The 57,671-nt window shown below is 40.7% G+C and carries 53 protein-coding genes and 1 tRNA gene (1 of these 54 running past the window's edge); 19 read left to right on the top strand and 35 right to left on the bottom strand.

The window, feature by feature from the left end; translation table 11 throughout:
• Positions 1-896, top strand: partial view of a ribonuclease Y gene (gene rny, locus BMW53_RS07930; protein ID WP_038562562.1) — the 3' portion only. It extends 658 nt beyond the left edge of the window; only the last 896 of its 1,554 coding nucleotides appear in the window; the start codon falls outside the window, past its left edge; the stop codon is at positions 894-896.
• Between the two features lie 196 nt (positions 897-1,092).
• Here the strand turns inward: rny and BMW53_RS07925 are convergent, their stop codons facing one another.
• Together BMW53_RS07925 and BMW53_RS07920 are read right to left on the bottom strand one after the other, a co-directional pair.
• A complete protein-coding gene (locus BMW53_RS07925; RefSeq protein WP_038562559.1) occupies positions 1,093-1,965 on the bottom strand; it encodes a transglutaminase-like domain-containing protein in 873 nt (290 codons plus the stop codon).
• 2 nt (positions 1,966-1,967) lie between these two features.
• Positions 1,968-2,837, bottom strand: a complete 870-nt coding sequence (locus tag BMW53_RS07920; RefSeq protein ID WP_038562556.1) for a nucleoside phosphorylase — start codon at positions 2,835-2,837, stop codon at positions 1,968-1,970.
• A 243-nt stretch (positions 2,838-3,080) separates the two neighbouring features.
• On the opposite strand from BMW53_RS07920, the gene BMW53_RS07915 reads away from it, so the two are divergent.
• Both BMW53_RS07915 and BMW53_RS07910 read left to right on the top strand, forming a co-directional pair.
• Positions 3,081-4,898, top strand: coding sequence for a hypothetical protein (locus BMW53_RS07915; protein ID WP_074780467.1), 1,818 nt, complete (start codon positions 3,081-3,083; stop codon positions 4,896-4,898).
• A complete protein-coding gene (locus BMW53_RS07910; protein ID WP_051568065.1) occupies positions 4,895-5,248 on the top strand; it encodes a transcriptional regulator in 354 nt (117 codons plus the stop codon). The genes BMW53_RS07915 and BMW53_RS07910 overlap by 4 nt, the downstream gene beginning before the upstream one ends.
• 14 nt (positions 5,249-5,262) lie before the next feature.
• Here BMW53_RS07910 and BMW53_RS07905 read toward each other — a convergent pair whose 3' ends face one another.
• Positions 5,263-7,551 (bottom strand): patatin-like phospholipase family protein, encoded by a 2,289-nt coding sequence (locus BMW53_RS07905; protein WP_038562545.1) that lies wholly within the window; start codon positions 7,549-7,551, stop codon positions 5,263-5,265.
• A 296-nt stretch (positions 7,552-7,847) separates the two neighbouring features.
• Between BMW53_RS07905 and BMW53_RS07900 the strand changes: the two genes are divergently transcribed.
• Positions 7,848-9,224, top strand: a complete 1,377-nt coding sequence (locus BMW53_RS07900; protein WP_139178057.1) for a M23 family metallopeptidase — start codon at positions 7,848-7,850, stop codon at positions 9,222-9,224.
• On the opposite strand, the gene BMW53_RS07895 is transcribed toward BMW53_RS07900, so the two are convergent.
• The 26 genes from BMW53_RS07895 to BMW53_RS07770 form a co-directional block, all read right to left on the bottom strand.
• Positions 9,221-10,006, bottom strand: a complete 786-nt coding sequence (locus BMW53_RS07895) for an MBL fold metallo-hydrolase (protein WP_038562539.1) — start codon at positions 10,004-10,006, stop codon at positions 9,221-9,223. The genes BMW53_RS07900 and BMW53_RS07895 overlap by 4 nt on opposite strands.
• A gap of 6 nt (positions 10,007-10,012) precedes the next feature.
• The gene (locus tag BMW53_RS07890; protein ID WP_038562536.1) at positions 10,013-10,888 is read right to left on the bottom strand and encodes a 4Fe-4S binding protein; all 876 of its coding nucleotides are present in this window, start codon (positions 10,886-10,888) and stop codon (positions 10,013-10,015) included.
• A 1-nt stretch (position 10,889) separates the two neighbouring features.
• Entirely contained in the window at positions 10,890-11,753 is an 864-nt protein-coding gene (locus BMW53_RS07885; RefSeq protein ID WP_074780463.1) for a nucleotide-binding protein, read from the bottom strand.
• Positions 11,754-11,900: 147 nt separating this feature from the next.
• Complete coding sequence (locus BMW53_RS07880; protein ID WP_038562533.1) at positions 11,901-12,242, bottom strand: NifB/NifX family molybdenum-iron cluster-binding protein; 342 nt, start codon at positions 12,240-12,242, stop codon at positions 11,901-11,903.
• A 15-nt stretch (positions 12,243-12,257) separates the two neighbouring features.
• Positions 12,258-12,494 (bottom strand): DUF5320 domain-containing protein, encoded by a 237-nt coding sequence (locus BMW53_RS07875; protein ID WP_038562531.1) that lies wholly within the window; start codon positions 12,492-12,494, stop codon positions 12,258-12,260.
• Between the two features lie 5 nt (positions 12,495-12,499).
• Positions 12,500-12,820, bottom strand: a complete 321-nt coding sequence (locus BMW53_RS07870) for a NifB/NifX family molybdenum-iron cluster-binding protein (RefSeq protein WP_038562528.1) — start codon at positions 12,818-12,820, stop codon at positions 12,500-12,502.
• Between the two features lie 174 nt (positions 12,821-12,994).
• Positions 12,995-13,570: an HdeD family acid-resistance protein gene (locus BMW53_RS07865; protein ID WP_038562525.1), complete on the bottom strand. Its 576-nt coding sequence runs from the start codon at positions 13,568-13,570 to the stop codon at positions 12,995-12,997.
• Between the two features lie 140 nt (positions 13,571-13,710).
• Positions 13,711-13,893 (bottom strand): YgaP family membrane protein, encoded by a 183-nt coding sequence (locus tag BMW53_RS07860; protein WP_038562522.1) that lies wholly within the window; start codon positions 13,891-13,893, stop codon positions 13,711-13,713.
• Positions 13,894-13,933: 40 nt separating this feature from the next.
• Entirely contained in the window at positions 13,934-14,242 is a 309-nt protein-coding gene (locus BMW53_RS07855; RefSeq protein WP_038562519.1) for a hypothetical protein, read from the bottom strand.
• Positions 14,239-17,502 (bottom strand): efflux RND transporter permease subunit, encoded by a 3,264-nt coding sequence (locus tag BMW53_RS07850; protein ID WP_051568064.1) that lies wholly within the window; start codon positions 17,500-17,502, stop codon positions 14,239-14,241. The genes BMW53_RS07855 and BMW53_RS07850 overlap by 4 nt, the downstream gene beginning before the upstream one ends.
• 143 nt (positions 17,503-17,645) lie before the next feature.
• Positions 17,646-18,737, bottom strand: a complete 1,092-nt coding sequence (locus BMW53_RS07845; protein WP_038562516.1) for an efflux RND transporter periplasmic adaptor subunit — start codon at positions 18,735-18,737, stop codon at positions 17,646-17,648.
• 14 nt (positions 18,738-18,751) lie between these two features.
• The gene (locus tag BMW53_RS07840; RefSeq protein ID WP_038562513.1) at positions 18,752-20,083 is read right to left on the bottom strand and encodes a TolC family protein; all 1,332 of its coding nucleotides are present in this window, start codon (positions 20,081-20,083) and stop codon (positions 18,752-18,754) included.
• Positions 20,084-20,553: 470 nt separating this feature from the next.
• Positions 20,554-21,732 carry a TolC family protein gene (locus BMW53_RS07835; RefSeq protein WP_038562510.1) on the bottom strand — a complete coding sequence of 393 codons (1,179 nt, stop codon included), beginning with the start codon at positions 21,730-21,732 and terminating at the stop codon, positions 20,554-20,556.
• Positions 21,729-24,830 (bottom strand): efflux RND transporter permease subunit, encoded by a 3,102-nt coding sequence (locus tag BMW53_RS07830; protein WP_038562506.1) that lies wholly within the window; start codon positions 24,828-24,830, stop codon positions 21,729-21,731. Before BMW53_RS07830 ends, BMW53_RS07835 begins: the two co-directional genes overlap by 4 nt.
• A gap of 12 nt (positions 24,831-24,842) precedes the next feature.
• Positions 24,843-26,429 (bottom strand): efflux RND transporter periplasmic adaptor subunit, encoded by a 1,587-nt coding sequence (locus tag BMW53_RS07825; protein ID WP_051568063.1) that lies wholly within the window; start codon positions 26,427-26,429, stop codon positions 24,843-24,845.
• A gap of 78 nt (positions 26,430-26,507) precedes the next feature.
• A complete protein-coding gene (locus BMW53_RS07820) occupies positions 26,508-26,945 on the bottom strand; it encodes a DUF6769 family protein (RefSeq protein ID WP_038562502.1) in 438 nt (145 codons plus the stop codon).
• 86 nt (positions 26,946-27,031) lie between these two features.
• Positions 27,032-27,421, bottom strand: a complete 390-nt coding sequence (locus tag BMW53_RS07815) for a DUF302 domain-containing protein (RefSeq protein WP_038562499.1) — start codon at positions 27,419-27,421, stop codon at positions 27,032-27,034.
• Positions 27,422-27,624: 203 nt separating this feature from the next.
• Entirely contained in the window at positions 27,625-27,999 is a 375-nt protein-coding gene (locus BMW53_RS07810; protein WP_038562496.1) for a heavy-metal-associated domain-containing protein, read from the bottom strand.
• A 35-nt stretch (positions 28,000-28,034) separates the two neighbouring features.
• A complete protein-coding gene (locus tag BMW53_RS07805) occupies positions 28,035-29,816 on the bottom strand; it encodes an efflux RND transporter periplasmic adaptor subunit (RefSeq protein WP_038562493.1) in 1,782 nt (593 codons plus the stop codon).
• A gap of 2 nt (positions 29,817-29,818) precedes the next feature.
• Positions 29,819-31,051: a TolC family protein gene (locus BMW53_RS07800; RefSeq protein ID WP_038562490.1), complete on the bottom strand. Its 1,233-nt coding sequence runs from the start codon at positions 31,049-31,051 to the stop codon at positions 29,819-29,821.
• On the bottom strand, positions 31,048-34,911 hold the full coding sequence (locus tag BMW53_RS07795; protein WP_038562487.1) for an efflux RND transporter permease subunit: 3,864 nt from the start codon (positions 34,909-34,911) through the stop codon (positions 31,048-31,050). Before BMW53_RS07795 ends, BMW53_RS07800 begins: the two co-directional genes overlap by 4 nt.
• Positions 34,912-34,990: 79 nt before the next feature.
• Positions 34,991-35,362: an HYC_CC_PP family protein gene (locus BMW53_RS07790; protein ID WP_051568062.1), complete on the bottom strand. Its 372-nt coding sequence runs from the start codon at positions 35,360-35,362 to the stop codon at positions 34,991-34,993.
• 94 nt (positions 35,363-35,456) lie between these two features.
• On the bottom strand, positions 35,457-36,716 hold the full coding sequence (locus BMW53_RS07785; RefSeq protein ID WP_051568061.1) for a permease: 1,260 nt from the start codon (positions 36,714-36,716) through the stop codon (positions 35,457-35,459).
• Between the two features lie 225 nt (positions 36,717-36,941).
• Positions 36,942-37,511 (bottom strand): helix-turn-helix domain-containing protein, encoded by a 570-nt coding sequence (locus tag BMW53_RS07780; protein WP_038562484.1) that lies wholly within the window; start codon positions 37,509-37,511, stop codon positions 36,942-36,944.
• A 49-nt stretch (positions 37,512-37,560) separates the two neighbouring features.
• A complete protein-coding gene (ribH, locus tag BMW53_RS07775) occupies positions 37,561-38,046 on the bottom strand; it encodes a 6,7-dimethyl-8-ribityllumazine synthase (RefSeq protein WP_038562481.1) in 486 nt (161 codons plus the stop codon).
• Between the two features lie 183 nt (positions 38,047-38,229).
• Complete coding sequence (locus BMW53_RS07770; protein ID WP_038562478.1) at positions 38,230-38,916, bottom strand: tetratricopeptide repeat protein; 687 nt, start codon at positions 38,914-38,916, stop codon at positions 38,230-38,232.
• Between the two features lie 181 nt (positions 38,917-39,097).
• On the opposite strand from BMW53_RS07770, the gene recF reads away from it, so the two are divergent.
• The 3 genes from recF (at position 39,098) to BMW53_RS07755 (ending at position 41,471) form a co-directional block, all read left to right on the top strand.
• Positions 39,098-40,204: a DNA replication/repair protein RecF gene (recF, locus tag BMW53_RS07765; protein WP_038562475.1), complete on the top strand. Its 1,107-nt coding sequence runs from the start codon at positions 39,098-39,100 to the stop codon at positions 40,202-40,204.
• The gene (locus tag BMW53_RS07760; protein ID WP_038562472.1) at positions 40,201-40,491 is read left to right on the top strand and encodes a DciA family protein; all 291 of its coding nucleotides are present in this window, start codon (positions 40,201-40,203) and stop codon (positions 40,489-40,491) included. Before recF ends, BMW53_RS07760 begins: the two co-directional genes overlap by 4 nt.
• 77 nt (positions 40,492-40,568) lie before the next feature.
• On the top strand, positions 40,569-41,471 hold the full coding sequence (locus BMW53_RS07755; RefSeq protein ID WP_038562469.1) for a D-hexose-6-phosphate mutarotase: 903 nt from the start codon (positions 40,569-40,571) through the stop codon (positions 41,469-41,471).
• 161 nt (positions 41,472-41,632) lie between these two features.
• Here the strand turns inward: BMW53_RS07755 and BMW53_RS07750 are convergent, their stop codons facing one another.
• Positions 41,633-42,064 (bottom strand): nucleoside-diphosphate kinase, encoded by a 432-nt coding sequence (locus tag BMW53_RS07750; protein WP_038562467.1) that lies wholly within the window; start codon positions 42,062-42,064, stop codon positions 41,633-41,635.
• A 147-nt stretch (positions 42,065-42,211) separates the two neighbouring features.
• Between BMW53_RS07750 and BMW53_RS07745 the strand changes: the two genes are divergently transcribed.
• The 4 genes from BMW53_RS07745 (at position 42,212) to BMW53_RS20915 (ending at position 45,448) form a co-directional block, all read left to right on the top strand.
• Positions 42,212-43,243: a DHH family phosphoesterase gene (locus BMW53_RS07745; protein WP_051568060.1), complete on the top strand. Its 1,032-nt coding sequence runs from the start codon at positions 42,212-42,214 to the stop codon at positions 43,241-43,243.
• 12 nt (positions 43,244-43,255) lie between these two features.
• A complete protein-coding gene (locus tag BMW53_RS07740) occupies positions 43,256-43,750 on the top strand; it encodes an FKBP-type peptidyl-prolyl cis-trans isomerase (protein ID WP_051568059.1) in 495 nt (164 codons plus the stop codon).
• Positions 43,751-43,814: 64 nt separating this feature from the next.
• Positions 43,815-44,354, top strand: a complete 540-nt coding sequence (locus BMW53_RS07735) for an FKBP-type peptidyl-prolyl cis-trans isomerase (RefSeq protein ID WP_038562464.1) — start codon at positions 43,815-43,817, stop codon at positions 44,352-44,354.
• Between the two features lie 20 nt (positions 44,355-44,374).
• Complete coding sequence (locus BMW53_RS20915; protein WP_074780460.1) at positions 44,375-45,448, top strand: NUDIX domain-containing protein; 1,074 nt, start codon at positions 44,375-44,377, stop codon at positions 45,446-45,448.
• A 130-nt stretch (positions 45,449-45,578) separates the two neighbouring features.
• On the opposite strand, the gene BMW53_RS07725 is transcribed toward BMW53_RS20915, so the two are convergent.
• Complete coding sequence (locus tag BMW53_RS07725; RefSeq protein ID WP_051568058.1) at positions 45,579-46,337, bottom strand: transposase; 759 nt, start codon at positions 46,335-46,337, stop codon at positions 45,579-45,581.
• Between the two features lie 208 nt (positions 46,338-46,545).
• Positions 46,546-47,247, bottom strand: a complete 702-nt coding sequence (locus BMW53_RS07720) for an SAM-dependent methyltransferase (RefSeq protein ID WP_038562462.1) — start codon at positions 47,245-47,247, stop codon at positions 46,546-46,548.
• A gap of 70 nt (positions 47,248-47,317) precedes the next feature.
• Here BMW53_RS07720 and BMW53_RS07715 point away from each other — a divergent pair, with 70 nt between their 5' ends.
• Entirely contained in the window at positions 47,318-48,100 is a 783-nt protein-coding gene (locus BMW53_RS07715; RefSeq protein ID WP_245749021.1) for an MBL fold metallo-hydrolase, read from the top strand.
• On the opposite strand, the gene BMW53_RS07710 is transcribed toward BMW53_RS07715, so the two are convergent.
• Both BMW53_RS07710 and BMW53_RS07705 read right to left on the bottom strand, forming a co-directional pair.
• Positions 48,097-48,717, bottom strand: coding sequence for an HAD family hydrolase (locus tag BMW53_RS07710; RefSeq protein WP_038562459.1), 621 nt, complete (start codon positions 48,715-48,717; stop codon positions 48,097-48,099). The genes BMW53_RS07715 and BMW53_RS07710 overlap by 4 nt on opposite strands.
• A gap of 5 nt (positions 48,718-48,722) precedes the next feature.
• Positions 48,723-49,892 carry an MFS transporter gene (locus tag BMW53_RS07705; protein ID WP_038562456.1) on the bottom strand — a complete coding sequence of 390 codons (1,170 nt, stop codon included), beginning with the start codon at positions 49,890-49,892 and terminating at the stop codon, positions 48,723-48,725.
• A gap of 233 nt (positions 49,893-50,125) precedes the next feature.
• Here BMW53_RS07705 and asnA point away from each other — a divergent pair, with 233 nt between their 5' ends.
• The 4 genes from asnA (at position 50,126) to BMW53_RS07680 (ending at position 54,011) form a co-directional block, all read left to right on the top strand.
• A complete protein-coding gene (gene asnA / locus BMW53_RS07700; protein WP_038562453.1) occupies positions 50,126-51,160 on the top strand; it encodes an aspartate--ammonia ligase in 1,035 nt (344 codons plus the stop codon).
• 389 nt (positions 51,161-51,549) lie between these two features.
• Positions 51,550-51,626 (top strand) — tRNA-Arg (locus BMW53_RS07690).
• Positions 51,627-51,851: 225 nt separating this feature from the next.
• Positions 51,852-53,207: a hypothetical protein gene (locus BMW53_RS07685; protein ID WP_074780453.1), complete on the top strand. Its 1,356-nt coding sequence runs from the start codon at positions 51,852-51,854 to the stop codon at positions 53,205-53,207.
• A gap of 414 nt (positions 53,208-53,621) precedes the next feature.
• The gene (locus BMW53_RS07680) at positions 53,622-54,011 is read left to right on the top strand and encodes a hypothetical protein (protein WP_074780449.1); all 390 of its coding nucleotides are present in this window, start codon (positions 53,622-53,624) and stop codon (positions 54,009-54,011) included.
• A 397-nt stretch (positions 54,012-54,408) separates the two neighbouring features.
• On the opposite strand, the gene BMW53_RS07675 is transcribed toward BMW53_RS07680, so the two are convergent.
• On the bottom strand, positions 54,409-54,783 hold the full coding sequence (locus BMW53_RS07675) for a cupin domain-containing protein (RefSeq protein WP_038562434.1): 375 nt from the start codon (positions 54,781-54,783) through the stop codon (positions 54,409-54,411).
• Between the two features lie 376 nt (positions 54,784-55,159).
• Between BMW53_RS07675 and BMW53_RS07670 the strand changes: the two genes are divergently transcribed.
• The 3 genes from BMW53_RS07670 (at position 55,160) to BMW53_RS21375 (ending at position 57,386) form a co-directional block, all read left to right on the top strand.
• Positions 55,160-56,020: an AAA family ATPase gene (locus BMW53_RS07670; RefSeq protein ID WP_038562431.1), complete on the top strand. Its 861-nt coding sequence runs from the start codon at positions 55,160-55,162 to the stop codon at positions 56,018-56,020.
• Positions 56,001-57,008 carry a DUF3871 family protein gene (locus BMW53_RS07665; RefSeq protein ID WP_038562427.1) on the top strand — a complete coding sequence of 336 codons (1,008 nt, stop codon included), beginning with the start codon at positions 56,001-56,003 and terminating at the stop codon, positions 57,006-57,008. Before BMW53_RS07670 ends, BMW53_RS07665 begins: the two co-directional genes overlap by 20 nt.
• 132 nt (positions 57,009-57,140) lie before the next feature.
• On the top strand, positions 57,141-57,386 hold the full coding sequence (locus tag BMW53_RS21375; protein ID WP_081804911.1) for a tyrosine-type recombinase/integrase: 246 nt from the start codon (positions 57,141-57,143) through the stop codon (positions 57,384-57,386).
• Positions 57,387-57,671 lie beyond the last annotated feature (285 nt).

The following is a 57,671-nucleotide window of genomic DNA, read 5'->3' as shown; positions in this document are numbered from 1 at the left end:
GACGAATTATTGGTCGTGAAGGCCGTAATATTCGTGCGCTTGAAGCTGCTACCGGTGTTGAAATTGTTGTTGACGATACTCCGGAAGCCATTGTGCTTTCAGCTTTCGACCCGGTACGTCGCGAAATTGCCCGCCTGGCTTTGCACCAGTTGGTAACCGACGGACGTATTCACCCTGCTCGTATTGAGGAAGTGGTGCAGAAAGTAAAAAAACAAATTGACGAAGAAGTTATCGAAACCGGTAAACGTACTGCCATCGACCTTGGAATTCATGGGCTGCACCCTGAGTTGATTCGTTTGGTCGGTAAAATGAAATACCGTTCGTCGTACGGACAAAACCTGCTGCAGCACTCGCGCGAGGTAGCTAACCTTTGTGCTACAATGGCATCGGAACTGGGATTAAATCCGAAAAAGGCCAAACGCGCCGGATTGTTACACGATATTGGTAAAGTGCCTGATGATGAGCCGGAATTGCCACACGCAGTACTCGGTATGAAACTGGCCGAGAAATACAAAGAGAAACCGGATATTTGCAATGCCATTGGTGCCCACCACGACGAAGTGGAAATGCAGTCGTTATTTGCACCAATCGTTCAGGTTTGTGATGCTATTTCAGGTGCTCGTCCGGGTGCCCGTCGCGAGGTAGTTGAATCGTACATTAAACGTTTGAAAGATCTTGAAGATCTGGCGCTTTCTTATCCTGGTGTACTGAAAACCTATGCTATTCAGGCCGGTAGAGAATTACGTGTAATAGTTGGTTCAGAGAAATTAACCGATCAGGATACTGAACAACTTTCGTACGATATTTCGAAACGTATTCAGGATGAAATGACGTATCCCGGACAGATTAAAATTACTGTAATCAGGGAAACCCGAGCAGTAAGCTACGCGAAGTAAGAAGTACAAACAGACATAAAAAAAACTTCGGCCAAACGGCCGAAGTTTTTTTATGCCTAAAGTTTTGCCACTGGTGTCAAATCAATTACCAAGTATCGGGCACGTCATTCCGAACTTGTTTCGGAATTTAATGTTCATTGAAAGATGCTGAAATAAATTCAGCATGACGAACACAAGAGGCATACTTGGCATCACACTAAAACAAGCTAAGCAATTGTTTTATCTTTCCTTCCTTTTCGGTAAAACCAACCGAATTGTAGGCTTCAAGCATCGATTCTACCAAACGTTGTATAAACAAAACATCGGGTTTGGGCTCGGCGTATTCTCGTATTGGCCGGTATTCGTTCCTTTTCAGGTGGTAATCAATTTCTTTTCGGCTGGTAATCGAACCCTTGTTCGAAGGGTTGATGTAAAAAAGCACCTCGGTATCGCGTGTCGCCCCATGTACTTTTTGTGCCAGTTCGGCATCAACAATGGCTACCAGCGGGTTTTTCGGGAAATCAACCAAATAAGCCGGAAGCTCAATGGCACGTGCAATGATGGTATAAAAAATACTCATCGAAACCGGATTACCACGTTTGGTTTCCAGTATCTGGTTTAAAAAGCAGTTTTGTGGCGAATTGGGGTTGCTTAAATTCACCGAGTAACCATTTAAGTTAAAAATGAAATGGTTTAATATGGTTGTTTTTTCCAGCAGTGTTAGCGAGTTATTCAGTTCCAGCCAGATCGATTTTCGCAGGTTCTCAATTTTTAAACTCAGGTTTAACGGATTCAAATCCGGGTATTGAAATTTATCCCCTGCACAAAAACCTTCAAAAATATCCTGTTTTCCCGGCGTTTGATTGATCCAGTTTTTTAGCCCGCTAAAAGTTCTTTTAAACTGAAGACTTTGAATGATATTTTCAATTCGGTTCTGACTGTTTTCATCAAAACTTTGTTCCCACTTTTTCTCCAAAGCCGGAATAATCTCTTCATCTTCTTTTAGCAATTCATGTTGAACCATCTGGAACACAGCTGTGTCCGGATCATCTAGGAGGGTGATCAGAGCATCAAGTTTTTCCTGGTTCATGCCTAATTGCTTAAGTTATCGAGCACTGCTTTAATTAATTTTTTCATCTCGTCGCGGTAGTTTTCGTTGGCGGTAAGCGTTACGCGGTTGGCAATAATTAAACATACCGTAAGCGCATTATGCCCCATTAGTTTCGATAAACCATAAATGGCCGAGCTTTCCATCTCGAAATTGGTAATCCGCAGCTGTTTATACGAAAATGTTTCAATCAGCTCATTCAGTTGAGGAAAAGCCAAAGGTAAACGCAATTCCCGGCCTTGCGGAGCATAAAAGCCCGGTGCCGAAATGGTAACGCCTTTTTTAAAGCGCTCGTCCGAAAATTTATCCAGTAAATTTTGCCCGGCATCAACCGTGTAAGGTGCTGCCAGCGAATCACTCCATTGTGTATGTTGCCGGAAAGCGGCTTCAAACTCCATGTCGGAAATATGTTCGCGGTTAGCGTAATAATTGAGCAACCCATCAAAGCCAATCGACTTTTCAGAAACCACAAAACTATTTACTGGAAGATCGGTTTGTAATCCTCCCGAAGTGCCTATACGAACGATATCAAGCGAACTGAGCTGCTTTTTTATACTTCGTGTTTCCAGATCGATATTCACCAGCGCATCCAGTTCGTTTAATACAATATCAATATTATCGGTGCCAATTCCGGTTGAAATAACTGAAATTTTCTTCTGCTTGTAAAACCCGGTAACCGTTTTAAATTCACGGTTTTGGACTGAAAACTCTATTGTGTCGAAAAAACCGGTAATGGTATCAACGCGGGCTGGATCGCCCACAAGAATAATTTGTTTACCAATATTTTCGGGTTTCAAATGTAAATGGAATATACTTCCATCATTGTTTAATATTAATTCCGAGTGTTTAATCATTTTTTGCTTTTTAATCTCACCAAAACTATTTAAAATAACGACGAACACCAATGGCAGCGCGAAAAACATATAAACAGCTAAGACCAACACTTTTGTTTTTATTCGGTGATTTTGTTAAAAACATTGAATATGTTAAACAAAAAGGAGGAAGTTTTCAGAATTCCTGAGAATATTACGTTTTAATATAAAAAAACGCATTAAATTTTTATTTTTGATACAAATACGAATCTAATAACAAACCAGATGTCATTTAAAATCTTTTCACTTCAACTTACCGGCAAAATCAAGTCGGTTGAGCTTATCGAGAAAAAGCGCAAACAATTAGCCGACGATTATGCTGAGTTTTTAAAAACGGAAAATACGGAAGAGCTGAAGGCATTTTTAGCGTTGGAAAAATATGTTACTTCCAGTGAATTTGCCTCGAAAAGGAAGCAGGTTGAAGGGCAGTCGTTTAAAGGAAGTGAAGAGGAAAAGCAGTTAAAGGAATTTCAGCGTTTGCAAAAAGCTGCACGCATAAAGAATTATTTTAAGGTAGAAGGTTCTGCTGATCTGGTTCGGTATGAGAAAGAAAAAGAATCGAAAAAACTGGCCGATTTTTATGCTTTGGAAGAATACGTGAAAGACGGCGATTTTGAAAATGACAAAAAGGAAATTAAAGGCCATGTTTTTAAGGGATCGGCAGAAGAGAAGCATTTAAAGGAATTAAAAAAGCTTGAAAAATCGGCCGGCATAAAAGCGTATAATGAGTTGGAAGGTTCTGAAAAACTGAAGCAACACAAGGCATTTGAAGCTTCGGATAAACTGAAAAAGTATAAGGAACTAAAAACGGTTGCAGTAAACGATAAGGAAAAAAAGAAAGAGTTCAACCGCTTGAGTAGAGATTTGGCAGTTAAAAATTATTTCAAGTTCGAGAAATCGAAAAAACTGAAGTTGTATCACGAAATCAGTGGAAGTCATAACCTGGTTCGTTATAAGGAATTAAAAGAACAGGTAAACACTGAGGAATTCAAAAAGAAGGTTGCCTTTTTAAAAGACAAGAAGAAGTTTGAAAAAAGCGAAGCCTACAAAAAATACTCGGATTATAAAAAACTGGCGGCTGACCCTGTGGTAACTTTTGTATTGAAATACGAGAAATCGAAATTCTACAAAAATTATCTCGACGTTAAAGAATCGTTTGATTTAAAGCGACATAATGAGTTGAAGGAGTTGATTGAATCAGACGACTATAAAAAGCAAAAAGCGTGGCTGGAAGACAAAAAACGCTGGGAAAAAACGGAAGATGCCCAAAAGTTAAAACAATACGAAACCGACAAGAAGAAACCTGAATTTGTAAAATACTTTAAATACAAAGACAGCAGCGATTTTGACTTTTTCAAAAACTGGGATGTGGTTTTTGAAGATACGTTTGCCGATAAAAAACTGGATGATACGAAATGGATGACCAGTTCGTTAACCGCTTCAAAAACCCTGGGGCAAAACTATGCAATGTCGGGCGACTTAAGTATTTTCACCAACGGTGCCAACATTCAAACCGGTAATAAACTCAGTATTCAGGTTAAAAGAGAAAACAAGGAAGGTATGGTTTGGCAAATGCCTGCCGGCTTTGTACCGGCTGAGTTTGACTATACTTCGGGAATGATCAGTTCGGGCGAGAATTTCCGGTTGGGAGATGGAATTGTTGAAGCGAAAATTTTCTTTAATCCGGTAAAACAGGTGGCCAGTTCTTTTTTCCTCGCTAATGGCAGCAACGTTCCGCGTGCTAACCTGGTTGAAATGGGGGCGAAAAATATTCTGGGAATTTACACCATGAACGGTAGTGGAAAAATAGCTTCGGAAGGATTGGAGATTAATAACCTGAAAAAAGGAGCTTATATTTTCTCGCTCGAAAAATCGGGAGCAACTTTCACCTGGAAAATTAATGAACAGGAGGTTTTGCAGCTGAACAGTAACGATTTAAATAAACCGTTAGAGCTAAATGCTTCAACTCTTGTAATTGATAAATTACCCGGATCATCAGCCAGTTTTGATGTTGAATGGGTGAAATGCTACCGTAAAAAATGATGCTGAAAGATTACCACGTAAACTGGATGGACGGATTTGACGGAGCAATTACAGTTTGCAATACGGAAGGCATTATTGTTTATATGAACGATTTTTCCATTCGGCAGTTCGAAAAATATGGTGGCGAAAAACTGTTGGGAACAAACCTGCTGGATTGTCATCCCGAGCCATCGAAAACCAAACTTCGTGAAATGCTGGTTATACCAACCGAGAATACATATACCACCGAAAAAAACGGTGTAGCAAAGGTAGTTACCCAAAAACCATGGATGGAACACGAGAAATTCTGTGGGGTTGTAGAACTATCCTTTGACCTTCCTTCAGGAATGGTAAATAATGTTCGTGATTAATTTGGTTTCTTAATTTACAAACCTCGATTGTTAAAGAGGATATAACCAAAATTCAGCGTAACATAAAGATTGGTATTACTTTTTTCGTAGTAGTTGAACGAAAGACTTACCGGACCAATTCCCGTTTGATAAACCAATGCAGCCAGCCCCTGCAGATAATAATTATCGATAAAATCATCGCTTTTAATTGCTGTCAGATCTGGTTGTTCCAACTCTTCATGAATAGGGCAAAAACCATAACCTTCAACACGAAGATGGACATCGGGCGAGAATTTAAATATGGCTTTTAAACCTCCTGCCAGGTAATTGTTCGAATTAAATTCGTTAATAAACAGCGATTTGCTGTGAGGCGTTGGCGTAAATCCCTGAGCTGAAAGTTTTGTTGACCGGTACGTGCGAAACAATTCTTTTGTACTTAAAAATGATTCGAGGTGTGTCCCCAGAACAAATCGTTCACCCAACGAGAAATAGCGCAACGCGTGGGCGTGAAGCTGAAAATAATTCTGTTTGTTCAATTGCGTTTGGTAGTTTGTACTATTTCCGGGCAGGTATTTTTCTTCACCAATTACAAATCTTCCATCAATTCCGCGGTAAGCGCCTTCTGTTGCATACTGCTTGTAATTCAGTGAGTTATTTTCGAATGCCAACTTCGAAACGAATGCGTTAAATTTTGAGTTATTGGCTTTATTTCCTTCTTCTGATTCATCGGTTTGATAAAAATCGTTACTGGCAGAAGAATAGGCAATTCCCGCATAAATTTTACTGTGCAAGCCCAGCGGAAAACCGGTTTCGAGCCTGAAACTGGTTTCATCTTTTATGATGAACGGCGAACGAACATCCTCGAAAATCAGCTCGGTACTCGACGAAAAATAATCCCAGCGGTTAAAAGTTAAATACGATTCGAGATAGAAGGGCAGCGCGGTTGGATAATCAATGCGGCCACCCAGTTTAAATGAACTGTAAAACCGCCCAAAGTAAATGTTTGAATGAAGCGAGTAGGCTCTGCTGTTGTAACTCCGGAAATTAATAGCCGCAAAGCCCTGGTTAATGGGCTTGGTTGAAATATTACCGCCAATACTCAAATCCAGACGTTTTTCGGGCTCGACTTTTAAATGCAGATCGAAATAACCCGTTCCGGGATTGTAGCGTGTAATGGGGTGAATCGATTTCAACTGTTCATCGGCAATTAATTTAAAATATTCTGTTTTTAATGTAGAAAGCGACACGATGTTATTCCGGTGTTTAATACTATGGATGATATATTGTCGTTGCATGGGGTCGGTAACGCCTTCAACCTGAATGTTTTGAAAGTTGAGTTCGGGCTTTCGTGCATTAAAACTGTCGCGTTTTGCCTGAATCACTTCCTTCGGAACACGACGTTTAATCAGTTGTTTTATACTATCTATTTTGGCCCGTGTGGTTTGTTCTCCACGCGCCAGAACAGTATCAATTTTATTAAAATCGAGAAGTCCAACATTGTCAAATTTTGTTTCCAGCAAAATCCCGTCTGCAGGTTTAATCTCAAAATTAGTTGGCCGCATCACCATATTCGAAATTTGCCGCATAACATCATCGGCATCGGCAGCTTTAACATCATCAGCAACCTTATGCCCGATAATAATGTCCGGGTTAAATATTTCTTTCATATGGTCGGTGGGGAAGTTATTTAGCAAACCGCCGTCGAACAATAATTTCCCGTCAATCTCGATGGGCTTAAAATAAAGTGGAACCGTCATCGATGCCCGCATGGCATTTCCCAAATCGCCATTGCGTAAAACCAGCGGTTTACTGTTATTTACGTCGGCAGCAATACAAAAATAAGGCACCATCAGCTGGTTAAAATCATAGTTACAGGCAGCACTGGTTGCAGCCGTTAATTCCATAAACGCAAAATCCATTTGTTCACCTGGAATAATATTGGTTGGAGGCAGAATTTTTACTTTTTCATCCTTTTTGGCCACACGCAGTTGAACCCAGGTTGGATCGTCTTCCTGACGTTTAAAATAATAGCGGTATTCGCGTTGTATTTTCCCGGTTGACCAGAAATAGAAATCATCCGATTTAAAAAGTTCTTCCATTTCCTCGGTAGAATAACCGGCAGCATAAAGACCACCAACAATAGCTCCAATCGAAGTTCCTGATATGTAGTCGATTGGAATGTTGTTTTCTTCCAAAACCCGTATCACTCCAATATGAGCCATTCCTTTGGCGCCACCGCCACTGAGCACAAGCCCAACCGATTGAGCGTTGCCATGCACAACGGCAAAAATAATTAACGTGATAACGAGGAGTGATCTAATCATTGGGTCAATTGTTTTCTGAACGCTATCAAAATTACTAAAAAAGGGGAGTATGTTAAATACGCTTCTTCCTAAATCTTATTAAAAACTGATTAAATTCAGCAGTTTCTTTATTACAGACAGAAAAATACATGTGCAGGTTGCTTTCATGTATCATAATTTTCTAAACACTACTTTTATTGATAGTTTTGTTAAAGAGAGGTTTTTGCTCCTGAATTTTTAAATCAGGCTTCAGGGTAAAACCGTTTTAAGGTGTTTTTGAAATACAAACGATAACTGGCTTTAATTGAAATTAGGAAGTGAAACGACTGATCATTATATTTTTACTTACCTGTGTTAGTCTTTTGGGTAATGCGCAGACGGTAACCGAACCCGATTTTAGTTGGGGGAACTGCCATTACTTCAATGCCAATATAGGAGACACCATTCTGTTTATGGGGATTAATGTGGTGCTGCTCGATATGAAAAATCACTACAACAAACTGAGTGTTGATAATGATACGATCGAGCTGAAAGTAAGCCGACGCAGTTTGCCAATGAGTTCAAATATAGTACGTGCTTTTATTGCTGATAATCGAAATGTAAAAAATCTGGTTGCAAATAAAGCGGCGCACGGATTATTAAAAAAGGATGCACTGATTTGTTTGTCGGATAACCAAAATATGATGCTCAACCCCGATTCATATCGTTTTCCGGTGAGTTATAACGATGGGTTTAACTGGAATATGAACGAAGATAATCATATGTTTTCGTACCTCGCAAAAGGATCTAATTCCGGAGGTGAAGCCAACGCGAACGAAGGAATCGGAATTGCTTTAACCGGTTCGCGGGGCATTGAAAAGCATTGGTTGCTGGCCATTGAAGATAGTAAAGTTGTTTGGGTGGAAGATCAAAAAAACGGTCGCAACAGTAAGCAGTGCTGTGTTCTTTTGCAGAGCAACTCAAATCCATCTGTATTTTATGTATATGATCGTTTATACGCCAACACAATTCAAGTAAAAGAAGGGCAGGAAGTTAGAATGGGAGAGCTTTTAGGAACGGTTTGGGGAGACGAAAACTGGGCTTATCTGCAACTGGCAGTAGTAAAAAGCGATACCATTCCTGGTTACGAAAACCGATATGCCAATTGTGTAAATTTTTTCCCACAGCTTTACGAGTTGTATTTTAAAAACAGCTTTAATTTTACAAAATCGTTTACACGCGGAAAAGTGGATTTTGCGCGGCCACCGCAAAGTAATGGAAACCGAAAAAACCTGCTTGCCTTTGAGGAATATGCTGGTATGGGATGGGGCTTAGGAGTTTGGAACACTGCTGATAAAGTAATGTTTTGTACAAAAGGCGAACAAGGGAATGCCCGGCTAAAGAAAGTGCTGTTCGGGGGTTCTGAGGCAGAATGTCGTAATCCGGATAATTATTTTGATTACGAAATTAATGTGCGAAACGGTGTTTATCGGGTACGGTCACAGGTGGGAGATGTGGAACTGCCTTCGTGGCAAAAAATGGAATACGAAGGTGTTGAAGCTGCTACCTACAATCTGAATGCAGGAGAGCAAAAATGGACTTCGGAAAGAGTTGTGAAAGTTATTGATCGCAAATTGACAGTTCGTATTTATGTCGATCCAAAAAATGAGAAAGTTGCAGCAATCAGCGAAATTGTATTTCAACAAGCCTATTAAAACCTGAAGACCATTCCTGTTTTTACCTGCTCAGTTTTAAATGTTGAATGAAATAATGCCAGTGCCGGAAGTGCGGTGCAGTGCGATGGTAAAAGTTTCGCTACCTTATTTTTCTTGAAATATTCAACGGTTTTTAACGATTGTTTGTTTTGCTTTTTCAGGTGAAAACCACCGATTACAGCTTTTATCTTATTCACTCCGCTAACCTTTTTAGCGTGCTCACAAATATTGCAAATGCCGGAATGCGAGCAGCCGGTAATCACTATCAGTTCATTATTTACAATTGCAGCCAGTGCTGAGTCATCGGGAATAAAATCATCAGAGCCATCAGCAAATTCAAAGCTGGTTGCTTGGCTCTCAAAATCGTTATTTCGTGGTATTTCGCCTAAAAAGAAAAGGTTTTCCGTAAGTTGTAGCGGGTCTTTGCTTTCCTTTAATGTAAATAGTTTTTCAATATCATTTTTTGTCAGATCCATTCCAACAGTTGTGTGATCGATTTTTCGGTAACGTTTTGAAAAACTGGCCGGATGCGTTATTAAAGTCTTATTTGATAGATACTTTAGTCCGTTTCCATGATCCCAGTGGCCATGACTTAAAACAACTGTTTTTACCTCGTTTTCAATCTCGATTTTTAGCTTTTGGGCATTTTTCAAAAACACATTGGAATGGCCGGCATCGAATAAAATCTTTTCGTTGTCGATTTCAATAAGGTAGGAGAGGCCATGCTCTGCAAGAAATTGCCCGCCCGCAGTATTGTCTGTTAGAACCGATATTGTTAGCATGTTATTTTAAATTTGGTTAGTGCTGATTTTTTCCCAAATGGTTTTTAAATTTAAACTAATTGGATGATCCGGTACGTATTCAACCAACGATTTTTCGTGTAACATCGATTCAACAAACAGTTCAGAAAATGGGATTTTGCCAACAAGTGGAATATTCGTATCGCCTAAGTAGCGCTCAACCGTTGCTGTAAATTCCGAATTTATATCGTGTTTATTGATGATTGCATAAAGTGGCACCTGGAACGAATTAACCAGTTCCACTAAACGTTTGGCATCGTGCAGGCCTGAAATAGTTGGCTCGATAACCAGTAACACGGCATTTGTTCCGGTTATTGAAGAAATGGCGGTGCAGCCAATTCCCGGCGGGCCGTCGTTGATTACAAATTGTGCTTTATTTTCCCGGGCCATTTCTTTGGCTTTTTCCCGTATTTGCGTTACCAGTCTCCCCGAATTTTCTTCGCCGGGGCCCATTTTTGCATGAACCATCGTACCAAAACGAGTGTTGGATACAAACCACTGGTTGTTCAGGTTTTGGTTGATTTGAATGGCACCGACCGGACAAAGTCGTTCGCATAACCGACAACCTTCGCACTGATAGGGATTGACCTCCGGGAAACCGGCTTCGTTCGTGAAAATGGCTTCAAACCGACAAGCTTCCTGGCAGGTTCCGCAGTTGGTGCATTCTTCGGGGTTGATAAAAGCCAGCGATCCGCTATCAAACGGATGCGTTTCTTTTATATCGGGTTTTAAAATTAAATGTAAATCGGCAGCATCAACATCGTTATCGCAAAATACAGCGTTGGTGGCCAACGAAGCTAATGCCGCTGTAATACTTGTTTTTCCTGTACCACCTTTTCCGCTGAGTATGGTAATTTCTTTCATTTTAGTTGATTATGGTGGCTAGTTTACCAATGATTGAATGATAGGATTGTTCTATTTCATTGGGGATATTTTCAAACAAAGCACCTCGCGAATAATTCTCAGCATAAGCTTTTGAAAACGGTATTTTACCCAGTAACCCGATGTTGTTTTCTTCTAAGAACCGATAAATATCGTCATTTCCCAAACCGGCCTTGTTCACAACTACGCCAAATGGTTTATGGATTTCTTTTAGCAGCTCAACTGTAATTTTTAAATCGTGCAGGCCAAACGGAGTTGGTTCGGTAACCAAAACTACGTAATCGGCCGTAGATACCGTTTCTACAACCGGACAACTTGTTCCGGGAGGTGCATCAAGCAAGGTAATTTTCTGTTTGGAATCAGTTTGTTTTTTTACCTTCTTAATCAATGCCGTTTGCATGGCAGAACCAATTTCAAGCCGTCCCTCCGATATTCCGGCACCGAAGTATGTCTGGTAATCTGAAATGCTGCCAAGCGGATGTTGAATCTGCTTAAGCGCATCAAACGAACAAGCTTCAAAACAAGCGCCACACGAATGGCAAAGCTCGTAATTTACTTCTGCAAATTTCAGTTTCGTAACGATGCTTATTGCATTGAATTCGCACCATTCAACACATTTTTTACAATACGTGCACTTGGTTTTATCAATTTCAGGAACAATGGTAAAAACCTTCTTTTCTGCTTCTTTTTTCGCTTGAGGGAAAAAAAGCAAATCGTTGGGTTCTTCCACATCGCAATCGATTAATTGCACCTGGTTATTGTATTTTTCAGATAAGAAGTAATAAAGGTTAAGGGTAACGGTTGTTTTTCCGGTACCACCTTTACCGCTTGCTATGGCAATTTGCATGTGAATTGATTTAAAAATTCCCCGGTCTTTTGGCCGGGGAATTCCGATTTAGTAGCTAACTATCAGTAATGTAGGATGCAAAAATCAGTATGCATTCTTTTATCACTGTGTTTATTGTAATATTTCCTATGCCGGATATTCCGGCATTTAATGATCGCAGTAGTTTGCCGTAAACTCAATTGTTTTTTCGAGGTAACCTTGTACCAATTCCTCGGCAGCAATTTTGGGCGCCCCAACAAAAACATTTACATTGTTGTAGTTGAATATTTGTATGGCTTTGTGTCCCATTCCTCCGGCCAATACATCGGTAACACCTTTTTCTGCCAACCATTTAGGCAATACTCCCGGCTCGTGAGGTGGGGGTGTTACCCGCTCTTCGTTAACGATGGTTGTGTCTTCAACATTTAACAGGGCAAAATATTTGCAATGTCCGAAATGTCCGTCTAAAATCCCGTTTTCATCAACAGGAACAGCAATTTTTTTACTCATGCGTATTTTAAATTATTAATTATCTAAACGGCCAAATCCACGGCCACGACCTCTTCCTTTTCCGCGTCCCCAACCTGTTTGAATAGAGTCGTCAGCAGCAAGATTTCTGTTTCTTAAGCCTCTGCCTCCGCCTCTTCTTCCAAATCCAAATCTGGTAAACAGGTCATCGGTTAATGCAGTGTTGCATCTTCCTTGTTTTCTGCCGGTTTGGGCTCCTTGTCCCATTGGTCCGGTTTTGTCTAATCCTGGCATTGTTTCTAATTGTTTTCAATTTTTAAAATAACATCTTTCACATTCAGCTCTTCATCGTCTAGTTCTATCATTCGGATATTAAACTTATCCAGCATATCCTTGGCTTTTGGGCCAAAATGACCCGAGATGATTTGTTCTGCACCTAATTCTGCAGCCATTTCCGAAGATTTTGTTCCGGCTCCTCCATTTGAGTTTTTAAAACTGTTTTCGATAAAGTTGGTGGTATGCGTTTCTTTGTCGTACACACAAAACCAACCTGCACGTCCAAACCGTAAATCAAATTTAGCGTTTACGTTGTCTCCGGATGAAGTAATTATTGTTTTCATATCATAAACATATGTTCTTTACAAAATTAGTTCAAATATTTTATTTAAACAAGTAATTAGGTGAACAAATGTTTATTAAGGCATGAGATTTGTAATTCGTAAAAACACAAAAGATGCAAAACCTAAATTGATACCAGATTTTGCATTTTCCTGCAAGTTGAAAAAAATGTCCAATTATTCTTCTATCTCCTGTGCTTTCTTTTTTACACGGTTTGCGAGAAAAATAGTTATTATTCCTGCAAAAATGGCGAATGAGCCGAATATTTTAACAACCACCAGCGCGGATGTGTATGGCGAGGAAATTAGAATAATAGCAAGGACGATTGAAAATATTCCACCCCAAATCATGGAACGTGCGCCGGTGTGGTATTTATTTATCCGTATTCCGGTAACAACTCCTGAAATTCCATTTATTAATGCAACCAGTCCTAAAAACCACATTAAAAATGAGGTAGTAAGTACCGTGCTGGAAAATGGTTTTAACACCACAATTAATCCTGCAATAATTCCAAGACCTCCGGTAATTAACCCCCACCACCAGTTTTTTCTGACATCTTTTTGTTTGTAGGTGTTGAAGAGGGTTACAATCCCATCAATAAGCAGGTAAATTCCGAGTATAAATATTAGTGTGGTAAGTGTTGCCTGAGGGAACAGGAGTAATATTAACCCTATAACGATAAGGATTATGCCCCGGGCCATTATGAGTTTCCATAAGCTTTCGGCAACTTTTTTGTTTGTACTTTCTGTCATTTTTTTTGATTTTATTTGAGTTGGTATGAGCTACAAGATAGACGAAATTACTGGAAGTTTTCAAAGAATATTATGATAAATACAAAAAAGTTGCCTGTAACAGACAACCTTTTATTTAACGCAAAAAGCACATTGCAGCGCTATTCTACTCCGGCCTTTTCAAGGAAATACTCCAGTGGGCAAAATTTTGTAATCGACGATTGAAATAAATTCAATCCAACAAAACCTGCCAGGCCAAGCCAGTAAATATTAACGAATATGGCCAATAGAATGCTAGTCAACACAAATATTCCTGCAACTGCGCGTATTATTCTCTCTTTCATGGTAATCTATTTTTGTTGTGATTAATTTTTAAATAAGTGATTATACAAATTTTTCGATAGCCGAAATAAAGGCACTTATCGGGCTAATTCCTTCGGCTTCGTCATTAAATCTTTTTATTCGCTCAAGAAGTTCATTTGCCTTATCCTCTTCCAAAAAGGTAAATGAAATGAAGTAACGATATGGATTTTTCGACGATCCGAACCAGTTGGAAATATCTGAATTCCCATCGGCGCTTTCCATAAAACCATCAACGGGCAATTCGCTGTACGAATTAATCTTTATGTCGCGAAAGATCTGCTCCAGCTCATGATGATAAGCTTCGGCGCTTTGAATAATTACAAATTTCATGATTGTTTGTCCTCCTTGTTCGTTAATTCAATATTGGTTTCTTCAGTATGCACAACCGGCGCATTTTCTACCGGGTATTTTTTCTTCTCGGTCATGTAATAAATCAGCGGAACAATAACCAGTGTTAAGAATGTTGATGCAATTGTTCCACCCATTAGTGAAATTGCAAGCCCCTGGAAAATAGGGTCGAATAAAATTACCACGGCACCAATTACAACAGTTCCGGCAGTAAGCAGGATAGGAGTGGTTCGTACTGCTCCCGCTTCTATTACCGCGTCTTTTAGCGGCGCTCCGTCCTTAAGCCGGAGATTTATAAAGTCGATGAGCAGTATGGAGTTTCGGACCATAATTCCCGCCAGCGCAATTAATCCGATCATTGAAGTTGCTGTAAAGAATGCGCCCATCAGCCAGTGACCAATAAGAATACCAACTAACGAAAGTGGAATGGCAACCATCATTACAAACGGCACTGTAAAGTTTTGGAACCAACCGATGATAAGCAGGTAAATTACCAGGAGAACCACTGCAAACGCAGCTCCCAAATCGCGGAATACTTCGTAGGTAATTTGCCACTCGCCGTCCCATTTTAAGCTGTAATTGTCTTGAACGAAAGGCTGCTGTGTAAACTCTTCATTCAATGTGTAACCTTCAGGCAGCTCGATTTTATCGAGGTTATCACTCATATCCAGAATGCCGTAAACCGGACTTTCCAAAGCTCCTGCAATGTCGGCAGTTACATAAACTACACGTTTTTGGTTTTTGCGATAAATGCTTTTGTCCTGAATTTCTTCTTTTATCTCAACCACATCGCCAAGTGCCACTTTTTGGCCGGTCATGCTCATGATGTTTATTTTCTTCAGGTCTTCAATGCTAGAGCGTTCATCTTCCGAAAAGCGCAATGCAATACCAACCTGCTCGTGTTCTTTTTCAGCGTAAAGTTGTGCTACTTCCTGCCCGCCAAGCGCCATAGCAACGCTGTTTACCACCTGCTGAGTTGAAACACCAGCCAAAGCCGCTTTTTCTTTCAGTACATTGAATTTGTATTCTACCTGGTCGTCTTCCACCTGCCAGTCGATATCTACCACATCGGCCGTTTCGGCAAATAAGTCTTTTACCTGGCGGGCAACCTCAATTTGTTGGTCGTAATCAGGTCCGTAAATTTCGGCAACCAATGTTGAAAGTACCGGTGGACCAGGTGGAACCTCTACAACTTTTGCATTGGCGTTGAATTTTTTTGCCAGTTGCTGAATACCCGGACGCATAGCTTTTGCAATGTCGTGACTTTGTGCTTTACGCTCGGTTTTGTCCGTCAGGTTCACCTGTATATCAGATACATTTGAACCACGGCGTAAATCGTAGTGACGCACCAAACCGTTAAAATTCATTGGCGAAGCAGTTCCTACATACGACTGGTAATTTAATACCTCTTCCTGTTGAGCAATGTATGCTGCCAGTTCTTTTGTAACGGCAGCAGTGCGCTCAAGCGTGGTTCCTTCCGGCATGTCGATAATTACTTGGAATTCGTTTTTATTATCGAACGGAAGCATTTTTACGGCTACCATTTTAAAATAAACCAGCGTTGTTGATGCCAGAAGTAAAAATGTGATCGTTCCTATAAATGTCCAGCGTTTCAACGGCGATTCCAACATTGGGTTCATCGTTTTATAATAGATCTTATAAATCGGCGAATTTTCGAGTTTGAATGCCTTTTTTACTTTGTCGTCTTTCTCAATAACTCTTAGTAAACGGAAAGCGAGGTACGGAGTAATCGTTAATGCAACCAGCAACGAGAAGATCATTGCAATAGACGCTCCAATAGGCATCGGGCTCATGTAAGGCCCCATTAATCCGGATACGAAAACCATTGGCAATACCGCCGCAATTACCGTAAATGTGGCCAGAATTGTTGGGTTACCCACTTCATCGATCGAGCGCAATGCGGCCTGAATGAATGGCAATTTTTTCATCTTAAAATGCCGGTGCATGTTTTCGGCGATAATAATCGAGTCGTCAACCACAATACCTGTTACAAAAACCAGTGCAAAAAGCGTAATCCGGTTCAGTGTGTAATCGAGGAAATAGTAGCTGAACATGGTTAGGGCGAAGGTAATCGGTACCGACAGGAATACAACCAGTCCACCGCGCCAACCCATGGCAAGCATTACCACAAAAGTTACCGCGATAATCGCTCCGGCAAGGTGCATCAACAGTTCCGAGACTTTGTGCGAGGCTGTTTCGCCGTAGTTACGGGTTACATCAACATGAACGTCAGCAGGAATCAGGTCTTTTTCAAGATGGCTGATCTTTTCCAAAATCTGGTCAGAAACTTTCATCGCATCAGCACCACGGCGTTTTGCTACAGAAATCGTTACTGCTCCATATTCGCCTGCAAATTCATTTTTCTTTTCGTCCATCATTCCGTAACCAAAATTCACATACTGAATCGGCTCTTCCGGACCATCAAGAATTTCGGCCACCTGTTTCAGGTAAACCGGGCTTCCGTTGTGGATGCCAACAACCAGGTTGGAAACATCATCCGATGTTTGCAGAAATTCACCGGCTTCAACCAGGTATTCCACATCATTCTTGTTAAAAGCACCTGTATTGAATTGCTGATTGGCAGTCTGTATTTTTTGTGCAATACTCAATGCATCAACGTTGTAGCGGGCCATTGCTCCGTTGTTTAAAACGACGCGGATCTGGCGTGAACGGCCTCCAATTACTTTCGTTTCCGATACATCGGTAACCTGTTCAATTTCGTTATTTACTTCCTGGGCAATTCGTTTCAACTGATAGTCGTCGTAATTCTCGCTCCAGAAAGTTAGTCCCAACACCGGCACGTCGTCGATAGAACGTGTTTTTACCAAAGGCAAACTTGTTCCGTGCGGCATCTGGTCCATGTGCTTCATAATTTCGTTGTACATTTTAACCAACGAACGTTCGATGTCTTCGCCAACGTAAAACTGAACGATAAGCATGGCCTGGCCCGGCATTGAGGTAGAGTAAACGTATTCAACTCCCGGAATATTGGCTACCACTTTTTCGAGCGGTTGCATCACGCGGGATTCAATTTCTTTTGGGCTGGCTCCCGGATAACTAAAGAGGATATCAGCAATTGGTACATCAATTTGCGGTTCCTCCTCGCGGGGAGTCAGGTACGAGCTGTAGATACCGATTGCCATAAAAGCAATCATCAACAGCGGCGTTAATTTTGAGTTTATAAATTGTTTGGCTATTCCGCCGGCAAATCCTGTTTTCATTTTTTTTTCTCTCTTAAATTCATTTTTTAAGTTCCGTTTAATAGACCCACTATCGTCACTTTGTTCCGATTGTCTCCGTCGGCTGACGGAACAGGAGCTTCATTGAAGCGACAGGGGTAATTCACTTAGGAATTACTTTTTGCTTAATTGGAAGCTATAATTGCTCCGTCAAAAAGTTTGCTGTCAGACTTCACCACATATTGTTCTCCATCCGATAAGCCTGAAATGATTTCAATTTTGTCGCCAAATGTTTTGCCTGTTTTTACCCAGCGAAGCAGGGCATTTCCTGTTTGGCCAACAGCATAAATTCCAACCAGCTGACCACGATGGATCAAAGCTGATTCCGGAACCAGGATGCGTTTTTGTGTTCCATACTCAAACAATACTTCGGCATACATTCCGCTGTACAATTTTGCCGTACAGTTTTCAGGAACGGTAACTAAAACCTTTGCCATATATTGGTTACCGGTATTTGTGGTTGATGGATTTATTTCGATAATTTTTCCTTCCAGTTCTGCATTTGCTGCAGTGAATTTTACTTGAACGGCATCATTCAACTGAACTTTTGCGATGTCGGCTTCAGGAATGCGTGCAATTACTTTCCATTGCGATGGGCTTTCCATACTCAATAAAGGCATTCCCGGATTGGCCATGTCGCCTTCCTGAACGAATTTGGTGGTGATTACTCCGCTGTAAGGGGCACGAATCGATGCATAACGCATGTTTTCTTCTACTTCGTTTTCCATTTGCTCAACGGCAGCCAAACGTGCTTTGGCCATGTCGTAACGGGTACGCATATCGTCCATTTCTTTGTCCGACGCACTGTTTGCCGCGTAGAGCGCTTCGTAACGTTTTAAATCTTTTTCAGCGCTTTCATAAGCAGTGCTGGCTTCAACTTTACTTGCTTCCACCTGTGCTTTCTTCGCCAGAATATCCTGGTTTCTGATCTGGATCAACAGATCGCCCTGGTTTACTTTCTGGCCTGGTTTAACGTAAATACGCTGAATTTGCCCCATAATACGGGTGCTTAAATTACTTTGTTTGTCGGCTTCCAGTTTGCCTGAAAAACTATGTACTACCGGGTAATCAGCCAATTTTGCAACAGCAGTTTCTGCCGCAACTTTTTCCTGTGATCCCGTGGCCTGTTCTTTTTCTTTGTTACCACATGAGATTGCAATTATTGATAACAGTGCAATTGCGATTATGAGTTTTGATTTTTGTACTGGTGTTTTCATCTTAAATATGGCGTTTATTCGTTAATATCTTGTTCGATAAGCAATTCCATTTCGAAAATGGATTGCTTGTAGTTATAAATGGCTTGTATGTATTCTAATTCTTTTTGCGAAGTGAGGGCTTCAGACATGAGTAGATCAGCCGTTTTTTCCAGTCCTTGCTCAAAACGGTTGGTGCGGATTCGTAACGACTCCTGTGCCTGTTCTTTTGCCAGTTTGCTCGATTGGATTCGGTTATAATTCAGTTCCATTTTACGTGTTGCACGATTGATTTCAATCTGGCTTTGAGACAGGTAATCTTCGTAGTTAATTCGTGCTTCGTCCAACTGTGCAGTGGCGTGTTGAATGGCTCCTGCATTTTTATATCCGCTAAACAGACTCCAGCTTAAAGAAGCGCCAACCATATAATTATTAGCTGAGGTTCCGAACAACGATTCGTCGTTCCATTCCATGGCACCAAAAGCATTCAGGCGCGGAACGAATTTCATTTTATTCGATTTTACCATGTTCTCGCCGGCCTCAATTTGTTTTTGGTAAGCCAGCATATCCGAACGGTTTTCGAGGTTTACCGAATTTCGGTCGATAATCACTTGCATTGGTGGTTGAATAAGCGAATCGGTAGTTTCAATCACTTCGCTGAATTCCATTCCTAATAAGTACGCCAAAAAGTCGTTAGCTGTTTGGCGCTGGTTTTGTGCTTCCAATAACTGATTCTTGCGTTCTTCAACACGAACGGAGGCTTCCAGCACATCAGCTTCTTTGGCAAATCCCTGTTCAGCATTGTTTTTTGTTAAGCGTAAAGCTTCTTCCGCTACGGCAACTGATTTTTGCAGTACCTCAACCGACGACTCGGCCAGCTCAAGCATAAAATACGCTTTTTTCACTTCGTAGTTAATGTTCAGTTTAACCCTGTTGCTCTGAAACGACATGGCATCCAATTGGTTTTTGGCTGCCTTACGGGCGTAAATTCCATCCAGGTTCAGCAAAGGCTGCTTCAACTCAATTTTTGTCTGGAAATTCTCGATACTTCCCGGATCATTTAGCAGGTCAGGGTTAAAATCCTGTTGTGTTACAATCTCTTGTTTTAATTTAAACCCAAAAGAATTTAGCGGGTCATTGGTTGACATGCCGGTGTGACTCGCTTCCACTCCCGGTAAAAAAACAGAGTTTGTCATTCGGTAGCTGGCTCGTGCGGCTTCCACACGGGCTTGGGCACTTTTCACATTAAGGTTGTTTTCCTGGGCAAGGGTAAGTGCCTCGCTCAAGCTTAATGGTCTTGGCTGTGCCTTTATTATTGCCGGCGTTAATAACAGCAATAATACCAGGTAATTGAATTTTTGTGTTGACATATTAGTAATCATTTTTGATTCTTTTTCGCCGCAAATATATGTTATACAATCTAAATAACTATATAAATAGATATATAAATAATTTATGTGTCATTTTTGAAATCTATTACGATCTTAGGTCGTTGATTTGTGAGCATATATGCTTTCCAAGATTTAAGTAAAAATTAATTTAAGTAACGTATTCTAATTCTTATGGTTACTGTGGAATGATAAATTAACTCTACTAAAGGATAAGATTGATTTAGGCAACAAAAACTAGGAAGATATTGAAGATCATTTCAATGTTAACTGGGTGGTATTGAAGATAAAAATAAGTGGAACCAGTAAGGATGATGCCATTGCAAAATAAGGAGTGGTGAGGAAACAAAAAGACCAAAGTCGGAGGGAGGGTGAACAAGAACAATACATGATCTACGTTCTCCATTTAACTTTGGTCCTTAAACAGCTTAATCAATTATTAATAAAAAATCTTAGCTGTAAATCAATAATTGCGCCCTGGTAATGCTTAATTCCTTTTCCATATCAAGCAATTTTTCCAGGCTGTCGTAATAAACTGTTAGCTCAAATAGATACTCGGTTAGCGAAATCGCTCCTTTGTCCAGCGCTTTACGCAACAGATTAAGATCGCTTTGCAAAGATAGCTGCTCACGAAACCGTGTAATGTTTTGTTGAATTCCGATTGCTTTGGCATGCAACGTTTTCATTTCACTGTAAAAACGGAACTTTGCATCGGTTTCGCTTTGTTTCGCCGCTTCGCTTTTCAGGCGGGCATATTTTACGGTGTTTTTATTCTCAAACAATGGTATTGAAACGCCCACCGAAACGCCCTGAAAATGTTCGCCAACTACTTTTTCGCTCATGTAACCTGCATTTAGTTTGGGCAGACTTTGCGCTTTCTGTAATTGCGTGTTCTTGTCAGAAATGGCAATTTCCTGTTCTAACCAGTCCAGCATCGGGTTGTTAACGGCCGCTTGCGTCATCCATTGTTCAAAGTCGGTAGTGATTGGCGTATTCTGAAAAGCTGTATTTTCAAAATCAACAGCAATGCCACTGTTTAGTGTTGCCAGCAGTTGTAAAAGCGTTTGCCTTTGAATTTCAATGTGGCGAAGTTCGGCTTCTGTATTTAAAAGCGTCACTTTGGCTTTGTTCTGATCCAGAATATTAGATTCTCCGGCATTGAGCTTTGTTTTAACAGATTTTGCAATCTGGCTGGCATTTTCCTGTCGCTTTTGGTATTCTGCTTGCAGTGCATTCTGATAGGTGAGTTCGGCACAAATCAAACGCACCTGGAGGAAAATATCCATCTTTTGTTTTTTGTACTCCAGCTCGGCCTGTTCATTTTTCAGTTCTGCAATCTGGTTGCGGTAGGCATAAGCCGACGGAAAATCAAACGACTGCTGAACGCTGATATCCGTGCGGTTGCCAATAGCTGATGGATTGCCCCACAAATAATGAAATTCCACTTCCGGGTTTTGCAGTTGAATACCTGTTTTATTGCCCATTTTTTTAGCGTCAACCGTTTTTCGGAGCGCCGAAAGGGTGGTGTTGTTTTGTTCAATCTCTGTCAACAAGGTTTCTACGCTATCTTGCGCCGATGCAAATTGACTAAGAGCCAGTATTGATATAAGTGTGATTATCAGTTGTTTCATTTTAAATCCTTTTTTATGTTTCCATTTTTGCTTAAGGCGTAGTAAACGATGGGCACCACATATATATTCAGGATGGTTGATGTGAGCAAACCTCCCAAAATTACCTGTGCCATCGGGCTTTGTATTTCGTTTCCCGGCAAATCGCCATTGGCTGCCAGCGGAATAAGCGCCAGAGCAGCTGTTAGTGCTGTCATTAAAATAGGTAACAAACGGTCTTTTGATCCGTGTACCAGCGTGTCGTACAGTTTCTCGCCCTGCTGCTCCAGACTTTGATAACGCGAAACCAGCAGAATTCCGTTTCGTGTTGCAATACCAAAAAGTGTGATAAAACCTATAATTGCCGGAATACTCAGCATTCCGGAAGTAAGCATGATGGCAAAAATTCCACCGATCAATGCCAGCGGTAAATTCAGCAAAATGATACCTGCCAGTTTAAAGTTTTTGAATTCCTGAAATAAAAGCAGGAAGATCACAAAAAGCGCGGCAATGGATGTGAGCAGTAGCATGCGCGATGCTTTTTCCTCGCTTTCAAACTGTCCACCGTATTCAACACGATAGCCTTCCGGTAAATCGATATTCTCGTTTATACTTTGTTTGATTTCTTCTACAACACTGTGCAAATCACGTCCGGCAACGTTTGCCGAAACTACCAGTTTACGTTTTACATTTTCGCGACTGATGGAATTTGGTCCACTTGCCGAAACCACTTCAGCCACTTCGCTGAGTGGTACTTTTTTCCCATCGGAGGTATCGATCAGTGCATTTGTTATGCCTTCCATCTGGTCGGTGTAATCGGTTTTGTAACGAAGCAGCAAATCGTATGTTTGTTGCCCTTCATAAATGTCGGCCATTTTTTCACCGCCCAATGCGATATCCACAAATTCGTTAAATTCGTGAATAGGAATGCCGTAAAAGGCCAGCATATTACGATTTGGACGAATCTGAATCTGCGGAATTTCAACCTGCTGTTCAACGTTTACGTCAACCAGCCCGTCGATGTCAACAATGTGCGACTTAATCTCGTTACCCATTTGAAACATCCGGTTTAAATCGGAGCCAAACAATTTTATGGCAATGTTGGCGCGGGTTCCTGAAAGCATGTGGTCGATGCGGTGCCCTAAAGGTTGCCCAACGGTAAACGCAATTCCCGGAATTCCGGAAAGTTTGCTTCGTACATCTTTCAAAAATATTTCCAGTTCGCGGTCGTTTAGCGTAAAATTCACATCAATTTCGGCACTGTTGGTACTTTGCGAGTGTGTATCCAGTTCGCCACGTCCGGTACGTCGTGCTGTGCTGTTCACTTCAGGGATGGAAAGCATTTCGGTTTCAACCAGCTCACCCAATTTATCGCTTTCGTGCAGTGATGTTCCGGGTTGAGTAATTACCGAAAGTGTTAAAGCTCCTTCGTTAAATTCGGGAAGGAAACTGCGTCCAAATCCCGAAAAAATAAACAGCGATACCACAAACAAACCAAGAATGGGGAATATCACTATTTTTTTGTGGTTGAGCACCCAAACCAGCGAACGTTCGTAACCTACAGTGAGATTTCGTGCCAGCCAGCTTTCTTTTGATTTCCGTGATAAATAGTTGTCGCCCGACAACATCATTTTCGAAAGTAGTGGCGTTAATGTCATGGCAACAATCAGCGACATAAACAAGGAAACGATGTAAGCAATTCCGAGCGGTTTTAGCATGCGGCCTTCCATTCCCGAAAGGAAAAAGAGTGGCATAAAAGCTACGATAATAATGAGTGTTGCATTTAAAATAGACGCCCTGATTTCTTTTGATGCCTCGTAAACCACTGCGAATGCACTTTGTCGCTCGCCTTTTGGCAGTTGGAAATTCTGCCGGAGACGTTTATATACGTTCTCAACATCGATAATGGCATCGTCAACCAGCGAACCGATTGCGATGGTCATTCCACCCAAACTCATGGTGTTGATGTTGAGACCAAAAAGGTTCAGCACGATTACCGATCCTAATAACGACAGCGGAATGGCAAGCAAGGAAATTACTGTTGTTCTGAAACTTCCCAGGAACAAAAACAGGATAATGATAACCAACACGGCACCTTCCAACAGCGCACGTTGAACATTATTAACCGAAGTTTCGATAAAATCTGCCTGTCGGAAAATTTTAGTATTTATGGTTACATCGGGAGGCAGCGTAGCTTTCATTGCTTCCAGCTTTTGCTCAATGTTCTCAGTAACGTCCAGCGTATTGGTATTGGGCTGTTTCGAAACCGAAATAATAATCGACTTTTTAGCATTGTGCGAAGCGTAGCCCATTTTTACGGCACTGCCAATTTTTACTTCGGCAACATCGTTTACCCGAACAGGGTTACCACTGACGGTTTTTATAAAAGTATTTCCCAGTTCTGCAGGATTTGAAGTACGGGCAACACCGCGAACCACATATTCGTTACCATGTTCGCGCACGATTTTACCTGTTGAATTCTGGCTCATCTCGCGGCAGGCATCGGCCAGCTCATTGATGGATACGCCGTAAAAATTCATTTTTAGCGGATCGGCCAGTACCTGGTACTGTTTGTAATCGCCACCAATAATAGTTACCTGCGAAACTCCACCTGTTGCCAAAATCACGGGCTGAATATCCCATTCGGCGATCGAACGCAAAGTCATCAGGTCGGTAGAATCGGCTTGCAGGCTCATAAAAAATATTTCACCCATTACGCTCGATTGTGGCGCCAGAATTGGTTCACCCACATTCTCGGGCATGGCTTCCTGCACGGTAATCAGTTTTTCACTCACCACCTGGCGGGCTTTGTAAACGTCGGTGCCCCAATCGAAATCAACCCATACAAATGAAAAGCCGAGTCCTGAAGATGAACGCACGCGACGAACACCCATTGCTCCGTTTACTGCCGTTTCAATGGGGTAGGTAACCAGACGCTCCACCTCTTCGGGAGCCATTCCGTGTGCATCGGTCATTACAATTACGGTAGGCGCCGTAAGGTCCGGAAACACGTCAATGTCCATATTTTTGGCCGTGTAAATCCCGAACACTACCAGCACCACCGAACACAAAATAATCAGGTATTTGTTGTTCAGCGAGAACTTTATAATATTGTTAATCATAGTGTCTGTTTTTTAGTGAACATGCCCGGCGTGCGGATCCAAAGCTCCGGTTGATTTTGCCAGTTTTACCTGCATCGCACCTTGTGTTACAATTCGCTCATCAGTACTTAATCCCGAAGTTATTTCGGTTAGCAGGCCATCAGTTCCGCCGATTTTAACCTCGCGTTTTTCGAACATCTCGGGTGTTACCTGCACAAAAACATAGTAAATCCCCTGTTCTTCCAGCAATGCGCTGTTCGGAACGGTAATGGCTTTTAAACTGGTTACCGTTTTCAGGAAAACTTCAACAAAAGTTCCCGGTGCAAAACCTGCATGATTTCCAATTTCAAGATTTACCGGAAACAGGTACGAATTATCGCTAGCCGACTTTCCATACGAAAGGATCTTACCGTTCAATTCTTCAAGTGTGTATGATTTGTTGTCGTGCATTGTCGTAATATTCGCTGTATTTATCGACGGTAAATACGAAAGGTATTTCTGCTGAACCTGCGCGGTAAGCAGCAATTTATTGTTTTGCGTGATGCTCACCAAAGGTTGTCCGGCAGCAACATATTGGCCGTTGCTTACAAAAATCTGTTTCACAAAACCGTTCATTTTGCTTTTTACCATCTGACCGGATTCGTTGAAGTTTTTCGACAAATTCTCGTAAACAGCTTTACTGGTTTCGTAGGTGTTTTTTGCATTCAGTAATTCCTGTTCCGATACCAGACGATCTTTAATCAGTTCTGATTTACGTTCATAATTTGCCTTGTTGGTTTCATAATTGCTTTTGGCTTCGGCCAGTTGAACGGCAAAGTTGTTTTCTGCCATTTCGCTCGATGAAATTGAAAAGAGTTTTTCGCCATTATTTACTTTCTTTCCTTCAACCAGGTTGTTGTTCGTAAACAATACTAATCCTGAAGCTTTTGCAGCAACAATCTCTTCTTCGCCACGTGCAGGCTCTATTTTGGCCACTGTTTTAATTGCCGGGCCGAATTCTTGTTCCAGTGGCAAAGCAGTTGCAAAATCAATTTTCCACGATTGTTCTTTTGTAAAAACGGTTGCATTTATTGCCGATGGCTCATCACCGTGATCGTGATGACTGTGTAGTTCTTCGTCGTTGGCAAAAACGTCAACATCGGGAATAACAAGTTCAAATTGTTGACCTTTGGTTTCGATATCGAAATACAATTTCCCTTCACCTGTGGTTGTTGGTTTCAGTTCAAAACTGTAAATGCCTTTTTGAAGCGGTTCATTTAAAGTTTCAGTTATTGTTTTGCCGTTTACAATAAGTCTGGCAGTAATTTTCGCCGGTTCTTCAAGCGGTTTAAAATCCGCGAGCGAAGTAAAATGTGCCAGTACATCAGCATGTTCGCCGCTTACCATTGCGTCGGCTTCGGCAAACAACTCAAAATCGTTGCTGTAAACGGTGTACTGAATTTTCTCGTGTTCGTGTTCGCTTTCTGCTTCCCCCGCTTCGTGGTCGTGATCCGCTTCTTCCGCGTGCATTTCATGATCGTGATCGTGTTCGTCTGCGTTGTTATGATCGTGGGAAGAATTTTGGTGACATGAAAATAAAAGAAAGGCGATTGTTGCCACCCATAAATATTTCAATTTCATTTTATATGCTATTTAATTTTCCAAATAAATAATGTTGGTTCCTTTTAGCGGAACCTTAAAGGTGTTGAGGTGGGAAAATTAAACTGATGGAGGCGCGCGAAGCCCTCGTGTGAAAGTGTGGATATTGGTGGGTAGGGGAATTGTCCCTTCAATGTGATAGTGCCAGTTGCTTTGGATAATATTCAAATCGGCATTAAACAGGCCGGTAATCAGCAACGAGCAGTAGGTATTTTGAAGGATAGTTGCAATTAGCGGCTGATCAGCCCTGATTTGCTTTCCGGGAAGTACCAGCAGGTTATGAAGTACACAGTCGGTCGATTCACTTTCGGAATGGTCGTGTGTACAACTTGCTGTCTGAGCTGATGTTTCATGATGATGATAAATACAATGACATTCGGATGTTTCGATAACTGCCTCTCCGTTGTGCAAATGATGGGGGATAAAAGCATGCGACAGTATAATTGCACCAGCAAGAATAAGTAAAAAACTTCCGATATGTTTAATCGTCTTTATCAAGCTCTATTTGTTCAGTTCAATTCCGAATAAAGCAAAAATAATAAAAAGTTGCAGAACGGGGGCTTTTTGTTTCTATTTAACAACAATTACAGCTGTTCGATTGCACGTGCCAGCTTATCTTTAATAAGGTGAGCGATTGGTTCGATAGCGGAATTGTCAACTGCCATCATTGATGCAACCGGATCGATTGCCGAAACTTTAATTTTGTCCGGTTCCGATGACTCCTGAACAACTACGTTACAAGGCAGCATTAATCCGATATGTTCTTCTGCTTTCAGTGCTTCAAATGCATTGGGTGGATTACAGGCACCAAGAATTTTGTATGGTCTGAAATCCACATCCAGTTTCGCTTTTAGGGTGTTGTGAATATCAATCTCCGTTAACACTCCAAATCCTTCCTTTTTAAGTTCTTCTTTTACTTTTTCTACTGCTGAATCAAAGTCAGTTTCAATGGTTGTTTCAATATAATACTTCATAATAAAACGTTTTAAAGTGTGTTGTCTTAAACACTGGTAAAATCATGCCATTGCTAACAGGATTAGCTAGCGTATTGTTTACGAGGCGTACCGAGAAATAGTTGACATTTGTTTGTAGAAAATTTTCGACAACCTGCGAATTCCGGCCACAAAAAAGGGTTTCACAAACGAATGAAACCCTCTCTGTTCAGTTCAATAAAAAATTAATGCATATGTCCCTCGTGTCCTTCTTCGGTTTTGGCTTCTGCCGTACGGTCGTATTTACAGCAGCTCGGAAGTTTATCGTAAACTTCGTCTTTTGCTTTGTGCATATCGGTATCGTGGCCAACAGCTGCAACGGCCATGTGTACTTTGTGGATGTTGGTTTTTGTATCATCGAAAGTAACTTCCAGCATTTTGGTTTCCTTATCCCAGTCTGCTTTTGAAACGCCATCAACCGCTTTAACAGCTTTTTCGATGCGGTTTTCGCACATTCCGCAGTTTCCGTAAACTTTAATTTTCTCCGTCTTATTTCCTGCAAAAACGGTAAATGCTCCCATTACAAAAAGGGTTACTAAACTTAAAACTTTTGTTTTCATCGTATTAAAATTTTAATGGTTAATAAATTGAATTTCTATTTTATGGTTTCCCGGGTTTCCCCGCAACTCAGCATCATATCTCCGAAATAAGGATTCCGGATCTCTTTTTCAGCGCTAAACCAATAGGCACCCTGGTCGCTGTTCGCCATCGGGCAATATTGGTAGTAGGTAGTTTCGTTATCAAGCCCGAACATTTTCAGGCTCTTGTAGAATGCGAGGTTAAATGTGGCGTATTCTAATCTTTGCTCGTCGATGATTGTACTGTTACCAATTTTTTGTAACGATGGTTTAAGAATATTTAGCTGATCCATCCACGCCATATGCGTGTCGCCTTTCAATAATTCCATTTTTATGGCAGCAAGAGCTTTTGAGGTGTTCTTTGCCTCTGCACTTACTTTGGCTGCATCCGATTCTATAAAAGCCTCATTCATATTTAAATAAGCTTTATAAAATGTGGTGAGTTGCTTTACGAATTCCGGATCAACTTCTAGAGCTTCAACAGGAGCACTTTGCTCATCATTCTCCATGTTCATTCCATCGTGATTGTGGCCGGTTGGGGCAGCGCCTCCTTCGGGGCTCATCATGCTTGGTTTGCCGGCCAGCTGTGCTGCCGCATCAATACTGAATGTGCCGTTAACAGCAATTTCTTCGCCTTGCTGAACACCGTTTTCAACCACGTAACTTTCGCCAAGAGCCGGACCCAGATCCACCTCGCGCATGTTAAAATATACACCCTGATTGTTTTCCGATTTTACGTAAACAACCGAACGTTCTCCCGTCCACATAACAGCTGTTTTCGGTACTACAAGCGCATCGGTTTGTGGCAATTTTGCCTCCACTTTTCCCGATACAAACATTTCAGGTTTTAGCTTTAAACCTTTGTTCGATTGAACAACACGCGCTTTAGCCACTCTTGTTTTCGGATTGATAACCGGATCGAGGTAATCAATCGTTCCTTCAAATGTTTCGCCCGGTAGCGATTCGATCGTATAACTTACTTTATCGCCTTTGTTAATCCAGGTCAAGTCCGATTCATATACATCAAAAAGAATCCATACTTTTGAAAGATCGGCAATCTCGTATATCGCTTGCCCCCTGCGCACATAATCGCCGGTATTCACTTTTTTCTGCGTTACATAACCCGAAACTTCAGCCCGAACATCGAATGTTTGCTGCGCTGTTCCTGAAGATAAAATTTGACTGATCTGCTCGTCGGTCAGCTTCCAGTTTTTTAGTTTTTCTTTGGCAGCCTCAAAAAGTTGCGGTTGCGAATCTTTAATTTTTTGTGCTTCAAATAACTCTTCCTGTGCCGTTACTAAATCGGGCGAATAAACAGAAGCGATTACCTGTCCCTTTTGAACATAGTCGCCCGTAAAATTCACCTTTAAATCTTCAATTCGGCCGGGAATATGCGACGATTGCGAAAAAATAAGCCGTTCATCTTCCTGAACTTTCCCGTTAAGTCGTACAACTTTAAGCGGTTCTACAGCTCCTACAATGGTGGTTTTAATATTGGCCAGTTGCATGGCAGTGGCCGACATGCTTACTGCGTTCGGATCAACTTCGCCATTTTGCTCTTCCTCCAGCGGAATTAAATCCATTCCGCAAATAGGGCAGTCGCCCGGTTCAGGCTGACGAATTTGCGGGTGCATCGAGCAGGTCCAGGTTGTTTCGCCGGCTACCTCTTCTGCAGGGTGTTCATGCTGATGTTCTTCGGTAACTTTTGCCTCTGAACCACCAAATATCAACCAACCAAGCAATAAACCAATTGCCAGTGTTGACAGCACTATGATTATTGTTTTTCTATTTGTATGCATTGTTAATATGTTTTTGCGGTTATGTAATTTAGTTTTGCCAAAGCGGTTTGGTATTGCGTTTCTGCCGTGGCTTTCATTTTTTCGTATTTCAGCAGTTGTTGCTGCATGCGTAAAACTTCCTCAAAGTCTTTCCCCGAATTTCCGTAAGCGCTAAACAACAGGTTCAGTGTTTGATTGGATTCAAGGATTTGCGCCTCATACAAATCGATTAAATCTTTTTGTTGCTGAATTTGAAACCAAACAGACTCATATCCTGAGGTTAGCGAGTTGATGGTTTCTTCCTTTTGATAGGAGTATTTTTCCTGCATCAGTTGCGCTTCTTTTTCAGCTGCTTTGTACTTTTTTCTGAAAATTGGAATGCTAACAGAAACCATAGGCATGAAAATGTTTTTGCCGTTGTCTTCCACTTCCATGTCGGTGCGTTTTCCAACAGCTGCATAATCCAGCCCAACACCTACTTTCGGCAGACCTTGTTTTTGCGCAGCCAGTTCACTCTTTTCGCTGGCCTGCTGTTGTAGGTCGATTGCATCGAGCATCGGGTTGTTCGTCAGTAACGAATCTCTCCTGAAATTTTCAGGTAACGATTCAATCGTCAGCGAATCCTGAACAACTACTGCTTCGTTCTCGTCTCTGTTGAGCAGGTTGTTAAATGTTACCAGTAGCGGTTTTTCCTTTTTATTCAGAATTCCGAGATTGGTCTGTGCCTCTTTCAGCATAATATCTACCCGTAAAACATCGGTCATTGGCGAAACTCCGTTTTTAAATTTTGAGTTGGCAATGGTCTTATACGACTGTAGGATTTCGATATTTTCCTGTTCAATGGCTTTTAAGCGGTTCAACTCGATCAGCGGATAATACGCTTCCGAAACGCTGTAGTAAAGCCGGTTGCGCGCATCGAGAAATGCCTGGTATTTAGCATCGGCCATCAACGAAGCGGCATCAGCCTGGGCCTCCAACGTTCCAAACCACGGGAACATCTGGCTCAATGAGAATTTTGCCCGTTGAGGCCCCACACGAGTTTCTACCGGCGAAATAAAATAACCGAAAGAAAACGTTGGATCGGGCAATGAGCTTACCTGCGGTACTTTCTGCAGCGCAGCCTCAAAATCCTTGTATTTGGCTTGCAAACCCGGATTATTTTCGGCAGCCATTTCAAAGTAACTCTCAAGTGTTTGCGCCTGTGTTGCGCCTATTACCGAAATGAATATGATTATACTTGTTATTATCTTTTTCATGACTGACTCTTTTTAAGTTTACGTTCCTCGCGGTAGCTATACAATACCGGAACAATGAAATAGGTAACGGCGGCAAAAATCATCCCTCCAAATGCCGGAATGGCCATAGGAATCATAATGTCGGCACCGCGGCCGGTTGAAGTAAGAATAGGCAGTAAAGCGATAATCGTTGTTGCCGATGTCATTACTGCCGGCTTAATTCTCCGTTGTCCGGCTTCCACCACTGCAGCACGAATTCCTTTCATATTGTCAGTTTTGTTTTTGGCAAAACTCTGATCCAGATAGGTTGCCATTAGCACTCCATCGTCGGTTGCAATACCAAACAGCGCAATAAATCCTACCCAAACTGCCACACTAAGGTTAATGGTTCCCATTTGGAAAAGTTCCCGAATATTGGTTCCAAAAACTGAAAAATCGACAAACCAGTTTTGGCCGTATAGCCAGAGCATCATAAATCCACCACTAAAAGCCATGGCAATTCCGGTGAATACCATCAGCGATGTGCTTACCGATTTAAACTGGAAATAGAGAATCAGAAATACAATCGCCAACACCAACGGAACTACAATTGAAAGCCGTTTTTCGGCTCGCACCTGGTTTTCGTAACTTCCCGAAAATTTGTAGCTTACACCTGCGGGAACTTGCAAATCTCCCGCATCAATGCGTTCCTGAATAGCCAATCGTGCGTCTTCAACTACGGTAACTTCCGAGAATCCGTCGTTTTTGTCGAACAGAACATAACCCACCAAAAAGGTTTCTTCGCTTTTTATGGCCTGCGGACCACGCTGGTATTTGATATGTACCAACTGGCTCAGTGGAATTTGTGCACCGGTTGGTGTTTGCATCAGGATTTTTCCCAGCGATTCCGGATCGTCACGCAATTCGCGTGGGTAACGCACCCTTACCGGGAACCGTTCGCGACCTTCCACCGTAGAAGTGATTTTCATTCCGCCAACAGCTGTTTCAATAGTCTGTTGCACATCTTCCACATTCAATCCGTAACGTGAAATTTTATCCCGGTCGATATCGAATAATAAATAAGGTTTACCTACGATACGGTCGGCAAAAACAGCCTGAGCTTTTACCGAAGGAACTGTTTTCAACACGTCTTCCAGTTTCAGCCCAAATTCTTCGATGGTTGTTAAATCGGGTCCGTACACTTTAATTCCCATTGGGGCACGCATACCCGTTTGTAACATCACCAATCGTGTTTCAATGGGTTGCAGTTTTGGTGCCGAAGTAACGCCCGGAATTTTGGAAACATTTACAATTTCATCCCAAATATCGTCAGGCGATTTGATTTTCTCCCTCCAGTTACGGAAATAATCTCCGTTGTTATCAGGAATGAGATCTTCCCGTGTAATTCCTTGTTGCAAAGCATCTTCATTGCTAAGTTTTTCTCCGCTTGTCAAAACAAAAAGATCATCTTTATCCACCTGAAACCGCATGCGATGCCCTTTTTCGTTCAGAATATATTCCGGTTTATAGTTAATCACATTTTCGTACATCGAAATTGGTGCCGGATCGAGTGCCGATTCCACACGTCCGAGTTTTCCTACAGTCAATTCAACTTCAGGAATATTGGAAATCAGCATATCGAGTTGGCCCAACACCTCACGGTTATATGCAACACCCGAATGTGGCATTGAAGTGGGCATCAGCAGGAAACTTCCTTCATCCAGCGACGGCATAAATTCTTTGCCAATTCCGGGGAAAGAGTGCGCCAGTCCTGACCAAACTTCGGTTGTACGAATGTTCCATCCAACCTTGTCGAATCCGCGGGCTACAAATCCGAAAATATTGTTGAAGCCCATCCAGGCTGTTATTCCCACTATAATCAAAAAGGTTGGAATAGAAAGAAATGCTACTTTGTGATCAAGACACCAGGTTAATATTTTTTTGTAGAAATATTCAAGTAACGCAAATGCGCCCAGGATAATGATAAGCAGAATGCCTACAAAAACCACATTCATTATCAGGCTTTTTGTTGGCCCCAGCGGAAGCCAATATTTTGCCAATAACCAGGTAACGCCAATCAGTACAATAACGACTTCAATGTATTCCAGCAACCAGTTTCCGGCATATCGGAAGCGGCCAGCAATGCTGTTGCTTTTAATATTTTGCCTTTCGCCTTTTGCTTTTTGCCTTTTGAATTCTTTGGCTGTACCTGCCAAGCCAAATGCAAGGATCATCATTCCTCCCCAGATTTGTCCGAAGACCAGTAGAATTATTCCAAGCGGAATTAAGGCGATATTTACCCATTTTCGGATGGCTTTACTGTTAATTCGTACGCCGAAAAACCAGTGAGCAAGCGCGGGTAATATAAACAGCGAAACAATCAGTGCTGCAATCAGTGCAAAGGTTTTGGTAAAGGCAAGCGGTATAAATAGCTTCCCTTCTGCAGCCTGCATGGTAAATACCGGTATAAAACTCACAATGGTTGTTGAAACTGCAGTTAAAATAGCCGAACTAACTTCTGCCGAACCGTTATAGATTGTAGTAATCAGTTTTTGTCCGGGCGGGGCTTCCTTCGTATGTTTTATAATATTCTCCGAAAGAATTACCCCCAGATCGACCATGGTTCCAATAGCAATTGCAATACCCGAAAGTGCCACAATATTCGCATCCACGCCAAAGTAACGCATGGCAATAAACACCATTAAAACTGAGATTGGCAGTAGGCTTGATATTAACAGCGAGGCGCGCAGGTTATAAACCATGATGATAACCACAAGGATAACGATCAGCACTTCCAGAGAGAGTGCTTCTTCGAGCGTACCGAGAGTTTCGTAGATCAGTCCTGAGCGATCGTAAAAAGGAACTATGGTAAGCTGACTTTCTACTCCGTTGGGCAAAACCTTTGAAGGTAAGCCCGGTGCTATATCGGCAATTTTTGCTTTTACATTATTGATTACTTGCAGTGGATTTGCTCCGTAACGGGCAACCACAACACCTCCAACCACTTCGGCGCCGTCTTTATCGAGCGCACCACGACGAGTTGAAGGTCCAAGACTAACAACTGCAATATCTTTTACACGGATCGGCACATTGTCTTCAACCGCAACCACGGCTTTTTCAATGTCGTCAACACTTTTTATGTAACCCAATCCGCGAACCAAATACTCTGCCTGGTTGATTTCGATAGTTTTCGCACCAACATCGCGGTTCGATTTCTGAACGGCCTGCATTACTTTATGCAGCGGGATGTTGTAGGCTTTTAGTGCATCGGGATTCACATCTATCTGGTATTCCTGTACAAAGCCACCAATAGAAGCCACTTCAGAAACACCTTCAGCAGCGTTCAGTGAATACTTGACGAAAAAATCCTGCACTGTACGTATTTCGTGTAAATCCCAACCACCGGTCGGATTCCCGTCTTTATCGCGCCCTTCAATAGTGTACCAGTAAACCTGTCCGAGTGCTGTAGCATCAGGACCAAGAGCAGGTTGAACTCCATCGGGTAACAGTCCCGACGGCAACGAATTCAGCTTTTCGAGTATCCGCGAGCGCGACCAGTAAAATTCTACATCTTCATCAAAAATGATGTAAATACTGGAGAATCCGAAAATGGATGAACTACGAATGGATTTAACTCCGGGAATACCCAATAAATAGGTGGTTAATGGATAAGAAATCTGGTCCTCAATATCCTGTGGAGAACGTCCCATCCATTCGGTAAATACAATTTGCTGGTTCTCTCCAATATCGGGAATAGCGTCAACCGGCACCGGATCCTTTGGCAGAACTCCCGTGTCCCAGCCAAACGGTGAAGTTATAATTCCCCAACTTACAAGGAGAATCAATACCAGTATTGTAACCAGCTTATTTTCAAGGAAAAATTTTATGATTTTATTTAGCATACCTTTTTTGCTATGAGATTATTACAATAGAAAATCGCGATCATGAATAGTCATGATCAGATAGTTTATCATAATAAAATCATAAAAGGTATAATTGCTCTTCAGCAAGGAACTCCATCACCGTAGGCGGAGGAGGATCATTTGTCAATTCAAATTCTTCGGTTAATTCGTTTGGAAATAATATAAAAGGATCAAGCAGCGTCTGATGTAAGACATCAATTTCGGCGAGTAGCGGAATTGTAGAAATTACGGGTGCCGAAAAATCTTCTTTCACCTGGTAAAAATGATTTTCGTTGGTACAGCATCCGCCATCGCCGCAGCACGAATCGGCTTCAGCAAAAATAGAAACATCAACCAGCGAACTGTGGCAATAATGTTTGCTCACAGCCAATCCCATTGTTGAAATCAACAACAGAGATGCTAAAATAATATGGTTGAGTTTTTTAATCATTTATTATTTAAACTTCACTAAATAAACGTTCAACAAAACTAAAGGTTTAAACGAATTTGCCAACCGTTTAACAAAGCTTTAACATACTTTCGGGCTAAACCGCTTTGTAGCCAATGGATTCAACAGTTTCTTTTACTTTCTCCAGGTCGATGTCGTCGCCTTCCAGAGTAACCGTTTTTTCGGCCAGGTTTACCACTGCACTATCTACAAATGCCAGTTTTTGCAGGTTATTTTCTACGTTCGCTTTGCAATGGTTGCAAGTCATTCCTTCAACTTTAATGGTTTTTGTTTGCATCATATTATACGTTAATTGTGTTTTTGCTTGTTGTTTGGAAGCCCTGTATTTTTGAATGTAGCCGTTTACGATTAATCCCAGAAGTACAATTCCGGAAGTAATTTGCCACCAATTCAGATGAGTTCCGTGGTCGTGACCCAAATGTTGTTGAGTAATTTCAGTAAACCACTGTACGGGCAGCAGGTAATCAATGATCAATCCGGATCCCAGGGCGCCAATAATAATTATTCCGAGATAAGTGAAAAGGCTTTTTTTTCCTAAAACTTTACCGATCATGGTAATTGTAGCTGCGTTGGTAGCAGGTCCCGCCATAAGTAACACAAAAGCTGCTCCGGGGCTGACTCCTTTTAAAATAAGGATGGCGGCCAGTGGAATAGAGCCGGTTGCACAAATGTACAAAGGAACAGATACAACTAAAATCAGCAGCATTTGCAATATGGGCGACAGGTTTAAAAGTTCAAAGAAATCGTTGGGTATTAGAGCCGAAATAATGGCCGCTAAAACCAAGCCGATGATCAGCCATTTTGAGATATCCTGGATGAATTCCACAAAACCATAACGAAAAACGTCTTTTATTTTTTGCCCCGGTGTTTTAGGTTTTGAAACCGTATCCGAAGTTTGCTGTGGCACTGATTCGTTCTTTGTTATTACGCTTGTAATTAAACCTCCTGTGATTCCGGTAATTAAAGCGGCAATCGGACGAATAATGGCGAAAGGTAATCCCATCAACGAAAACGTTGCCAAAATGGAATCGACTCCGGTTTGCGGCGTGGAAATCAGAAACGAAACTGTTCCTCCTTTCGAAGCTCCGTTTTTATACAAAGCTGCCCCAGTAGGAATTACTCCGCAAGAACATAAGGGCAGCGGAATTCCCAGTAAGGATGAATAAACAGAGGAGCGAAATGGCGAACCATTAAAATACTTGTCTATTTTTTCGCGGGGAATAAACGCATATAATAGTCCTGCAAAGAAAAATCCCAATAAAAGATAGGGAGCCATTTCTCCTAAAATTGTAGCGAAATCGCCTAAAAACTTTACTATGTATTGTACTGCTTGCATTCTGATAAATATTATAATACAAAGTAAAGCAGGATACAGGAGATTTTGTTTACACGATTTTGGAAATGATTTATACTATTTTGGGGTTTCTCGCAGATATCGCTGATTGCCGCTGATTTTCTTTCACCCGATGGGTGAAAGTTTTTTCTGCGTAAATCTGCGTAATTTGGGTGAGGCTGTAATTGGCTTCGAGAAAAAGAGAGGAAAAAGAAGTTTTGAGTTTTGTTAAACCTCGTCAAGCGGTTTTCGCTTGTTTCCCTTTAGTTTTTTAAAGTGCGAAGGTGTTAACCCGGTAACTTTTTTAAACTGGTTCGACAGGTGCTGCACACTGCTGTAGCCCAACTGGTAAGATATTTCGTTTAAGGTGAGTTCGCCGTACACCAGCAATTCTTTCACTTTTTCGATTTTTTGATTGATGATGTATTTCTCGATGGTTATTCCTTCAACCGATGAAAACAATTTACTCAAATACGAATAATCATGACCAACTTCTCCTGCAATCACCTCCGAGAAGTTAACCGGTTCCTTTTCATCATTTGAATAATGCGTTTTTTCAATGATAATGGTTTTTATCCGGTCGATGAGCTGGCTTTTTTTGTCATCGATCAATTCAAAACCATTGTTGTGCAAAACAGCGCGCACTTCTTCGGTTTGGTCTGAATCCAAACTTTCCTTGATCCCAACCTTTCCCAGTTCGATCGTTTCAATATTGATGTCGAGCTTTTCAAGTTCTTCTTTCACCACTTTTATACAGCGGTTACAAACCATATTTTTTATGTGCAGAACTTGTTTCATAAAGTTGTATTTATGCGCTCAAGGCGAAGGGGGAAGGAGTTAGCAGCAACTATTTGAACGACTGTTGCAGTGCAACCATTTTAATGGCTGTTACAGCAGCTTCGTCGCCTTTGTTGCCCAATTTACCTCCGGCACGGTCGAGCGCCTGTTGTTCGTTGTTGGTAGTTAAAACACCAAAAATAAACGGTTTGTTGTATTTCAGGTTCAAATCTTTTGTGCCTTGCGTTACGCCTTCGCAAATATAATCGAAGTGGCGGGTGTCGCCCTGAATAACACAGCCCAGCAAAATAACAGCATCAACATTGTCTAATTCTGCAAAATATTGTCCGCCCAATGGAAGTTCAAAAGTTCCGGGAACATATTTTACTGAAATGTTTTCCTCGGTAGCACCGTGTTTTTTTAAGGTGTCAACAGCGCCGTTTGCCAGTGCCGATGTAATTTCCCAGTTCCATTCGGCTACTACCACGCCAAAACGCATGTTTTCTGCCGATGGTACCGAGTTAATATCGTATGCTGATAAATCTTTTGTTGCCATAATTTTTTCTTTTTTAGTAATGAGAGATTAGTATTTAGTAGTGAGAAATGATCGTAATTGATACTTGATACTCGATCTTTATTCTCAAATCTCAGTACCGATTACTCTGTACTCACCTCTAATATACTAATACAAACAAAAAACCCCTCCGAAGAGGGGTTTAATTATCGTTTGAATTCTTTTTTAATTCAATTTTGTTTTGATGCGGGCAATATAGCGGTCGGCATTTGTACCTTCCGACGATTGCGGATATTCAGTTTTAATAGCTTCGTATAAAGCCAGTGCATCTTCCAGCTCGTCCATCGATTCCAACAGGTTAGCTGCTTTCATCATATAAACCGGAGTGGTTAATTCGTTATCGCTTGCTGCGTAAGCTTTTTTGTATTGTTTCAATGCATTATCGGTCTCACCCAATTCAAGGTAAGCATCGCCTTTTGCACCTTCGGCAACCGGAGCCAGCAATAAATCATCGGTTTTAAAATCATTTAAATAATCCAATGCAGTTTCGTACTCACCCAGGTACAGGTAAGAAATACCGGTGTAGTATTTTGCACGGTTAGCTGATTTTGTAATGCCGTAATCATCAATAATATCAAGGAACCCAAGGTAGTTACCGTCGCCGTTGATAGCCAGGTTAAACGAATCTTTTTCGAAATAATTCTCGGCCATAAACATTTGCGATATGGCTTCGTCCTCCTTTGGTTGTACATAAAACTTGTTAAACCCAAGGTAAGCGGCAACAACAATAATAATTCCACCAACTACAAAACTGATGATCTTCGAATTATCTTCAACAAATTGTTCCGTTTTTGTTAACGCACTTTCAAGTTCCTGTAAATTATCGGCTTGTTCTACATTCTTCTTTGCCATTTGTCTCTTTTTCAAAATTGTGCCGCAAAAATAGCTTTTTTTTCAAAACAGCTAAACCAATGCATCTATTATTTTCCAGAATAATCAACATAACATTGTTATTAAGTGCTTTTTGTCAACATTTCAGAAATGTGCAGGCTTTTTATTTAGTTTTGTACGAACGAAAACAAAGAAACTGATAATGCATATTGAAGAGATTTCAATTGTAAATTTTAAAAATATTCTGGAGGTGAAGGCCGAGTTTTCGCCTAAACTGAATTGTTTTATTGGTAAGAACGGTGCCGGAAAAACCAACATGCTCGACGCTATTTATTACCTGTCGTTTTGCAAAAGTTTTTTTAATGCCACCGATCAGCTGAATATCAATCATGAAGAGAATTTTTTTATGCTGAACGGGAACTACAGCCGAATGGAATCGAAAGAAACCATTAATTGTGGTTTGCAAAAAGGGCAGAAAAAGCAGTTTAAACGCAACACAAAGGTTTATAAAAAACTGCAGGAACATATTGGACTGCTGCCTTTGGTAATGATCACGCCGTCGGATGTAAACCTGATTTTAGGTGGAAGCGACGAACGCCGCAAATTTATGGACGGAGTAATTTCGCAATACAACCAAACTTATCTCGACGATCTTTTGAAATACAACAGGGCACTGATGCAGCGCAATAATCTGCTGAAACAATTTGCCAGCGATCGTTATTTCGACGAAGAACTGCTGGGCATTTGGGACGATCAGTTGGTAGAATACGGAACACGGATTCACGAAGAGCGGACACGTTTTGTAGAAAAGCTGATTCCGGTTTTTCAGCGCTACTATAATTATATATCGGGAGGCAACGAAGTAGTGGAATTGGTGCATCAATCGGATTTGTATGATTCGGGCTTGGAATCGCTGCTAAAAGCTTCGTTGCAAAAAGATCGGGTAGTGCAGTACACAACTGTTGGAATTCATAAAGACGATTTGCAACTGAAAATTGGTGATTACCTGATAAAAAAGCTGGGCTCGCAGGGACAGAAAAAAACTTACCTGGTAGCGCTGAAACTGGCGCAATTCGAGTTTATTAAAGAAATTTCGGGTATAAATCCCATCCTTTTGCTGGATGATATTTTTGATAAACTGGATCAGCACCGGGTGGAGCAAATTGTTACGGCTGTGGCGGGCGAACAGTTTGGACAGATATTTTTAACCGATACCAATCGCGAGCATCTCGACACCATAATTAAAAGAATGGATGCCGATTATCGTATTTTTAAAGTAGAAAACGGAAAAGTAGAATTGGCACAATGAGACGAAGTAATACACAATCGTTAAGCGAGGTTTTAAAACAGTATATCGAAGAAAACCGCATGGAGCGGAAATTAAAAGAAGTGGATATTGTTCAGGGCTGGGAAAACCTGCTCGGGAAAACCATCGCACGTTACACCCGCAATATTTATATCCGCAACCGGATTTTGTATGTTGAAATAACTTCGGCAGTAGTAAAAAACGAATTGTTTTTAATGCGTGAAGAAATTTGCCGGCGTATAAACGAGAATGCCGGAGATGAGATGATTACACGAATTGTTTTTAAGTAAGAGCTTGATTCTGGATACTTGATTCTGGATACTTGATACTCGATACTGGATTCTGGATCTTCAAAATCTAAAACTAAATGGAAATGAATATTGACGAATTAAACGAAAAATTTGGTGTTGAAGGCGAAGTGGGTTTTATGGAACTCGACGGCGAACTGCCTTTTATAACCATAACCAATAAATATGCCGAAGCCGATATTTGCCTGTATGGCGCACAAATAACCAGTTTCAGGCCAATGCGAACCACCGATGTTTTGTGGATGAGTCCGTACAGTGTTTTCGAAAAAGGCAAAGCAATTCGTGGTGGTATTCCGGTTTGTTTTCCTTGGTTTGGCCCGCATGCAAACGATTCGGCTATGCCACAGCACGGTTTTGCCCGTACATCGATGTGGGAAGTTACCGAAGTTGATACCCTGGAAAAAGGGGAGACATACGTTTCCATGCAGCTAAAATCGTCGGATGAAACAAAAGCATACTGGCCCTATGATTTTATTGCTGAATTGATTTTTGTTGTTGGCGATTCGTTGTCGCTTACCCTAAAAGTTTCCAATCCTTCCGACTCGGCAATTTCTTACACATCGGCATTGCACACTTATTTTAACCTTTCGGCTATTGAAAACATAAAAATTGCGGGACTGGCCAATACCCATTACGAAAACCAGTTGGATGGCAATCGCTACGTTCAGGAAGAAGAATTGCTGGAAATTTCGGAAGCTACAACAAGGCATTATTTCGATACGGAAGCCGATTGTATCATTCACGATCCGTATTTTAAACGCGACATCCGAATTGCCAAAGATGGCAGTAAGTGTTCAACGGTGTGGAATCCGGGTGCTGAAGCCTGCGAGCAAATGAGTGATATGCCCAACGACGGATATGAAACGTTTGTTTGCCTCGAAACGGTGAACAAGATCAATGATCAGATCGATCTGGCTCCGGGGGAATCGCACGAAACAACAGCGGTAATTAGTGTTGAATAAAATTGCGAGCATTTTTTGCACCGTTCTTTAGAGCGGTGTCAAGATAGAGAGTGACTGGCAATGATTTTCAGGAATTTTGTAGATTTTAATTTACAAAATTCCTGAAAAATTATTGTGATTCGTACTATCAGTCATCACCGCCTTGATAGGCGGCGCAAAATTTATTCGTAATCGTAAAAGCGCTCGAAAGTAGAAAAGAAAAAGTCGGCTTCGCGCGTGGCGTTTTCGTCGCTGTCGGCACCATGAACCGCATTTTCGGTAACACTGCAGGCAAACAATTTACGAACGGTACCTTCAGCGGCATTTTCCGGATTGGTAGCTCCAATCAGCTTGCGGAAATCTTCAATGGCATTATCTTTTTCTAAAATAGCGGCAACAATTGGCCCCGAGCTCATAAACTTAACCAGGTTATCGTAAAAGGGTTTTCCTTTGTGAACTTCGTAAAAAGCACCGGCCTGAGTTGTTGACATGCGCGTGAGTTTCATTGCGCGAATTTTAAAACCGGCATCGTTTATCATTTTTAAAATTGCGCCCTCGTAGTTCTTTCTCACCGCACCGGGCTTAATCATTGTAAAGGTTCTGTTACCAGCCATTTCAAAAGTTTTAGTAGTTATTGTCTGTTTATTGGTTCAAGCCCTTAATAAAAGCTTGTCATTTACAATATTAACAAAATTTGGGTTATTAGCGTTTTCAGGCGAGGTAAGATTTTTTATCTTTGCGCATTCTAATTTTTGCGAATTTTGAAAAATACTGACATAGAGATTATTACATCAATTAAGGCATTGCTGGCCACTTCAAAAAAGAAACTGGTAATTATTCCGCATGAAAATCCGGATGGCGATGCTATTGGCTCGGCACTGGGACTTGGGCAGGTACTTGCCGATTTTGGGCACGAAGTTAAAGTACTGTCGGCAAACGATTATCCCGTGTTTTTAAAATGGTTTTCTTCAGAAGTTCCGGTAATTATTTACAATAAAGACAAAAAGCAAGCTAAAAGCTGGCTGAAACAGGCCGATGCAATGATCTGTGTGGATTTTAACGAAGCCTCGCGTGCCGGGAAACTGGAAAAGAAAATTCTGGAGTTTGAGCATAAAAAGGTATTGATCGATCATCATCCGTACCCCACAGAGTTTTGCGATTTTATGGTTTCCGAAACATCGTACAGTTCAACCGCCGAATTGGTTTTTGATGTGCTTGAAGCTACGGGATTAATCGAAAACCTGTCGCAAAAGGCTGCTGAAGCCTTATATACCGGGATTCTGACTGATACAGGAGGTTTTAGTCACAACATTTCGAAAAACACTTTTAAAGTGGTTTCCGGGTTGCTGAATTACGAAATAAACACCGATAAAATCCAATCGTCGGTATTTCATAATTATTCGGCCGACCGAATGAAATTACTTGGCTATTGCCTGAACGAAAAAATGCAGGTTTTTCCCGAGTATCGGGCTGCGGTAATAAGCATTAGTAAAGAAGAGCTAAAACGGTTTAATTTTCAACCCGGCGATACCGAAGGATTTGTAAATTACCCGTTATCGATAAAAAATATAGTTTTCAGCGCCCTGTTCATCGAAAAAGATGGATATGTAAAAGCCTCTTTCCGCTCAAAAGGAAATTTTCCGGCCAACGAATTTTCATCGAGCCATTTCAATGGTGGCGGGCATTTAAACGCAGCCGGAGGCGAATCGGAACTGAATTTTGAAAAAACTTTGTTAAAGTTCACGCAACTTTTACCTGCGTATAAGCATCAGTTGTTGGAAACAACTATTTAAAAAATGTAAAAAATGAAATTAGTTACAAAATTATTATTGGCGATTATTATCGGAGTAACAGTTGCATCGTGTATTGATGATCCGGAACCTTATATTCCGCCAACAAAAGCTGAAGAGGATGCTCTGTTAAAAACGTATCTTGATACTCTGGACAACAGAGGGTTGGATATTGACACAACAGCACTGGGTGTTTATTACATTACCGACTCAATCGGAAACGGCACTTTCCCTCAGGATGGCGATACCTGTGTGGTAAAATATACCGGTAGGTTTATCGATGGTAGCATTTTTGAAACAACCGGAGAGACAACCTGGGAGTATGTATTAGGTTCCGAAAATTTGATTGACGGATGGAATGACGCAACACGCTTTATTGATGAAGAAGGTTCTGCATTTTTAATTATTCCCTCAGAACTGGGGTATGGAGAAGATGGTGCCGGCCAAATTCCACCAAATACAACAACAGTTTTTTGGATAGAAATGGTAGAAATAAAACCACATAATTAAATTTGCAGAATAATTTAAATTAAACGACACTGTTTTTAAACAACAGAAAATAATTAAAGATCAGATGAAGAAAACAATATCATATGCTTTATTGATGTTAGGAGCTGTTGCCTTTTTTGCCTGCGACAATGGAGTTGATTACCAAAAAATGAGGAATGAAGAACTTGCACTGTTGGATGAATACATGGCAATCGCTCACCCGGGAGCAGAAGCAACTGCATCTGGTCTTTATTATTTTAACGAACCAGGTACCGGCGAAGGCGACACCATAAAAGCCGGCGACCAGGTTCAGCTATATTATGCAACCTGGACGTTAATTGATGGCCCCGACAGTTTATTGGTTGACGAAACAAGTGGTTATCTTGATGGACACCGCTATGAACCCTACAAGGTTACGATTGGTGCCGGAGGATCGATACAAGGACTGGAAGAAGGTTTGCTTTATATGCAGCCCGGAACACGATCGCGCTTAGTAATTAACTCTGAATTGGCCTATGGGCAAAGTGGTTCAGGGTATTCTGTCGGTGCTTTCCAAACGGTTTTAATGGAGGTTGAAGTTTACAAGGTTATTCCTTTTGAAACTGCTACCGACGACGAAGAATAATTTATTGCTCATTGTTTACGATGAACAGAGCACAATTATTTAAGAAATTACTGCCTGGTTTTATTCCTTTGTTTGTTTTCATCGCTGCCGATGAAATATGGGGGACTAAAATCGGGCTTTTTGTTGCCATAGGCGTAGGCTTGGCCGAAATGGCCTGGATTGCCATTAAAGAAAAACGATTCGAAAAATTTGTGCTTTTCGATACCTTGTTGCTGGTGGTTCTTGGCGGCGTTTCCATTTTGCTCGACAACGATATTTTCTTCAAGCTGAAACCCGGACTGATCGAATTGATACTGGTTGCTGTGCTGGCCATTTCAGCATTCTCAAACATAAATATAGTTGGAATGATGGGGCAGCGCTACATGAAAGATGTAGCGTTTAATACCGCTCAACTGCAGCAAATGCGACAAAGTATGAAGAGCCTGTTCTTTATCTTTCTGGCACATACTGTTCTGGTATTTTATTCGGCCTTTTTTATGAGCAAAGAAGCCTGGGCTTTTATCAGTGGCGGCTTGTTTTACATCATTTTTGGCGTTTATTTTTTGTTCGAGATTCTCCGTCAGAAAAAGAAACAAAAGGTGCTTACCAACGAAGAGTGGGTCCCGTTGGTTGATGAGCAGGGAAAACTGACCGGTGAGGCACCACGCAGCCAGGTGCATAACGGAAGCAAGCTGTTGCATCCGGTGGTGCATTTGCATGTGCTGAATAATAAAGGGGCAATACTTCTTCAAAAACGACCGGTCGATAAGCTCATCCAGCCCGGAAAATGGGATACGGCTGTTGGCGGTCATATTTCGGCAGGAGAGACCCTGGAGCAAGCACTGAAGAAAGAAGTTTTTGAGGAAATCGGATTAAAAGAGTTTTCGGCAAAATTGCAAAAAGTATATAAATGGGAATCGGAGGTGGAAGCCGAACTGATTTACCTGTTTACGACTTACGATTATAAGGGGTTTGGCATCCAGTCGAACGAAGTGGAAGAACTTCGTTTCTGGACAAAAAAACAGGTAGAGAAAAATTTGGCAAAGGCTGTTTTTACTCCCAATTTCGAGGTGGAATTCCGAATGCTATGTGAGTTAGGTATAGGTGGTTTATAACCGCTGAATTTCGAACAGAAGTTATAAACTTCCTGTGTCGGAATCAGTGAATAGTATCAACGATTATCTTCGGAAGTTGTAAACTTCCAATCCCGATACCGGCCCTGGGATTCGCGGTTTACAACCGCGTTTATACCGGAGGTTGAAAACCTCTAATCCCTATTCCAGGCCAATCTTCTCTGTTATTTACCAGCCCTGCATTTACCGGATTATTCAGAGTGTATTCAATAACATTGTACATGTGTTTTTCATTCCTGATCGTAGTATCAAAACTTTCTTTTTGCCATAAAGCCCCAGTTCTTTTTTCGTTTTTGTTTATCCTATTCGCTGAAAAACGTTTTACCGAATGCATAATATCCTGCAAATAAACCGGCTTGTCATTATCGTCCTTTTCAAACAACTGGAACACCCAGTGAACATGATTAGACATGATACAAAAGGCTTCATTTTCCAGCCTTTTTCCCTGCCAGAAGTTTAAGGCTTCCATCATTATTTCCAGATTTTGTTTTTTACATAAATCAATTTTTGCGTTCTGCTGAACATCAAGGTATTTATCAAATGCCTTAAAGTGTTTTTGGCGTAGTGAATAATATTCTTTTTTGAGTTCCTTCAATGAACCAGCGGTTTCCAACCACTGATATTCTGAAGCTAAAAACCTCCGTTCCCGGCTTTGGGGATTCGCGGTTTGTATCCGCGATTTTCTACAGGAAGTTCCAAACTTCCGATCCCGATGAAAATCAATCTGATGTTTTAGTAATTCGAGCTTTTCCGAATATTTCGCCACTGCTTTTACAGGAACAGCATCTTTTAAACACCAGGTAACGAAGTAAGCCTGACCAGGCTGTTGAAAATGAGGCAGAATATGTTTGTAGAATTCTTTCTTTTGCATAAAGCAAATTACAAAGAAAAATTGGGAACAGCGGTTTCCAACCGCTGGAATTCGAACGGAAGTTATAAACTTCCTATCCCGGGATTCGCGGTTTATAACCGTGATTTTCTTGTGGAAGTTCCAAACTTCCGATCCCGATGCCGCGACTATTTGGAAGTTGAAAATTTCCCGTCCCGGCGGTTAAAAACCGCTATTCCCGAACCGAAGTTTACCCCAGCAAGAAGATTACTGGTTGTTTATGCAAATCAGGTACGCCGGCCTTTTTCCACTCCTGAACAGATTTGGTTTGGATGAATTCATTTTCACCGGTAATATTGGCCGCAATACAAAATAAGGTGGAAGGCGAGCATGATTTTAAAATATCGCTTACCAGTTGATTGTTGCGGTATGGTGTTTCGATAAAAATCTGCGTTTGCCGCTTGTTTCTGATTGTTTTTTCCAGGTTTTGAAGTTCTTTTATCCGCTCCTGTGGTTTTACGGGCAAATACCCTTTAAAAGCAAAATTCTGCCCGTTCATTCCCGAGGCCATCAGCGCCAAAAGAATTGACGAAGGCCCAACAATCGGTACTACTTTTATACCTTTTTGATGGGCTATTTTTACCACATCGGCACCAGGATCGGCAACACCCGGGCAGCCGGCTTCGGAAAGTACCGCCACATCATGTCCATCGTTAACCGGCATTAAAAAGCGCGGCAAATCAGCAGCATTGGTACGTTTGTTAATTTCGTAAAACGTGCACTCGTCAATATTTATCTCGCGGTTTACCTGTTTCATAAATCGCCGTGCCGTGCGTATATTTTCTACAATAAAATATTTGGTATTGCTTAAAATCGGTTCTACCCGGGCAGGTAAAACGGTTTGCCAGTCGCCATCGGCCAGAACATTCGGTACGAGATAAAGTGTTGCCATTCGTTAAAAGATTTTTGCAAAAGTAGTGATTCTTGTTATTTCACAACTGCTTTTGTTAATTTTACCCGAAATGGCAAATCCTTCAATAAAAATAAAAGCAACTTTACTCGGAACGGGCACTTCGCAGGGAGTACCGGTTGTTGCATGCGACTGCGACGTTTGTGCCTCAACAAACCCGAAAGATAAACGGCTACGATCCTCACTACTGTTAACGATAAACGATAAGAATTTTGTGATTGATGCGGGGCCTGATTTCCGTCAGCAGATGTTGCGTGAAATGGTAAAAACGCTTCGGGCGATTTTGTTGACACACGAGCATGTTGATCATATTTTTGGATTGGATGATATCCGGTCGTACAACTGGGTGCAGAAAAACCACATGGAAATTTATGCGGAAGAGCGGGTGCAAAAAGCGATCAAGCGCATTTTTAATTATGTATTTGCTTCGTTTAAATATCCGGGTATCCCGAAGATGGAATTGCGAAAGGTTGACAATGAGCCGTTCGCTATTGATGGCGTTGAGTTTGTGCCAATTCGCTGCTGGCATCATAAATTGCCGGTTTATGGTTACCGCGTGGGCGATTTAACCTACATAACCGATACTAATTTTATAGAAGATAGTGAGTTGGCAAAGATGGAGGGAACAAAAATTCTGATTATAAATTGCCTGCGAAAAGAAAAGCACCTGTCGCATTTTAACCTGGCAGAAGTGCTGGAAATTGTTGATCGGATTAAACCGGAACAAACCTATCTTACGCACATTAGTCATGCTTTTGGAAAGCACGACGATGTGATGAAAGAGCTGCCGGAAAATGTTTTTCTGGCCTATGACGGATTAAAACTGGAGCTTTAAAGAAACTTCGTGAGCCCGGCAAAATTGTCGATTTTGTTAGCGAAATTTAAGTCGGTATATTTTTCCAGGCGATCATAAATGACCGTATCGATTCCAAGTTCTTTTCCGGCCTGAATTTCTGAATTAATATCATCGCCAACAATCAAAACTTGTTCTTTTGGTAGTTGGTATTTATCAAGAAGCCGTCTGAAAATATCCTTCTTCGTGTCGTTAGTTTCTTGCAGATCGAGAATTACTATTTCTTCAAAATCGTTGCGAATGCCGAGGTTATCGATCTTGCTGTGTTGCAGTTTGCTGAAACCCGAAGTAACCAAAAACTTTGTTTGTGGCAGTTTTTGCACCAATTCATAATCAGGGAAATACTGCATCGGATCTTTGTAAGTCAGGTTGATGTGTACTTCCATACAATCTTTCAGCAATTGCTCGCTAAACGAAAATGCGCCGGCTACTTTCTGAAATGGTGTGCGTTGTATTTCCAGTTTCACGGCTTCAAAGTCTCCATCATATTCACCACTTTTTTCGATAACAGCAAAAAGCTTTTCAAATAACTTTTCAGCTATCGAACTTACCGGATAAATCGTATTATCAAGATCGAATATCAGTACCGATTTGCTCATTTTTCTTATCTTTTTGTTCGTAACCACGGTAGCGAAACCGCTGTTGCTGCAACAATATAAATGATTCCTGCCAGTAAAAATGCCTTATTTAAACTCACATTGTCGGTAATCCATCCCAGCAGTGGCCCAATGCCGGCAAAAGCCATACGAATAATAAAATTTCTGACCGAAAGCATGGTTGCCCGCACCTCGCTGTCGGTGTATAGGTTAATGTAATTCTTAAAGATAGGAGTAGCCAAACCACGCACCAGATAAAAGAGGAACAGGAATACAAATCCATAGTAAGAGATGGAGATTCCTGCAAAGAAATAGCCCAGCGACAGCAAAACAATAACAGCTAAAACCGACCGGCGTTTTCCCAGAAATAATTCAACTTTATAGGCAAAAACCGAAGAAATGCCAACGCTTAAATTAAGGGCTGTCCAAAATATTCCGAATAACTCTTCGGGTAAACCGATAGCCACAAAAAAGGGTTGAACCAACCAGGCAAAGGTGAGGGTGGCGGTTCCGGTAAGCGCCGAAAGCAAAATGGCAACCCGAAGGTTTGTGTTCGAAACCAGCGAGTTTTTGATATTCTTAATTAATTTCCTGATGGAATGCACATGCTCCACAGCATGTACTTTGGGCTCGATAAGTGTAAATGCCGCAGGAATTGCCAGCGTTGCTACTCCAAACTGAAAATAGAACGGTGTTCGCAAACTAAAATAAACCAACAGGCCACTCACCACGCCGGCTATGGCCTCGGCAAAATTTCCGGCAGAAGTTATTCGTCCCTCTTCGCGTGTGTATTTATCCGTTTTGTTATCGGCTTTTAAGCTATCGTAAAGTAAGGCCGAATCGGCTCCCGAAATAAACGAAAGCCCTATGCCCAGTACGATTTCGGCAGCAGCGAAAGCCCAAAATTCATAGGAAAAACTGTAAATCAGAAAACCAAGGCTTCCTAAAATGCTTCCAAGAATAAGCGTTTTTTTGCGTCCCCAAACATCGGCCATCCACCCCGATGGGATTTCCATAATAACCACAGCAACCGAGTAAATGGCTTTTAGCACAAATAATTCGTACGATCCCAGTCCGTTACTTTTATAAAAAAGCAACATTATGGGCATTACCATATTAAACCATTTCGAGATTTTTATGAGGTAAAGGCGCGGAATATTTTTACTGAAATTTGCCATTTTTTCAGGCGCAAAAATAATGTTTACATTTTTATTCCGGCTTTTTGGATTGAAATGTTATGAATTTTAAGATTAAAGATAAAAAAGCTTTTAGATTGTTAGCAGATTTATATTTTTGCTTTCACAGACAAAATGATTTAAAAGTATTAACAACACAAGAAATTGTGTAGGAGAAACGGTGCAAAAAACACAAATTAAGAGCTGTATGCATGGTTTTTCGAAAAAATTATAAGATGAAACTTACAATTCCAGAAGGCTACCAGTCGGTTTTAAATGTACAACAAACCGAGCAGGCGATTAAATTAATTAAAGATTTTTTTCAGGAGAACCTGGCTGCCGAACTACGTTTGCGCAGGGTAACCGCGCCGTTATTTGTAAAGCAGGGAACCGGAATAAACGACGATTTGAACGGTATCGAGCGTCCGGTGTCGTTTCCGATGAAAGACCTGAATGAAGAAAAGGCAGAAATAGTACAGTCGCTTGCCAAGTGGAAACGAATGGCTTTGGCCGACCTGAGAATAGAAGAAGGATTCGGGCTTTATACCGATATGAACGCCATTCGCCCCGATGAAGAACTGACAAATATTCACTCCCTGTATGTCGATCAGTGGGACTGGGAACGTGTTATTTCGCGCGAACAGCGAAACCTTGATTTCTTAAAAGCTATCGTGCGAAAAATTTATTCGGCCCTTGTTCGAACCGAGTTTTTACTAAGCGAAGCTTTTCCTGTAATTAAAGCAGAATTGCCCGAAGAGATTACTTTTATCCATACCGAGGAGTTGGCGGCAAAATATCCGAATTTAACGCCTTTTGAGCGCGAAACCACAGAAGCCAAAAAACACGGAGCTATTTTCGTTATAGGTATTGGTGGCGAAATGCCTAACGGCGAGATTCATGACGGAAGAGCACCCGATTACGACGATTGGAATACGGAAACCGTAAATGGTTTTAAAGGATTGAACGGCGATATTATACTTTGGAATAATGTGTTAGACAGGGCTTTCGAAATTTCGTCGATGGGAATTCGTGTGGATAAAGCAGCATTGCTCGAGCAACTTAAAATACGCAATGCAGAAGACCGTAAAGAAATGTTGTGGCATAAAAAATTGCTGAACGGTGAACTGCCGCTTACTATTGGTGGTGGTATAGGGCAATCGCGTTTGTGCATGTACTTTTTACGTAAAGCGCACATTGGCGAAATTCAATCGAGCATTTGGCCCGATGCCATGATAGAACAGTGTAAAGCTGCAGGAATTGATCTGCTTTAACAGCATAAAATAACAGTACCGATTTCTGAAAAATTGGGTAATTTGAATTATTTCAGAGTTGGTATTTGTTATTTGCGATTAGATTTATACTTTTGCAGCGCAAAATAAGGCTGCTCCGGTGGCTCAGTCCCGAAAAACCAGAAATTTGTAATTTCATTGTTTTTCGAGGATGCACGAAAATCGAAAGAGATTTTCGGCATTGGATAGAGCAACTGCCTGAGATTGAAATAAAGAAAAATAACATAAGGTACGCTCCGGTAGCTCAGTCCCGAAAAACCAGAAATTTGTAATTTCATTGTTTTTCGAGGATGCACGAAAATCGAAAGAGATTTTCGGTATTGGATAGAGCAACTGCCTGAGATTGAAATAAAGAAAATAACATATGGTACGCTCCGGTAGCTCAGTTGGATAGAGCAACTGCCTTCTAAGCAGTAGGTCATGGGTTCGAATCCCGTCCGGAGTACCAAATAGAGTAGGGGATTAGATGAAAATCTAATCCTTTTTTATTTTTAAGTGAAACATATGTGAAACATTTGAGTTGATTCATACAGCTAAAATGTTCCTATGTACGGACAGATGATTATTTTCTCGCAGTTGCTACTAACAAATAATTTTCATTCTTTAACGATCAGACTGCTGATTAAAATTTAATTAAACATTTCTTACATTTGAAGAAACTACATCTTTATCTGTGAAAAACGATTTGTTTTGGGAAATTCCTAGTTCACTCAACTTAGAAGACATTTTAAAAAAACGTCCTCCGGAATTCAAATACAAGATTGATAAGTTTTATTACATCCTTGATTATCTCGCGAGAGGTATGGATGTGGAAGATCTGGACAATAATGAAGGATTTATTAACCTTAATGCAAAAAGGCTTCAGGAAGCCGTACATGATTATAAGGACTATCTGGATTATCTGCTGAAGAGGGGAATAATAAGTACAGACATGATCTATATTGTCGGTAAAAAATCTAAAGGTTACCGAATCAACAGTAATAAGGAACACAAAGTCAGTGTTCAAAGAATTCCTATCACCTCATGGCCAATGCAAAAGAAGAAAAGAAAGGAACAAGAAGACCTAGTGGCAGAGAACAATAAGACGGTAAAAGGTTATGGACATTTGACCAAATGGTTTAATGATAAGCTTCAAATCGATGAGACAGGAGCTAAAGCGAAGATCGAAGAAGTATTTCCAGAACCAAGTGGACCAATCCGTGGAAAATTAAAAGGAAGGCCTAGTGATTGGAATAAAAGGTATAAAGCAATTTATTCCATTGAAAAATTTGCAAAGGGTGATTTCTACTATAGCGTAGATGATAATGTTGGAAGGTTTCATTCTAATCTTACCAACATTAAGAAGGAACTTAGGCATTATATAACGTTTGATGGACAAAGACTGGTAAATGTGGACATTAAAAATTCACAACCATTATTCAGCCAACTCTTATTATCAAAAAACTTTTATGAAAATGAAAGCGAACCATCTATTTTTAACTTTCCTCACTCCTTCAAATTAATTTCTCCCTCCTCTAATTCACCATCCTTTACCATTATGGTAGTAAAAATGCTGCAAAAACTTAATAATGAGGATATTGGTAAATATGTGTCTATGGTTAACTCAGGACAATTTTACAACCAGATGAGTGACCTTTTATTCCCTAATCAAGCATTTGAAAAGAAGAAAGTTAAAATGATGTTTTTCAAAGTTCTCTTTTCAAGCAATTATGTATTGGGGCAACCTAGTGCTAAGGACAAAAAAAAATTTGCTGAATCATTCCCTGATGTTTATCAAATATTCAAGCTGATTAAGCGGAAAAATCATACTGCCCTTGCCCATATATTGCAAAGAATCGAAAGCGAAGTTATTCTACGGAAAGTAGTCTCACGAATAGCATCTGAAAAGCCTAATCTCCCCATATTTACAATACACGACAGCGTGGCAACAACTGTAGGTGATGAAAAATACGTAAAGAATGTAATGAAAGAGGAAATAAAGAGTTTTACAAAGCTTAATGCGAAATTTGGGCTTGAGTATTGGGATTAATTTTGTTTGTATGTGTATAGCCCTATGTTCCTTCCCTACAATATAGCAATTTCTTGATTATAAATTTTCGTCAGATTCAATTATTACTTATAGCAATAACCATACAGCTCATCTGATTCTCAAAAATTCCAACTTAATAACTTTTTAGATTAACCATTGATTCTGAAATAACTTTTCAGGTTATTTTTCTGCCGGATCACAACTAAAAAAGTTATTTCTACCTGCACATTCCATAAGCAAATAACTAAAAATTGTAATCAATTGATGCCCTTCCACAGAGCTAAAATTTCCTTCTTGAAAATTCTCTTTGTGTACGAGAGGTAAAGGTACTTCCAACCATCACCCCACCTCTAAACCAAGCAATCGGGTCACCCCCGGTTTGCTGAAATCATTATTAATTCAAAATTTAAAATTATGGTAACAGTAATTGATTATGCCAAAAGGCAAAGGAAAAAGGATGGTTCAGAATTTTTTGTTCTCATCCTTCAAGGTGGTTTATCGTTGGTTAAATCACAAAACACCGGTAACTATTACGCAACGGTGAAACAGTGTAGCATTCCAAGTACATTTGATGAAAGTACAGCCAAAGCATTGATTGGTGAAGAGGTACCGGGATCAGTTGTAAAGAAACAATGTGAGCCTTACGAGTGGACCAACCGTGAAACTGGTGAAGTGTTGAACTTAGCACATCGCTGGGTTTATTTACCAGAAGGTGCAACGCTTGAAGAAGCTATTTTCGAAGGTGATCCTGAAGTAACAATGGCCAGCCATGTTAACAATCAGGCAGTGCCTTCACTTGACTAGGAACTGAAAGGACTGGCAGAAATGTTGGTCTTTTCGTTTTCATGTATATAAAGATCATTGCATATACAGGACAATATTGCGCAATCATACATCTATAAAACAGGTTTTTATGTTGAATTTTTTATGCTTATTTTTTGAGAAGATTTTTTCCCTGTAGATGTGATGAAAGAATAAAGAATCACTGAAAAAATTGGCGAATGAAAAGGAGGGCTGAATTGCTCTCTTTTTTGTTTTAAGAAATTGCAATCTATACAAATAACTTATACAGGTTTTCTGCTGTATTTTTAAAGGTTTTTTTGAGAAGATATTTCCCGTGATGCATGAGAAATTAAAATCCACTGAAAAAATGAAATGGAGGCTTATATTTTCTATGCTTAGATCACTGAATTCGCAGAATCTAGCTAAGTTCAGCGATGCGTTTATTTATATTTTCAAATACTTCATTCAGTTCCTTGGTAGGGCTAAAATCAAATAGCTTTGCATCTTTTTCAACAATAGCTGTATGTCCTGGGGGCATATAGAAAGCATCACCAGCCTCAATGAGTTCTTCTTTCCCATCATCATAAATGGCACGTATAGCCCCTTCAAAAAGATAGCCCCAATGTGGACTATGACAGCTATCATTAGCTAAACCTTTTAAAAGTGGAGTAAAATCTGTTCCTTCAGGTAGCTCATGATAAGATACAGTGAATCCACCCAATCCTTCCATTGCACGCATAATTGTACCTGGTGCTTCCATGGTTACAGTAATGTCTTCTTTTTTAATCTTCATAACTTGGCAATTTTATGTTTTGATATACAGTAAGTTACGATGTTATTAAGATAAATCCAAATTCGTCTTTTTAATAATTGTTAAGTTAATAGTGCCAGGTCACCTTAAATTTTCAGAGGATTATTTTGCAATGCTTTACAGTGAAAAAGGGGTAACTCATTAGCTCCCCCTGAATTATCTTTATTACCCGTTAATAAGAGTAAAAAGAATAGTGCCTGTCTAAAAAAGAAGGAGACTCAATAGTCTCCTTCCTAAATGTTAACCCCCAAACACACAATATGGGATGAATCCCAAATGCATTTTAAATATATGGAATAGCACCCTCAATTCCAACAAAGTAATCATTCATAAAATCTATCACTTTAAATTTTTTAATATGGAAATTAGAAAAGCTCAACGTAGGGAAGCAAAAATAAAGCTTGCCTTACAGGGACCTTCTGGCTCTGGAAAATCGACCTCTGCATTATTAATGGCATCTGGTATAACAGACTGGTCAAAAATTGCAGTTATTGACACTGAAAATCACAGTGCAGATTTATATGCTCACTTAGGTGAATTTAATGTTCTGCAACTCTCAAAACCATTTACTCCTGAGAGGTATATCACTGCCGTTGAAACTTGTGAAGAAGCAGGTATGGAAGTGATTATTATTGATTCCGTTTCACATGAATGGGAAGGAAATGGTGGTATTTTGGATCAACATGGAAAAATGGCTGGTAACAGTTTTACAAACTGGTCTAAGATTACACCACGTCACAATGCTTTTGTACAAAAAATGCTTGAATCATCTTGTCACATTATTGCCACCATTAGAAGTAAGCAGGATTACACCCTTACAGAAAAGAATGGGAAGATGGTGCCTGAAAAAGTCGGGTTAAAAGGAGTAACAAGAGAAGGTATGGATTACGAGTTTACGGTGGTATTTGATCTTGATATTTCACATCATGCAAAAGCAACAAAGGATAGAACCGGGTTATTCATGGATAAACCGGAGAATGTTATTACGCCAGGTTACGGTAAACGGATTTTGAAATGGTGTAATGCCGGTGTTTCTGTAGAGCAAGTGATAAAATTGGTTAATGAGGCTACCTCCATCGATCAATTACGTGACATCATTCGCCAATATCCAGATTTCAGAACACAAATTGAACCGCTTGCTATTCAGCGAAAGGAACACATTGAAAAACAAACTTTAAGCACATCAAAAATTAGTGGAAATGGAATTGAAAAAAGTTAATGAAACAGATCAGCGAATGGTCAATCCTATTGTAGAAGATGTTGAACCTATAAAAGAATCAACACAGGAAACAAGTGATGTACATTTTATGGCTGCAAATACCAAACCAATGAGTTTGGAAGATATTGCTAGCAAGCACACCATACCGGTATTTGCAAAAGACAACGAAAGCACCATCAGCCATCAGGAATTTATTGAAACAGTATCAATAGTTACTGAAAAAATATTTGGTGGTGAACAGATTTTAAAGCCTGCTGTAAGAGTTTCACATCCTATCAAAGGCAGGATTCCAACAGCTGTAGGGAAACCTGCTAAAGAGCTTTTAGAGCACGAAAAAACGCTGTATTTTGAGCGCATGGCATTTGCTATTGAAATACCATCAATCAATGATAGAGTGGCTGAAAATAGCTTAAATCTCACTATAGGAGGAGTACGTGCCTACAACCTTGAGAACTTATATTCCAAGAAGTCTGAAGAACGTTTTAAACTCTTTATTGGCTTTAAAAACAGTGTATGCACAAACTTGTGTATTTCAACAGATGGCTTTAAAACAGATGTAAAAGTGAGAACTGTTGCAGAACTGGCAAATGCTGCATTTAACCTGATGGGGAATTTCAATGTGTACAAGGAAATTGAGAAGTTTAACTCTCTTCCACAGACAATGATAACAGAACAGCAATTTGCACAAATTATTGGCAGGGCTAGAATGTACCAAAATATGCCTTACAAGAATAAGAAGGAACTACCTCAGTTCCCACTTTCTGATGGGCAGGTGAATCTTGTGGTTAAGGATTACTATTCTGATGAATCATTCTGTAGAAATGATCTTGGGAACATCAACCTCTGGAAACTTTACAACCTGTTTACAGGAGCCAATAAAATGAGCTATATTGATAATTTCCTTGACAGGAATGTTAGATGTCAAAGTTTTGTTGGTGGACTAAATGAGGCTATTGAATTGAATAAGCATCATTGGTTTGTGAGTTAAACCTTGTCCATCCATCCGTAATCCTAATAGAAATGGACGGATGGACAGTTTTACAATCAAGTATCGAAGAAAATTGGCACAAAAGTTTGATACTATTAACAGTATAATTATTTTTAACAAAACTTTACTGATGTGACTGACAAGCTTCAAATATTGCCTTCAAACTATACTCACAATAACCGAAGGATTTCTAGTAAACGGGTATACGCATATAAGTTTAACTATAGCTTTGCGACAAACCACTTGAAACAAGGCGTGGATATTCACTTTATACAAGCCTGGTTAGGCCTCGAAAGCGTTAAAACCACACAACGCTACACGCATGTTTCGGAGCATAATTTTAAAAACTATAAAAATCCATTAGATGAACTACTTTAGCAAAAAGGTTGGGTTACACACCCAGATTGGCAATATAACCCAACCCACTAAAAGAAATATAACCCAACTTGTTGGGTTCCATGTACGTTATGGTGCAGCGTTTGGGGGTTATCGTTAGTATGCGAACTTGTTCTTTAAAATATTGGTATGGTGGGTTTTCACGCCCCACTCTTTTTAAGCGGGCTGACTATGCTTTGTTGTTTGGTGGGGCTGCGTTAAGCTCATAAGAGCCCGTACAAAAGCCTGTTCGGGCGGTCACAATGTTTGCGGTTTGTCAACTCCTGC

Source organism: Draconibacterium orientale, from assembly GCF_900111425.1.
GTDB classification, from domain to species: domain Bacteria; phylum Bacteroidota; class Bacteroidia; order Bacteroidales; family Prolixibacteraceae; genus Draconibacterium; species Draconibacterium orientale.
Note: the sequence above shows the minus strand (reverse complement) of the source record. Positions and strands in the feature narration are given on the sequence as shown.

Bases quoted from the DNA above. Each gene is read 5' to 3' on its own strand.
- BMW53_RS07925 (WP_038562559.1), bottom strand. From the start codon at position 1,965: ATGAACCAGGAAAAACTTGATGCTCTGATCACCCTCCTAGATGATCCG.
- BMW53_RS07920 (WP_038562556.1), bottom strand. From the start codon at position 2,837: ATGATTAAACACTCGGAATTAATATTAAACAATGATGGAAGTATATTC.
- BMW53_RS07915 (WP_074780467.1), top strand. From the start codon at position 3,081: ATGTCATTTAAAATCTTTTCACTTCAACTTACCGGCAAAATCAAGTCG.
- BMW53_RS07910 (WP_051568065.1), top strand. From the start codon at position 4,895: ATGATGCTGAAAGATTACCACGTAAACTGGATGGACGGATTTGACGGA.
- BMW53_RS07905 (WP_038562545.1), bottom strand. From the start codon at position 7,551: ATGATTAGATCACTCCTCGTTATCACGTTAATTATTTTTGCCGTTGTG.
- BMW53_RS07895 (WP_038562539.1), bottom strand. From the start codon at position 10,006: ATGCTAACAATATCGGTTCTAACAGACAATACTGCGGGCGGGCAATTT.
- BMW53_RS07890 (WP_038562536.1), bottom strand. From the start codon at position 10,888: ATGAAAGAAATTACCATACTCAGCGGAAAAGGTGGTACAGGAAAAACA.
- BMW53_RS07885 (WP_074780463.1), bottom strand. From the start codon at position 11,753: ATGCAAATTGCCATAGCAAGCGGTAAAGGTGGTACCGGAAAAACAACC.
- BMW53_RS07880 (WP_038562533.1), bottom strand. From the start codon at position 12,242: ATGAGTAAAAAAATTGCTGTTCCTGTTGATGAAAACGGGATTTTAGAC.
- BMW53_RS07875 (WP_038562531.1), bottom strand. From the start codon at position 12,494: ATGCCAGGATTAGACAAAACCGGACCAATGGGACAAGGAGCCCAAACC.
- BMW53_RS07870 (WP_038562528.1), bottom strand. From the start codon at position 12,820: ATGAAAACAATAATTACTTCATCCGGAGACAACGTAAACGCTAAATTT.
- BMW53_RS07865 (WP_038562525.1), bottom strand. From the start codon at position 13,570: ATGACAGAAAGTACAAACAAAAAAGTTGCCGAAAGCTTATGGAAACTC.
- BMW53_RS07860 (WP_038562522.1), bottom strand. From the start codon at position 13,893: ATGAAAGAGAGAATAATACGCGCAGTTGCAGGAATATTTGTGTTGACT.
- BMW53_RS07855 (WP_038562519.1), bottom strand. From the start codon at position 14,242: ATGAAATTTGTAATTATTCAAAGCGCCGAAGCTTATCATCATGAGCTG.
- BMW53_RS07850 (WP_051568064.1), bottom strand. From the start codon at position 17,502: ATGAAAACAGGATTTGCCGGCGGAATAGCCAAACAATTTATAAACTCA.
- BMW53_RS07845 (WP_038562516.1), bottom strand. From the start codon at position 18,737: ATGAAAACACCAGTACAAAAATCAAAACTCATAATCGCAATTGCACTG.
- BMW53_RS07840 (WP_038562513.1), bottom strand. From the start codon at position 20,083: ATGTCAACACAAAAATTCAATTACCTGGTATTATTGCTGTTATTAACG.
- BMW53_RS07835 (WP_038562510.1), bottom strand. From the start codon at position 21,732: ATGAAACAACTGATAATCACACTTATATCAATACTGGCTCTTAGTCAA.
- BMW53_RS07830 (WP_038562506.1), bottom strand. From the start codon at position 24,830: ATGATTAACAATATTATAAAGTTCTCGCTGAACAACAAATACCTGATT.
- BMW53_RS07825 (WP_051568063.1), bottom strand. From the start codon at position 26,429: ATGAAATTGAAATATTTATGGGTGGCAACAATCGCCTTTCTTTTATTT.
- BMW53_RS07815 (WP_038562499.1), bottom strand. From the start codon at position 27,421: ATGAAGTATTATATTGAAACAACCATTGAAACTGACTTTGATTCAGCA.
- BMW53_RS07810 (WP_038562496.1), bottom strand. From the start codon at position 27,999: ATGAAAACAAAAGTTTTAAGTTTAGTAACCCTTTTTGTAATGGGAGCA.
- BMW53_RS07805 (WP_038562493.1), bottom strand. From the start codon at position 29,816: ATGCATACAAATAGAAAAACAATAATCATAGTGCTGTCAACACTGGCA.
- BMW53_RS07800 (WP_038562490.1), bottom strand. From the start codon at position 31,051: ATGAAAAAGATAATAACAAGTATAATCATATTCATTTCGGTAATAGGC.
- BMW53_RS07795 (WP_038562487.1), bottom strand. From the start codon at position 34,911: ATGCTAAATAAAATCATAAAATTTTTCCTTGAAAATAAGCTGGTTACA.
- BMW53_RS07790 (WP_051568062.1), bottom strand. From the start codon at position 35,362: ATGATTAAAAAACTCAACCATATTATTTTAGCATCTCTGTTGTTGATT.
- BMW53_RS07785 (WP_051568061.1), bottom strand. From the start codon at position 36,716: ATGCAAGCAGTACAATACATAGTAAAGTTTTTAGGCGATTTCGCTACA.
- BMW53_RS07780 (WP_038562484.1), bottom strand. From the start codon at position 37,511: ATGAAACAAGTTCTGCACATAAAAAATATGGTTTGTAACCGCTGTATA.
- ribH (WP_038562481.1), bottom strand. From the start codon at position 38,046: ATGGCAACAAAAGATTTATCAGCATACGATATTAACTCGGTACCATCG.
- BMW53_RS07770 (WP_038562478.1), bottom strand. From the start codon at position 38,916: ATGGCAAAGAAGAATGTAGAACAAGCCGATAATTTACAGGAACTTGAA.
- recF (WP_038562475.1), top strand. From the start codon at position 39,098: ATGCATATTGAAGAGATTTCAATTGTAAATTTTAAAAATATTCTGGAG.
- BMW53_RS07760 (WP_038562472.1), top strand. From the start codon at position 40,201: ATGAGACGAAGTAATACACAATCGTTAAGCGAGGTTTTAAAACAGTAT.
- BMW53_RS07755 (WP_038562469.1), top strand. From the start codon at position 40,569: ATGGAAATGAATATTGACGAATTAAACGAAAAATTTGGTGTTGAAGGC.
- BMW53_RS07750 (WP_038562467.1), bottom strand. From the start codon at position 42,064: ATGGCTGGTAACAGAACCTTTACAATGATTAAGCCCGGTGCGGTGAGA.
- BMW53_RS07740 (WP_051568059.1), top strand. From the start codon at position 43,256: ATGAAATTAGTTACAAAATTATTATTGGCGATTATTATCGGAGTAACA.
- BMW53_RS07735 (WP_038562464.1), top strand. From the start codon at position 43,815: ATGAAGAAAACAATATCATATGCTTTATTGATGTTAGGAGCTGTTGCC.
- BMW53_RS20915 (WP_074780460.1), top strand. From the start codon at position 44,375: ATGAACAGAGCACAATTATTTAAGAAATTACTGCCTGGTTTTATTCCT.
- BMW53_RS07725 (WP_051568058.1), bottom strand. From the start codon at position 46,337: ATGCAAAAGAAAGAATTCTACAAACATATTCTGCCTCATTTTCAACAG.
- BMW53_RS07720 (WP_038562462.1), bottom strand. From the start codon at position 47,247: ATGGCAACACTTTATCTCGTACCGAATGTTCTGGCCGATGGCGACTGG.
- BMW53_RS07715 (WP_245749021.1), top strand. From the start codon at position 47,318: ATGGCAAATCCTTCAATAAAAATAAAAGCAACTTTACTCGGAACGGGC.
- BMW53_RS07710 (WP_038562459.1), bottom strand. From the start codon at position 48,717: ATGAGCAAATCGGTACTGATATTCGATCTTGATAATACGATTTATCCG.
- BMW53_RS07705 (WP_038562456.1), bottom strand. From the start codon at position 49,892: ATGGCAAATTTCAGTAAAAATATTCCGCGCCTTTACCTCATAAAAATC.
- asnA (WP_038562453.1), top strand. From the start codon at position 50,126: ATGAAACTTACAATTCCAGAAGGCTACCAGTCGGTTTTAAATGTACAA.
- BMW53_RS07680 (WP_074780449.1), top strand. From the start codon at position 53,622: ATGGTAACAGTAATTGATTATGCCAAAAGGCAAAGGAAAAAGGATGGT.
- BMW53_RS07675 (WP_038562434.1), bottom strand. From the start codon at position 54,783: ATGAAGATTAAAAAAGAAGACATTACTGTAACCATGGAAGCACCAGGT.
- BMW53_RS07670 (WP_038562431.1), top strand. From the start codon at position 55,160: ATGGAAATTAGAAAAGCTCAACGTAGGGAAGCAAAAATAAAGCTTGCC.
- BMW53_RS07665 (WP_038562427.1), top strand. From the start codon at position 56,001: ATGGAATTGAAAAAAGTTAATGAAACAGATCAGCGAATGGTCAATCCT.